Source organism: Paenibacillus sp. EB106-05-06-XG162, assembly GCF_058791655.1.
On record NZ_JBYTDT010000002.1, the window covers coordinates 511689 to 569359 of the forward strand.

Sequence of the window (57671 nt, forward strand, 5' to 3'; positions counted from 1 at the left end):
GAAATAACTGCAATAGTGCAGCTAATATGCTCGTAGAGGCTGCCAGTCGCCGAAATAACTGCAATAGTGCAGCTAATATGCTCGTAGAGGCTGCCAGTCGCCGAAATAACTGCAATAGTGCAGCTAATGTGCCCGAAGAGGCCGCCAGTCGCCGAAATAACTGCAATAGTGCAGCTAATATGCTCGTAGAGGCTGCCAGGTGCCGAAATAACTGCAAAAATGCAGCTAATATACCCGAAGAGGCTGTCCGGCGCCGAAATAACTGCAAAAATGCAGCTAATATGCTCGAATAGGCTGCAAGGCGCCGAAATAACTGCAAAAATGCAGCTAATGTGCCCGAAGAGGCTGCCAGGCGCCGAAATAACTGCAATAGTGCAGCTAATGTGCCCGAAGAGGCTGTCCGGCGCCGAAATAACTGCAATAGTGCAGCTAATGTGCCCGAGGAGGCTGTACGGCGCCGAAATACGTTTTTTTAGAGAGTATACCGGCCTTTTATATGATATTTCCTATTTACGGAAATAGAGGGATTCGATAGAATGATACCAGTATTTTCAATTCTAAATTTGCAGTTAAGGGAGGAATTCGCATTGATCACAACAACGCTATCCATCCATGAAGGCAGAACCGATGCTGCACCGGACGCGGTAGGTCTTGATGCAGCGCGGCTGCAGCTGCTTGATGAGCATTTCCGTGGGCTTATTGAAGCGGGTCGCATTCAAGGGGCAAGTTACTTGGTTGCCCGTGACGGCCAAATTGTCGTCCATCGTTCCCAAGGTCATCTGACATACGAAGAGAACAGTTCAGCACTTCTACCGAACTCGATTCGTAAAGTCTATTCGATTACGAAAGTATTTACAGCAATTGCAATCGCACAATTAGCAGAAGCAGGGAAGCTCTTCTATCAACAGAGTGTGAGTGAATGGATTCCTGAGCTGAATACGGATCAGCATCGCGGCATTACGATTTGGCATCTGTTAACCCATACATCAGGTCTTATGGGCGATCCTGGCGTCCAGACAGAGCCTTACACGCTTCCTTGGTACGAGTGGTGGCTGCATGAGAAGAAGTCTAGTGCAGATGCATGGACGCTCGAAGAAGGGATAAAGACGATTGTCAGCGGGCGGATGTATTGTAAACCCGGTGAACAATGGAATTATTGTACGGCAGGGTTTGCGCTGCTAGGTCTGGTTATCGAACGTGCGTCAAGCATGTCTTACGAGCAGTATGTTCGCGAACGGATTACGGAGCCTCTAGGGATGGAGCGTACATTCCTGCGTGTTCCGGAACATTTGCGAGCAGAGACGTGTATTGTGAATCCTTGGCAAGAAAAAGAAGTGCAAGACTCATTTGACCGGACAGGGATTCCAGCAGCGGCTGGTAATGGTCTATTCTCAACCCTTGAGGATCTGTGGAAGCTTGGACAAGCCATGTTAGATGATGGGCAACTTCATGGACAACGCATTCTTGGACGCAAAACAGTACGGATGATGGTCTCGAATCAGCTAAATAACGTTCCATCGACGTGCTGGGGCGATAAAAATCCTAATTTTCAGATGGGGCTCGGCTGGAGTCTGAGTCATCAAGATATTTGCTCACCAGGAACGTATGCACATGAGGGTGCAGGACATTGCGGTCTGTTCATTGATCCTATTGAACGGCTCGTCTATGCATTTATGGTACCTAGCCAAACGGGTTGGGTGCCGCAAGCCATCATAAATCCGCGAGCGATTATTTGGTCAGCACTGCTATAGTGAGCGACGATAAACCTGAAATGGAAGAAAGAAAGGACGGGGAAACGATATGAGCCTTGGTATACATCATGGACTGACCGATATTTCACCTTCGGAAGCAGGGTACCGAGAGAGTACCTTGCAACAGCTCGACACATTCTTAATGGGATTAATTAATGAAGGGAAGCTGCAATGCGCTTCCTATATGCTCGCGCGCGGCGGACAGACTTTCGCGGTACGTGCGCTAGGCGCGCTTCGGCACACAGACACTGCAAGTGAATTGCAGCCGCAGTCGATCCGGAAGATTGCTTCGGTCACGAAGTGGTTCACGCTCGTCTCGATCATGCGGTTAATGGAAGAAGGGAAGCTATATCTAACACAGCCTGTGAAGGATTGGTACCCAGAATTTGATCATCGCCATTTTGAACGGATTACGATTACACATTTATTAACACATACATCGGGGCTCGCACCGGACCCGGGTTATTTCACCGAGCCCTATCCGTCTGGTCCTTGGGATATTGAATTTGCATTTGGCGATGATTCGGAGGCTTCGAAGCCAGAACGTACAGAAGCGGAGGACATTGCTTATCGCAGGTCTAGGTGGATCAAGTCTGTTCTAGCAGGACCACTGGTCTGTCAGCCAGGGGAGAGCTGGAACTATTCCTCGACCGGCTTTTCGATCTTGGGGGATATCATTAGCCAGATCACGGGGATGTCCTACAACGATTATGTGCGTCAGACGATTCTGGAGCCGCTTGGGATGCATCGAACGTTCTTCGAAGTGCCTGAGGAGCTTCACCATGAAGTATGCACGGTTGACGATTGGGATTTAAATCGATTAACAAGAACTGAGAATAGGGAATGGTCACCGCCTCGGGCGGGTGGTGGGTTGTATTCGACCCTTGCGGATATGAATCGCTTCGGACAGATGATGCTGAACCAAGGAACCTATCAAGGAGCGCGTATTCTTAGCCGAAGGTCTGTAGAGCGTCTTGCACAGAATCAATTCCCGTCAGGTATTCCAGCCTTCAATTGGGGGGACCGGTTGAAGGATATGCCCTATGGACTTAGCAGCCAGCTAGGACGCGTGTTCGATCCGTTCAAGTCTGGGACATTCTATCATGAGGGTGCAGGGCGCTGTGCACTAATGGTCGATGCAGAGGAAGATTTCGTCGTCTCGTTCTTCGTACCGACGGCGAATGGCTGGGTTCCCGAATCGATTGTTAGCATTAAAAATATGATCTGGTCGGGCTTGCAATAATGCAATCCTTACGGTTCGTACGTGCGGTAGCCTTCGCGACGTACAAAGAATGGGCGGCTTACCGCTCGCATATGGCAGTTTCAATCTTCATCGGTCCTGTGTACTTTCTAGTACAGTATTTCATCTGGCATGCGGTTTATGCATCACAAGATATATTGAACGGATTTACACTGTCAGAAATGTTGACATATTACGGTGTCATGTCTGTTATTACCTATTTGACGTTCGATTTCGCCGATTGGAATCTACAGATGCTCATCCGTACAGGGAAATATGTCACGTTTATTTTACGTCCAGTCTCTCATGTAGGGTTCGCATTGGCTCAGAAGGTTGGTCATCGCACGCTCGGGTTCTGGATGGAATTCATTCCGGTTTTTCTGATTTATCTCTTTATTTTCAAAATCAAGCTGCTGCCTCCGCAGCCGCTCTGGGCAGTGCTCTCCATTATTTTAGGTTTCTTGATGACGTTTTTCGTCAATTACTCCATTGGATTAACCGCCTTCTGGCTGACGAATGCGGAAGGCGTCAGGCGTGTATTCTTGCTGATGCGTGACATTACCGCAGGTGTATTCGTGCCGCTTTCCTTTTTTCCAGACGGATTGCAGCATGTACTCTTTTACTTGCCTTTCCAGTTCATGCAGTATGTCCCTGTACGCGTCTATATTGGCAGCTATGAGCTTGCTGGGATCACGATGTCGATTCCGCAGGTCGTCGGGTTGCAGGCATTCGCAGTGCTCTGTATGTGGGGTGTATGTCAGCTCTTGGTTCACCTGGGTGCCCGGAAATTTACGGGGGTGGGGGTATGAAGTCATTACTCGCTTGCTACAGGGCGGTAATCAAGACGAAGCTGGCAGAACGGATGGCTTATCGAACGGATTTTGCCATTAGCGTGCTGCTCATGCTCTTAGGTGATTTTATGATCCCATTGGTCACTCTGCTTGTCTATCGTTCAGGAGCAAGCTTTCCGGGATGGACACTACAGGAGGCACTGCTTATTCAGGCCGTGTTTACACTCGCCAAGGGAGTCGCATTTCCATTTTTCTTTGGGATTGTATCAACGACGCTCTATCATGTCCGTGAAGGTTCGTTCGATGTCTTCCTGCTGAAGCCGCGGCCAATTCTATTTCTTGCGATGATGAATGCTTTTGATTTGGACGATTTCGGTCGTCTAATTAGCGGTGGTGTATTATTTGGTCTCGCTTTGTCAGGGGTGCCTGCACCTAGTGCATTACATTGGATTCAGTTCGCTGTCCTGTTCTTCTGCTCACTGCTTGTCTTATTTGCGTTCTCGTTGTTCTTGTCGGGACTACTGTTCAAATGGGTAGGCAGCAGTCGTGTTTATGACATGTTCGATTCCATGTCGATGTTTGGAATGTATCCGGGAACGATCTTCTCGAAATTGTTCCAGCAACTCTTCACGTATGTCATTCCGATTGCCATGATAGGTTTCCTGCCAGCGTCTGTGCTGCTCGGAAAAGGTGCGGATGGGGCATGGCTATCAATGGGGATGAGTATTGTTTTCTGTGGAGCAGGTCTTATGTTCTGGCATGGTATGCTTCGCAATTATACGAGCGCAGGGGGGTGAAACCGAATGATTGAAGTCCACAATTTATATAAGACGTATACAACGTATACCCGTGGGTCGTCGTTTAAGGAAACGCTGCGCAGTCTATTTAAGCGGGAGACCGTCCTCGTACCTGCAGTCAAAGGGCTAACCTTCAAGGTAGAACCTGGAGAGATCGTTGGCTTTCTCGGACCGAATGGTGCGGGGAAATCGACGACACTGAAGATGCTCACGGGGGTCCTGCACCCTACCTCAGGGGATGTCCGTATCTTAGGGTGCACACCGTGGAAACAACGCAAGCGATATGTGCGCAACATTGGAGCGGTATTCGGGCAGAAGTCCCAATTGTTATGGGATATCCCCCCACTTGACGCGTTCTATATGAACAAAGCCATTTATGCGATCGAGGATGCCGCATTTGAAGAAACACTGCACAGACTTTCTAGGCTGCTTGAAGTCGAGGAGATTATGCGGAAGCCGACAAGGCAGCTGTCTCTCGGAGAACGAATGAAATGTGAGTTCATTATGGCGATGTTGCATCGGCCATCCGTGGTATTCCTCGATGAGCCTACGATCGGGCTGGATGTCATCGCGAAGGAGAAAATTCGCAGCTTTATTCAGGAGATGAATGAGCAAGGCGTTACGTTTATTTTAACCACACATGATCTAGAGGATATTGAACAGCTTGCACGTCGTGTTATCGTCATTAATGATGGCGAAATCGTGTTTGATGATTCGATCATGGCGCTGCGCAATTTTCTCGGCGCGAAGAAGAAAGTTCGGATCGTCACCGAGCAGCCTGCGGATTGGTATGGGATTAAGGGTGTTACCGTGCTTAAGCTGCATTCAGCCAAAGATGCGGAGCTGGAGCTCGACACGGATTGTCTACCGCTCAAGCGGTTCATTCAGCTGATGAATGAGCGCTGCACGCTGCAAGATATGACGATCGATGCGCTGCCGATTGAACAGGTGATCAAGGAGTTGTATGGGCATAAAGAACGGATCGAAAAGGTCAGTATTGTAAGAGGTTGTTCAAAAAGTCATCATTTGATCACGAAGTAATTCAAGAAGCATAACCGACATCGAATCTTACGTTCACCTTCGAAGTCCGGTACTCATTTAGGTTTCGCCTAAACTCCGTTCCTCCTTCTTCAGGTTCTCGCAACCTTCTTGGTGCTGAAATGCCGACTTTTTGAACACGCACTTTAACGGAATAAGAATTGTAATGAATATCTCTCTAACACACAAGATGTAGATGTTGAAGTTGATTTGTAGGAATGACGATCACGTGGAGGAGTCTTACTTCCGTCTTGGTGACGGTGTAAGGCTCTTCTCTATTTTTATCTTAAATTTATCTAAAATATAATATTTTTAATTGAATAGAAACCCTTATTTTACGCCGATTGTATCCCTTTCCAACGCAAAATATAGGCTTGTTATTGTATTGACAAGCACAATATATTGATGTAAATTGATTAAGCACAACTACATATCGTGATGTACAGGTTTTTTGCACCTCTAGTCTTAGAGTGCAAAGATTAATAGGGAAGTCCGGTTGAAATCCGGCGCGGTCCCGCCACTGTAATAGAGGAGCGGTTGCTAGAGAGCCACTGATTAGTACAAATCGGGAAGGCGGCAATCACGATGATCCTTGAGTCAGGAGACCTGCCTGTCATCTGCACATGTCATCCCTACGGAGATAGGAACGTGCTGGCGTCGTCTTAATGAGTGAACTATCGTTAAGGTGCGTTCGGTTCATTGTGCCGGATGCGCTTTTTTTAATGAGTAAAATGTATAAGTTTTGAGGTCCCCACAAAATACCTGAGTCGGATTCGAAGGTAGTGTGTCACTTTGTGGGGGTATTTTATGAGCATAAGAGAGAGGACTGAGTTACAAAATGGTCATCGCATTTGATTCTAAGACCGGGAACGTAAAAAGATTTGTACATAAATTGAACATGAGGACTGTGGAGATTGACGAGCAGACACAGCTGGATGAGCCATTCGTGCTGATTACGTATACGACAGGGTTCGGTCAAGTTCCAGAGAAGGTACAATCTTTTCTACAGAAGAACGGTTCGTATATGAGAGGCGTATCGGCAAGCGGGAATCGTAACTGGGGAACCAGTTTTGCGAAGAGCGCAGATACGATTGCGATGATGTATGATGTACCAGTCATTTCGAAATTTGAACTATCGGGCACGACAAATGATGTGCAAAGGTTTGTAGAGGGAGTGAATAGCATTGCGGCATATTGAGTTAAATAACCAGTTGATGCTTCGTGACGCGGACGGATTTTTCCGATTGGATCGTGACCATGAGGCGGTAACAGCATTTATGGAAGAAGTAGAAAGTAAGAGCTTGCGGTTCGAGACGATCCATGAGCAAGTTGAATATATGATTGCGCATGAATACTACGAGAATGTTTATGAGAAATATACGGCTGCCCAGGTCGAGGAACTTTTTGAACTAACGAGAGCATCGGGGTTCGAATTCCAGTCCTACATGGCAGCTTCTAAATTTTATGTCGACTATGCCTTGAAGAGCAATGACCATACGCAATACCTTGAGCAGTATTCGGATCGCGTATCGATGGTATCTCTACATTTAGGTGATGGCGATTTCGATAAAGCCAAACGTCTTGCGGTTGCGATGATGGAGCAGCGCGTACAGCCTGCAACACCAACATTCTTGAACTCTGGTAAGAAGCGTCGCGGTGAGATGGTATCGTGTTTCCTGCTCGAGATGGATGATGCACTTAACTCCATTAATTATGTGCTTGGCACATGTATGCAATTATCGAAAATCGGCGGCGGCGTGGCCGTTAACCTCTCGAAGCTTCGCGGTCGCGGAGAGGCGATCAAAGGCGTCGAAGGCGCAGCAAAAGGCATTATGCCTGTCCTGAAGCTAATGGAGGATGCATTCTCCTATGCGGATCAAATGGGACAACGTAAGGGCTCTGGCGCAGGGTACTACAATATTTTCGGATGGGACGTTGTCGAGTTCCTTGATTGTAAAAAAATTAATGCGGACGAGAAATTGCGGATCAAGACGCTCTCGATCGGGCTGATCGTTCCGGACAAATTCTACCGTCTCGCGGAAGAGAATCAACCATTGCACGTATTTGCACCATATTCGGTCTACAAAGAATACGGCATTCATCTGGATGACATGGATCTGGATCAGATGTATGATGAATTACTAGCGAACGATAAAGTGAAGAAGAAAGTCATCATGAGCGCACGCGATATGCTCGTGAAGATCGGGATGATTCAATTAGAGTCCGGTTACCCGTACATTATGAATAAAACCAATGCGAATGAAGCGCATGCCCTCAAAGGCATCGGTTCCGTTAAGATGTCCAACCTCTGTACGGAGATCTTCCAACTGCAAGAGACATCCGATATCGGCAACTATGGCGAGGGAGATGTCATCCGCCGCGATATTAGCTGTAACTTAGCGTCATTAAATATCGTGAACGTGATGGAACACGGCAAGATCAAAGAATCCGTTCATGAAGGCATCGAAGCACTAACGGCGGTTAGCGACATGACGAGTATTCCAAATGCACCAGGTGTACGTAAGGCGAACACGGAGATGCATTCCGTTGGTCTAGGCGCAATGAACTTGAATGGTTATTTAGCGAAGAACAAGATCGCCTATGACAGCGATGATGCGAAGGAATTCGCGAGCGGGTTCTTCATGATGATGAATTACTACTCCTTGGAGAAAAGTATGGAAATCGCCCGCGATCGCGGCGTGACATTCCGTGACTTCGACAAGTCTGAATATGCGAACGGGAACTACTTTACAAAATATGAAGAGACAGACTTCCGCCCACGCTCAGAAAAGGCTCTGAAGCTGTTCGCAGGTATGGAGATTCCATCACCTGAGGATTGGACGGCACTCAAAGCCAAAGTTCAAGCCCATGGCCTGTACCATGCTTACCGCTTGGCTATTGCGCCAACGCAAAGTATCTCTTACATTCAGAATGCAACTTCGAGCGTTATGCCGATCGTTGAGCACATCGAGACACGGACGTATGCGAACTCAACAACGTACTACCCAATGCCGTACTTGGCAAAGGATAACTATTTCTACTATAAATCCGCGTATCAAATGGACCAGTTCAAGGTTATCGATATCATTGCGGAAATTCAGCAGCATGTGGATCAAGGGATCTCGACGGTTCTGCACGTGAATAGTAATGTAACAACACGTGAGCTAGCTAGATATTACCTCTACGCGGCGCGTAAAGGGCTGAAGTCGCTCTATTACACGAGAACCAATCATTTATCTGTAGAAGAATGCATTAGCTGTTCTGTATAATGTTGGTTGATAAAAAAGTCGCCTTTTGATCACGAAGAAGCACGGGAAGTTGATTCGGCGTCGAATCTTGCATTCACCTTCGAAGTGCGGTGCTCATGTAGGTTTTGCCTACACTCCGCTCCTCCTTCTTCAGGTTTATGCAACCTTCTTGGTGCTGAAAAGTCGATTTTTTATCTGTTATTTAACTAGGGGGAAGAAATACATGAAAGCAGTCAATTGGAATCGTCCGGATGACGATTTTACAGCAATGTTTTGGAATCAGAATATTATGCAGTTCTGGACGGATGAAGAGATTCCACTCTCGGATGATAAAATGTCCTGGGTGGCGCTGAAGCCGGCAGAACGTGATACGTATATGAAAGTGCTCGGTGGCCTAACGCTTCTGGATACGATTCAGGGCGGCGTGGGAATGCCGAAGATCCTTGAGCATGTGGATGGTTTACAGCGTAAAGCTGTACTCGCGTTCATGGCCATGATGGAGCAAATCCATGCAAAGTCCTACAGCAGCATCTTCACAACGCTGGCAAACAGTGAGGAAATCGATCAACTGTTCAAGTGGGTGGAAGATGAGCCGCATCTACAGAAGAAAGCGAAGCTGATCTCCGGGTATTACACATCGATCGTCACGCCACGCGATCTGTACATGGCGATGGCCGCTTCCGTATTGCTCGAGAGCTACTTGTTCTATAGCGGATTCTTCTATCCGCTCTACCTTGCCGGCCAAGGTAAAATGACAAGCAGCGGCGAGATCATCGACTTGATTATTCGCGATGAGAGCATCCACGGGGTTTACGTTGGCGTTTTGGCGCAAGAAGTATTTGCGAAGCTAACAGCTGAAGAGCAGGAAGCAAGCACGCGCGAACTCTATGATCTACTGGAGCAGCTGCAAGCGAACGAGGAATCCTATACGGATTCGATCTACACTGCGATCGGTTTGGCGGCAGATGTGAAATCGTTCGTACGTTACAACGCGAACAAAGCCCTCATGAACCTTGGTCTTGAGCCAAAGTTCGCCGAGGAAGAAGTGAACCCGATCGTGCTGAACGGGTTGAGCACGAAGACGAAGCAGCATGACTTCTTCTCAAAGAAAGGGAACGGCTACGTTCGGACGACGAATGTGGAGCCGCTTCGCGACGAAGACTTCGTATTTGAGTTTTAAATGAGAGCCATCTGGACTTGTTCCAGATGGCTTTTTTGCGCATGAAGGGCGATGAATCATCCACGTAGGTCCGGCGGGATATCTCTCTCCAGTCGGCTCTTGTTCGCCCATTCCTTTGATCAGATTTTAAGGAAGGAATGGGCTGCCAAATGCCGAACGCAGGCTCCTCCAAGAGACACCCCTCCTCCCTGATACGATTCATCAAGCACAAACAAGCCATCCGCAAAGACTCCGGATGGCCGTTGAGGGTGGGCAAGGGTGCAGGGGATATGTCCTAGTCACACGTCTAAAAACATAGAGTAGGACAGACAGGAGGAAAGACAACATGCAATTCCTAAGATTAAATGCATTTCAACTCAAAATCATCGCCATGGTCTTCATGGTCTTCGACCATGTCCATCAATTTATACCGGATATGCCGATGTGGCTTAATTATTTTGGTAGATTGGTATCCCCGATTTTCTTCTATTTTGTGGTCGAAGGGTTCTTCTATACGAGAAATCGCAAGCGATATGCAGGCAGACTGTTCGGCTGGGCTGCCGTCATGCTCGGCGGGTCTCAGTGGCTAGCATGGTGCTTTCCACAGAGTACCCCGATTCATAATAATATTTTCTTATCGCTTGCCCTTGCGGTTGTCATGATGATGGGATTGGAATGGGCGAAGTGGGATCGTAAGGGACTATTCCTTGGTGTGCCGCTTGCTGTTGTCGCTGCCGCGGTTGCTTATCTATATTCCGAAGCATCGCTATACGGCGTGGTCATGACGCTTGTATTCTATTTCTGTCGTAACCGAAAAGGGCTTATGGCTGCATTGTATGTGGGTGTATGCTTCGTCCTGACGATTGGCTTCGGAATGAATTTCACCTACGAGGCGCTGTTTCTCTTCGATGCGCAGTGGATGATGATCTTCGCGATTATTCCTATCCTCATGTATAACGGGGGACGTGGACCGAATACGAAGCTCACGAAATATATGTTTTACACGTTTTATCCGGTCCACATTTGGATTCTTTTTATTGTAGGTTATTTCGTTAAGCTTAACGGCTTATGAGGCAAGCGATGTTGACTTCATAGGCCCTTTGGAATGCTTGAGGTTCATCGATGAATAGATAGATTTGATGCACAGACTGTCGTTTGCCGAATAGGTGAATGATGGTCTGCTGTTTTTTTTAGCTGGATTCGTATGTAGCAAAAAACGTGTTGACATTACAACACTACAGTTGTAGTATTAAATAGAACTACAATTGTAGTATTAAAGTGCAACTGCAGATGTATCTTAAAATAATAATGTGTAAGGAGTATTTCAAATGAAAGTAGCATCAAAAGTAGCAATCGCAACCCTTAGCAGTATTCTATTGTTGGGTTCTTCTATGAACTTCACGGTGGAGGCGGCATCCTCCAAGCCATCCCAAAAAACAGCTACCCAAAAAGTAGCCGTCAAAGCTCCAACGGCAGAGGAAAAAAAGTTCATTGAACAAGAGATCAAAAGAGTGAAGGAGTTGGTGACGAAGACGGGTGATACATATGTCCTGTATCATAAATACAAGGCGCTTAATAGCGGACTCGATCTTAGTTATTGGGGACTGACACAGGAATACACCACATATGAAGACTATCTAAAAAAAGCTACGACATTGAAGGGTGCCATCTTGCAGGAGCCTTCCAACTTACCCGAGGGATATACGTTCTCCAAAGCTAGAATTGGAGGTCCATTGGGAGGAAAGTTCATTGATGATTTGAGAGCAGAAGGCAAGAAGAGTGGAAAGCCCATTTATATGAAAAAGATGAATTGGAATGAGGCGGAAGACATCCGACTGGAGTACACGAACGGGGATGATACGTTGGCCTTTAATAAATACACCGTAGAAACAAAAGACAGAAAAAATAAAGGTTATTTTGACGATAAGTTCCCGGCGAATGTTTTTCCAAAGTATGTTTACTGGCAGGATAGCAGCAAGTTCGGTTACTATATTTCAACCTCATCGGATATTTCAAGGGAAAAGAAAATTGAAATTCTAAAAGCAGCTGTAAAAAAATGATATTTTGAACTAGCGTAGCATGATTCGTATCAACTTATTTTCTTCACGTCTGAGCAATTTGATTTAGGAGGCTTCATGCATGAACCAAATACCATCCATTACGGATGCTGAGCTCGAAATTATGCGGGTATTGTGGGCAAATCCGGATTGCCCTTCCAGCGAGGTTGTACAACAAATGACAGATCGAATGGGATGGAGCCCAAATACGACCAGGACGCTCCTGAATCGATTGGTGCAGAAGGAAGCGGCGGGAGCGAAATTGGAGAAGGGTTCGAAGCGCACGCAACTGTTCTACCCTCTCATCAGTGAACAGGAGTACCTGCAATTCGAAACTACATCCTTTATGAGAAAGCTGTATGGCGGGGCATTAAAGCCGATGCTGGCGAATTTTTTACAAGACAAAAAGCTGAATGCGCAGGAAATCGAAGATCTGAAGGAGTTATTTGACAATAACCGTAACAACGATGAAGAAAAGAGAGAGACGTAATGAGCCCCTCACTGCATACAAGTTTATTTTCGATTTTTGATTGGGTAATCCGTGGATCGTTCATGGCCGGTATCCTGATCGTATTGGTCTTGATCCTGCAATTCTTATTGAAAAATAGGCTTGAAGGCAGGTGGAAATATCTACTATGGATACCTGTAGCAGTTCGCTTATTACTCCCATGGGCGCCGGAATCTTCGCTTAGCCTGTACAATTTCATATCCCTGGAGTCTTTCATGCCCGGAATGCAACAGCAAACATCAAGTCCTCCGGCTTGGCATGAATGGTGGAGAGGACTGGGGAGTAATCGTGAGATGGGTCACGAAGATACATTGACACTGGAGAGAAGCATGGTAGGGGGGAGCGCGGAAGGGGCGAGTTATCCACCTGAACCGGGAACTGTGCAGAGCATTTTGTGGTGGAATGAGATGAAGTCTATGAGCCTCGCCAATGTATTGACACTGGTTTGGCTTGCAGGTGTACTACTTCTTGCCGCGAAAACGGTATACGACCAGCTTCGATTGAGACAAGTCCTTCGTGCAGGCAAATCCATTGAGACACCTTTATTATCCGCTGTGTTTCACGAGACGAAGCAGCTTATGGGTGTGAAGCGTAAAGTACGGTTTATAGCTTCGGAGGGCATTCCCGGACCTGCAGTGGTTGGATTTACTAATCCAGTCGTTGTCATTTCTCCAAGCTTGCTTATGACATTGAAAAAGGATCAGCTTCAATATATTCTGGCGCATGAGTTCGCCCATATTCGCCGCTGGGATGTCGCAGTGAATTGGATCATGCATATCATCCTGATCTTCCATTGGTTTAATCCGCTAGTATGGTTTGCAATACGAAGAGCAAGACAGGATCAAGAGATGGCTTGCGACGCATGTGCGTTGAATCGGATGAGACCGCAGCATAACAGTGCATACGGGCAGACGATCATCCATGTGCTGGAGCATTTCGCAGGCAAACATCAACAGCCGGGGATTGCCGGTCTGTCCGCGACGCATAAACAAATGAAAAGGAGACTTATTATGATCAAACAATTCAACAAAAAATCCTATCGCCTATCCATTTTAGGGATGACAATCATTCTCGCGCTTGGCTGCGTGACGCTGGTCAATGCTAAGGGGAAAGATGCAGGGAGCACACCACAAGCAACTACCGTACAATCGGGGCAGGATCGTAAAGACGCTGATATCATCTATCCTGATGAAGTTATGGGTTCTTCGGTGAACCGTGAGCTGTACAAACAAGAAATGGATAAAGCGATAAAAAAAGCAGCTGCTGCAGCCAAGGCTCTAACAGCAGAGGAAAAAACGTATATCGAAAATGAGATCAACCGCGTGAAGGAATTGGTTAAAGAGACTGGTGATACATATGTCATCTATCATAAATATAAGGATTTAAACAGCGGATTAGATCTTAGCTTTTGGGGACCGAACCATGAGTTTTCTTCTTACGAGGATTACTTGAAAAAAGCTTCGACCTTGGAGGGTTCCATCATGCAGCAGCCTTCCAACCTGCCAGCGGGCTATACGTTTACCAAAGCGATCATTGAAGGTCCGACAGAAGGAAAGTTCATTGATGATCTAAGGAATGAAGGGAAAAAGAGCGGCAAACCGGTTTACACGAAAAAACTGGATTGGAAAGAGGCTGCCACGATCCGACTGAAGTATACGAACGGTGAAGACACGTTGACGTTATCGAAGTATACGGTGGACAAGGATGGCAGCAAGGATAAAGGGTTCATTGACGATGACTTCCCTGCGCACATTTTTCCTAAATACGTGTTCTGGCACGATGGCGGTAAATTCGGATACAGTATTTCGACTTCATCGGATTTATCCAGGAAGCAGAAGATTGAAATTCTGAAAGCAGCGGTGAAAAAATAACATAGCTCTTGTGAGACAAGCCCATGTAGCCCTAGAAATAGGGTTGCATGGGCTTGTACACGGTTGAAATGGTTGACATGAATGGCTCAATATGATTGAAAATTGTTTATCGCCTGGGCATGGGTGTTATCCAAATATATAGTGGTGATCTTGCCATGTTCTGTGAACGACAATTATACCCCAGGAGATGTTCCCTGGGGTATTTGTTGTGCACGAATAAATGGCCCGCGTGAATATATTATAGGAGTGAGATAAGAAATCAGCCCAAAGGGAGGAATGTCCATGTCACAATCAGATTTCATCATGGCACAGACGGACCGATATGGCGCGCAAAATTATCACCCTTTGCCTGTCGTCATTGCGAGAGCGGAGGGCGTATGGGTAGAGGATATGGAAGGGCGGCAGTACATGGACATGCTTAGTGCGTATTCAGCAATGAACCATGGCCATCGCCACCCGAAAATTATTCAGGCCTTGAAGGATCAGGCGGATCGCGTTACACTTACGTCCCGCGCATTTTATAGTGAGACATTAGGGAAGTTCTATGCGAAGCTTGCCACTTATACGGGGAAACCCATGCTGCTGCCGATGAACACGGGGGCGGAAGCGGTAGAGACGGCAATCAAGGCAGCGCGACGCTGGGCTTATCGGCACAAGCAAATACCGGCAGATCAAGCTGAAATCATCGTGTGCAGTGATAATTTTCATGGGCGTACCGTAACGGTAACGTCGTTTAGCTCAACGGATTCCTATCGCGAAGGATTTGGTCCCTTCACACCGGGGTTTCGGGTGATTCCATACGGTGATCTGGAGGCGTTAGAGGCCGCGATCACGCCCAATACAGCTGCTTTCCTTGTCGAGCCGATCCAAGGGGAAGCAGGTATTCTGATGCCGCCAGCTGGATATTTGCAGCAGGCCTACACATGCTGCCGGCAGCATCACGTCTTATTCATCGCGGACGAGATTCAGACCGGATTTGGCCGCACGGGACGCAAGTTCGCATGTGATTGGGAGCAGGTTGTCCCCGATGTATATATTGTTGGTAAAGCGCTAGGTGGAGGCGTCATGCCGATCTCGGCTGTCGCAGCTAACGAAGAAATTCTGGGTGTCTTCGAACCCGGTTCACATGGTTCTACCTTTGGTGGTAATCCACTCGCTTGCGCCGTAGCCATCGCAGCACTGGATGTGTTGGAGTGGGAACGTCTTGCAGAACGATCCGAAGCACTTGGGTCTTATTTTATGGGTGAACTTGCTAAGCTCGAATCGCCGTACATCCACCAGATTCGAGGTCGAGGCTTGTTCATTGGCATGGAATTAACGGTCCCCGCAAGAGCTTATTGTGAAGCGCTGAAGGGGCTAGGCGTTCTTTGCAAGGAGACACATGAACGGACGATTCGATTCGCCCCGCCGCTCATCATTACGAAGGAGCAGCTCGACTGGGCTCTCATAAGAATTGAGCAAGTCATAAAGAAGCGTGCCTAACAGGTAGAGGAGGTTCTGAGTATGGCTAATCCAAGAGTAACGATCATTCGTGTGCCATTCGGACTGGGGGCAGGACGCCCGGGTGCGGAATTTGGGCCAGAAGCCATCTTACAAGCAGGGTTAATGGAGCGGCTCGAACAGGATGGTATCGAAGTAGCTGCTGTTAGCGAAATCAAGCCGCCTTCTACCACATCAGCGGAGGTTAACCCGAAGGCGAGGTATCTTCCTGAAGTGATGGATGTATGCGGAAGACTCGCAGATCGGGTTGCTAAGGCGATAACCGATTCGACGTTTCCACTGATTCTGGGCGGAGATCATAGCATTGCAGCGGGGAGTATCGCAGGGGCGACACGGATGCGCCCCAAGCTGGGTGTCATTTGGTTCGATGCGCATACGGACCTAAATACGGTCCTAACGAGTCCCTCGGGGAATGTGCACGGCATGTCACTTGCGGCGGCGCTAGGATGGACCGATTGGCGCATTGAAGATGCGCAAGGCCAATATACCCCGATCGATCCATCGCATGTCGTGTTTGTTGGGGCGAGGGACTTAGATCCTGGCGAGAAGAACTTTATTCGCAGTAAGGGCATCGCCTGCTATACGATGCATGAGATTGATCGTATGGGTATGGAGGCCGTCATGATCCAGGCTATTCGCATCGCGAGTCATGGGACGCACGGCGTACATTTAAGCTTCGACATTGACAGTGTAGACCCAAGGGAAGCTCCTGGAACCGGGACACCTGTACGTGGTGGTGTAAGCTACCGCGAGGCACATTTGGCACTTGAATTGCTGTCGGAATCCGGTTGTGTTACTTCTGCGGATTTCGTTGAAGTGAATCCCATGTTAGACGTAAATCAACAAACTTCGACATTAGTCATGGAATTGATCTGTTCCTTGTTCGGAGAACGAATTCTCTAGTCGTGTACTGGATTTATAGGATAGTTCTATCTGGGAGAATAGACGCATTAAAAGGTTCTTTTGGGATTATTCGACAAATTTCTTGCGGTCACCGCAATTTAATCTTGCGCGGTTGGCGGTTCGTCCCGCAAAGAAAAATTAGGGTGTTTCACAAATAGTTTTCGGTGCAGAAGTCCTATATTTTTTTTATGCTTAGAGTAGTGAAAAGATAAGCACCGAGAATATAGGAAGAAGGGGCAATCATGAGAAAAGAGAATGTTTATCGGTTTATCATTGGGCAGCGGCGATCGGTCATACATCAAGAGCCGGCAATTCGGATTAAACATCCTGCAAGCGATCTATCCGTCCCACGTGAGTTCTGGAACCAAGTTCGTGTGCGCTCAGATATTGCACCGGCGAAGGCTGCGAGCGAAACCGATCAAGCAGAAGTCAACGTTGTCTATATCCCGCAAGGAATCACAGGATCTGCCACATACATTCTTCATAGCCAAGGGGTTGGTGTCATTATTGACCCCGGTTCACGATTTAAGAAAATTTGGGCGGCTGTTGAACGGATTGGGGTAGAGATTAAATATATTGTAGTAACACAAGCGCATGCAGATCATATGATCGCGTTGGAAGAATTGAAGAGAGCGACAGGTGCACAGGTAGCGATGCATGAATACGACAAATGGGCCGTCTCGAAGCAAATCTATCGGGATAACTTCTTAATGGAGTATCGCCAGTCGTATGCTGATATCGATATCGGTCTACAGGATGGCGACCTGCTGCATTTTGGAGGCAAGACATTAGAAGTTATTCATACCGCCGGACAGACGCATGGCAGCATTTGTGTGAATTGCGATGGATATGTTTTCTCCGGTCGATTGATGTTTCAAGTACTCGAGGAAGGGCACGGCACTCTCGATGTTCGCTCGAACGATGCGCAAGCCTATCGCAAGGTCATTCATCGTATGAATAAGAGTTTCATGGCTTATGCAGCGCAAGGCAAGCCCGTTTTTGTCGAATATGCAGGGCAGAAATAATCCAAAATCTGCAATTGTTCTAGCCTAAACGTGACATACGCGATAAAATGGGGTTAATTATATCGAGGTTAGGGGCTATCTTTGTGGACAGATTGCATATGGAATCAGCGATGAAGCAGGTCATACATCGCCATGTTACGCCACCTGCACTACGGGATCTGATGGAATCTTATGTTGCATACAAAATGACGGAATCTACCGTGTTCGGGGAACTGGCATTATTGCACTACAGCATGTTCGGAGGGACTTCAGAAGAACGGTATACAGGGGCAGCAGCGATTGAATTTCTTGTTCTTGCGCTGGATATCTTTGACGATCTACAGGATCAAGATAATGACCGTGTCCCATGGATGAAGCACAATCATGCGCAATCTATGAACGCTGCGATCGGATTTCTAGCACTTAGCACGAAGGCCATTATAGATACGAAGTTCGATGAGGCCCGCAAGTCGATCGCAGTCGAACTACTCCAACATCGATTGAATCAATCTGTCGGAGGGCAATACATCGATGTCGATAATGCCATTACCGAAGAAGATGAATGCTTTGCAATGATGCGAGCGAAGTCGGGTGCACTTGTGGCTTGCGCTTGCCAATTAGGAAGCGTACTTGCGACAGGAGAAATGAATGATCAAGTTGGCGCTTATGGAGAGTTGTTCGGCATGACCGCACAGCTTCGCAATGATATGGAAGGTATCCTGCGATGGGATACAAGGAATGATCTTATTCATCGGAAGCGGACGCTACCTGTTCTTTATTTGCTAGATGATTCGGCGCCGGAGCTTCAAGTCCTTCGGGATTATTATGCAGGACAAGCAACTGTCGACCAGCTATACGCGAACAAACATGTCATTATGGACCAAATTGAGCGCGGCGGCTGCATCCCATATACCCAGGTACATATACAATTTCTTCAGCAAGAATGTCATACCTATATCGAGGGCCTATCCATTGATCTTCATTGGAAGCAAGAACTGGAAAGTTTTATATAAAACTACCAATCGCGCAAGTACCGCAACGTGCATTGCGGAAAACCGCAATAACGTTTGCGAACTCAAATGAAGACGATGATGGTATAGTAAAAATGTAGTGAAAAAATAGTCGAAAAGGTGGAGTTGTAAATGATTAAGCAAATGATCAACTACCTCACGAATAACCCGCAAGTACCACAACTTGTTATGAATGGACAAGCTAGTCTTGTTGGTGTATCACCAGCGCAACAAAAGACAATTGTCGACACCATAACTGGCGGCAAATGGACTGAAATTGATGGCGTAAGAAGAAGCTACTGGTTCGCGTAAATAATATTTGATTGGAGCAAAAGATGGGTTACGTTAGGAAATATCGAATGTTCTTCATACTAATTGCAGCAACACTTCTCGTGATGTACTTTTTGTACACAGATTTGAGGGTGGCCTATATTGGTATGGAAGTGGAGAAAGCAAACGACAACCAGTGGATCATATGGAATGTTGAACCCGACGGATTAGCCTATAAAGCAGGAATTCGGCAAGGTGATCATGTTATTTCAATCGATCATACGAACGTCGAGCATTACCCTAACAAAAGAATGTTGACTTCTATTGATTATATTGAGACCGAACGCAACGGGCAGGTCATGCATTACCAGTTCGATGATGCGGTCAAACAACCGGTATCGATGGAACAGACAATCTTACCCATCTGTTTGTATACGGTATTATTTTTACTATCCATATTTTTATTGCATAAGAAAAGAGAGGATGCTGCGGCACATCTGCTGATCCTCTTTTTTCTCGCTGTAGCGATAAGTTATGTGAGTGCAGGGGCGTCCGCACGTAAAGATTATGTGGGCATGCTTACGTTATGGGTTACCATCTTGCAAATTCCAGTCATATTTCTCCATTTTCTGTATCGGTATTTCAATCAGAGAGAACTGGAGATTGTGAAATTCTATGTGATTGTCGGTATGTACTTGGTTAATGGGATTATTCTAGCGATTATCAGCTTGCTTGTATTCACAAATCTAGGGAACTATTTTTTCGGCAGACTAGCGATGCAGGTTCTGCTCATTTCGTTCACGATTGGGACGGTCATCAGTATTCTCGTCCTCATCATTAGTTATCGCAAATATCGTAACACGACGTATCGTCCGCTGTTTAAATTTATGTTATTCGGTAATTTTATGTCGTTTTTTCCTTTTGTTTTTTTGTATGCGCTCCCGTGGATCTTGATCCATCGCGAGATTATCTCGGCGAGTACGGCAGCGATATTTCTGTTTCTATTACCGATTATTTATGTATATTTGATGGCTGCCAATCATTTGCTTGATATTGAGTTTGTGCTCGATCGATTGCGCTATTACTGTCTATTAGCTGTTATGCCAACGTCGGTTATTCTCATTGGAGTTTATTTTTTAGTCAGACAGCGTGAGGATGTATTCATCAAGTGGGCTCAAATGTTCATATTTGTATATATCGGAGTTATTTTGTTTTTATATGTCAAAGATATGCTCGATTTCAGGTTCCGTAAGAAGTTGTTCATCGGTACCTATAACTTTCAATCGAGTCTAGATCGATTCTCTAGTCAGATTAGCAAGATGATGAAGGTGCCGGATCTAGAGGAGCGGCTGCTTCGTGAAGTGCTCGACGTGCTTCCTGTGAAGTCAGCTGCACTGCTAGAGATGAAGAATGATGAGGGACACATTGTATTTATCCGATCGCAAGGTGATTTTCTACCAGCGCAAGAAGAGAGACTAACGGAGGAATTAAAAGGCAAGATTCATGATTATGCCGTCGGTGATTGCATTAAGATTGACTCGGGCCTTTGCTGTGTCATCGGCAAACATCAAAGAGGGCATAACCTGTTATGGATATGCAGCAAAGAGAATCGCGTGCAGTTTAACCGTGATGAACTGGTGTGGTTACAGACGATTTCCAATTATGTCAGCATGGTGTACGAGAATTTACAACTAATTGAAGGAGTCATTATGGATTTAGAAGTGCGTTCACACGGGAAGGCTCCTGCATGGGTGCTCCGGATGCTATTTCAATTAACGGAGAAAGAAAGACGGCGGCTTGCTGCGGATTTACATGACTCTGCGCTTCAGGACCAACTGCTGTGGTATCGCAAGCTCGAGATGATTCTGGAGGAGACAGCGTTTGAACCAGAAGTGAAGGAACGACTCACTCAGATCAAAGAAGGTCTTCTGGATGTCGTACACCAGATTCGAGAGACGTGTAATGAACTGCGCCCACCGTTCCTGAAGGAAATGGGGATTGTCGAAGCGATTGAGAATCTGTGCAACTATGCTGAGTTCCATTCGAACTATTCCGTTGATTTTAACTATGATGGCTTTAATCTAGAGCTTGACGATGAATACGTGTTGACGATCTATCGGATTACACAAGAGTTAATGCGGAATACGACCAAGCATGCCAAAGCATCAAATGTCGAAATATTACTGCGTCAGAATCATGAGCATATCGCGTATGTCTATCGTGATAATGGGGTTGGGATGGATATGGTCCAACTGCAGTCTTCTTTCAGTCATATGGGGCTGTCCGGAATTCGTGAACGGGTATCCGGGTTCGAAGGGGAGACGATGTTCCATTCTGCCGTCGGTGAAGGATTCGAGGTCATTATTACGCTGCCTTATCAGACCGTGCCGAGCAGCCAGTACGCCATTGCCAGGGGGGTCGTAAATGATTGAAATTTTGTTGGTAGATGACCATCCATCTGTTGGAGAAGGCACGAAGATTATGATCGAGAAAGAGCCGGATATGAATGTCACGGTTGTCTTCTCAGGTCTCGAAGCGCTTCAACTGATTCGAGAGAATAAATACGATATTATGTTGTTCGACCTGAATATGCCTGGGATTAGTGGACTCGAGTTGACGCGCAGGGTGATGTCGATCAATTCAGGATTCACGGTTCTGATCTACTCTGGCTACGATATTAGCGCACACTACAATATATTAATCGAGTCTGGCGTGGCAGGATTCATCAGCAAGACATCGTCTCGTGAGCAGTTGATTGCGGCGATACGATGTGCGCTGCGGGGTGAAGCCGTCATTCCAATTTCGCTCTTGAAGCAGCTAAGGCGCAATGACATTCGTTCTGGAACGGGTCTCAGCCAGAAAGTTGAAGATGTCTCGATCAATGAGAAGGAACAAGAAATTTTGCAAGAAGTCGCCAACGGGTTAAGTAATAAAGAGATCGCAGGATTGCTCATTATGAGCCAGCGGACGGTCGAATATAACTTAACAAGGATATTTGAGAAGTTGAATGTACGATCAAGATCTGAGGCGATTATTGTAGCCAAACGGCTTGGACTAATTCATATTCAAGAGTTTATGTAGTTAACGAACGTTGATAATGGATAGAGACGGGGGATATGATGATTTGTTTTGAGGAAGAACTATGAGATTTATTGGGAGCGTGATCGTGCGGGCTTTCATGGAACAAATCCGTACGCGATTCTATCTCGTTACAACGTTCTTCATGAGTCTATTCGTCATTGGTATATGCTATGCGGCCGACGGACAATCCCTTGCCGAACTTCCTATTTCCAAAGGGGAAGTGTATCTGCCCATTTATATTTTACTTGCCGTATTATTCGTCATTATCGTGGAATGTGGGGTATCGGCTGGGAAATCAATCTATCGTGATCGCGAGCTATTTAAGATAAAAGTTCATAAACGGTATAAGGACTTTGCCTTGATATTTACGGGGAAAATTATCGGGATTGGTACCGCAGGTGTGATCCAACTCCTGGTTATCATCATTTTATCTCTGGTGTTATTGGATTATTGGCAGCTTGAGGCCGTTATGCTGAATTCGCAAATTTGGCTAGATCTACGTCATTTGACGCCATCCTTATTCGCATATATGCTGTTATTTTTCGTCCTCGGTTATGGGCAGTATGTAGGATTATATGTCACGATCGGTTCGGTGCAGAAAAAAAGCTATATGCTGTTGTTGATGTTCATCGTAACCATACTATTTATCGCAATGATCATGTTGTGTTTCTTCATTCCTGGTGTAGATCATGAGTTGCTGCTCAAAGTAGGGTCGATGTTCCCTTATTCGGCGCCGTTCTTTATGATTATTCGTCTAAGTACAGAAGATCTGACTTGGTTTCAGTTCATGATGCCGGTGTTCATCATGATTGGAGCGATATGGATTAGTAATTGGCTCACGATTCGTTACTATGAAGTCGTGATTCGCAAAATGAAGAAGCCGATCTCCCTGGTGTAGGGGGATTGGCTTTTTTCTTACCACATCAGAAAGTATAAGTTTTCGCAAATGTAGCGAAAACTTCTTTTTGATTGGCGATAAAAACAACCGCTGAACGCGGTCGCTCATCTTCGAGAATACATCGATAGAAGTTTTTCTCATGGGGATAGACATTTATCCAGGTTTCCTCCATACTGATACACAGAAAATGAACGACGGAGTTGTACTGATGCATCCACTCGCTAAATTAATAGCTGTTCTCTGTACTACGATTCTCGTACTCACGTACTCCACTGCTATGATTCAAGGGGTCATCTTCCTTGTAGTTGTGGCCATAGGGTTATCGCTTGGGAAGCATGTAAGACGTGTTTTTGGTAAAATGGCACGTTATATGCTCGTATTCGCCATTCCGTTCTTTTTCATCCAATGGATTTGGCTTCCTGGCAGCACGCCTTGGTTCACATGGGGGCCTCTGCAGGTTACCTATGAAGCACTCAATTATGCCGCTGCGATTACGTTCCGACTGATGACGTTGTTTCTTACTTCGGCGATGTTCATGGCAACGACCGAGCCCCGGGATGTCGTGCTGATGTTGACACAGCAGCTTCGTGTGCCGTACCGCTTTGCCTATGCAGTATCGCTTGCCCTACGGTTTCTGCCTATCTTGTCCGAGGAGGCAGAGACCATTCGCACAACCCATCAGATCCGTGGGATGAAGCCGCCTAGGGGCGTACGGGAGCATGTTCAGGCATGGAAGCGATTTTCGATCGCGATTTTCACGAATTCGGTTCGCCGCATGCAGATGACAGCAAGTGCGATGGATACCAAAGGGTTCGGTGCTTACCCGGATCGGACATATTGGCGAGAGAACCCCGTTTCCATTTTTTCGTGTGTTGCCATGGGGGTATACGTAGCAGCAACGGCGTTCTGTTTATATCGTTTTTAATTTTATTTATCATATTAAATTATAAGCAAAGGAAGATGAAAGCATGTCTACTCCGACAACCAAACTTCAACGTTTTACAACGATTGAGATTGTATTGATGGCGATATTGGCTATGGCGAATGCGGTATTAACCGTATTCCTATCTTCGGTGAATCAATTCTTAACGACACTTGGAGGACCGATTGCAACCTCTACCATCGTTGGCATCTATATGATTTATGGTGTACTTGTGATGTATATCATTCGTAAGCCAGGAACAGCATTTATTACGTTCATGTTAGGTGCGACGGTTCAGACCCTGCTCGGAAATTCTTATGGCATGGCTGCATCTGTAGTGGCTGCGCTATGTTATGCACTGGCGGTTGAGCTGATCTGCATGCTCTTCCGATATAGTCGATGGAACGTAGGTGTTATGATGACCATTGGCTTCTGTGCTGTACCGCTATGGTTTATTTTCGCCGCGAATATGTTCGGCTATCTGAAATGGGGCCTGCCACAACTGACGATTGCACTCATCGTACGCTGCATCAGCGGGATCATCCTGTGTGGATGGCTTAGCAAAATGATCGGGGATGCGATGGCACGTACGGGGTTACTCCGAACCTTCAATATTGGTAGAGATGTCAAATGACACGAGAGCAAGTTCTGATCGAATGTGATCACATGACATATACGTATGAGGGGGAGGAGCGCCCTGCTGTTCGGGATGTGTCGCTGACGATTAGACAAGGAGAATTCGTAACGATCTACGGGCCGAATGGGAGCGGGAAATCGACCTTATGTCAGATGATGAATGGTTTGATTCCTGGACAAATGGGCGGACAGATGCAAGGCAAAATGACCGTACAGGAATACGAATTGCAAGGCCATGCAGAAGAAGTCCATCAGTTATCGCCGCAGATTGGTTTTGTCTTTCAAGACCCGGATGCGCAGTTAGTCGTGGGCAGTGTAGAAGATGAGCTTGCCTTTGCTCCAGAAAATTTGCGCATAGAGCGAGCGGAGATCATCCGGCGATTGGAAGAAACACTTCGTCAGGTTGCAATGGAGGATTATCGAGATCGCCATGTGCATCAACTCTCTGGCGGACAGAAGCAGCGGATTGCTATCGCCGCTGTACTAACCATGAAGACACCAATTCTGATCTTAGACGATGTCACCTCGAGTCTCGATGCAGCAGGTAAGCAATCCATCTTCAAGCTACTGCATGCCCTGCATGAACAAGGGGTCACTTGCATTGCGACTGTATCGCGATTCGATGCGATTCCACGCGGGACAACGCGATTAATCACGATGAAATCGGGTGAGATTCAATCGGACGAGTCCATTACGAATGTGAAGCAATTACCTGTATTCCTATCATCTCTCGAATCCGTGAGGACAGCGGAATCCAAGCGACATATTGCCGTTGAACCGATCATTGAGGTGCGCGAGCTTACGTATCGATACCCGAATGGTCATGTTGGTCTGAAGCCTTGTTCATTCGATTTATTCCCTGGGGAGATTGCGGCGCTCACAGGCCCGAATGGGTGTGGAAAGTCAACGCTGACGAAGCTGCTCATGGGTCTGCTCCCGGCAGCTAAAGGGACAATTCGTATGCAGGGTAAGGATATAAGCAAGTCCTCAATCTATGATCGTGCGAAATGGCTTAGTTATGTGCATCAGCAGCCAGAACATCAGTTTATTGCGAATACGGTCATGGAAGAGTGTATGTATAGCTTACGTATGATGCGAGAGCGCCGTCTAGATCAGACATCGAATCAGAGTTTGATGGAGGAGCAAGGTAAGCAGATGCTAGAGCGTATTGGATTGTATGAGAAGCGGGATCGGCACCCGTTCCAGTTGAGCCAAGGGGAAAAGCGGCTCTTGAGTGTTGCTTCGATGTGGTTGACTGATCCGAAGCTGCTCATTCTGGATGAGCCAACAAGCGGCCAGGATCTAGCGAATACGCAGCGGATGTTCGAGCTCTGTACGGATATGGCGGAACAAGAAGTATCCATCCTCGTCGTTACACATGATCAGCGGTGGATCGAATCGTGGGTGACCCGGACGATGCAGCTTGATTCATTAGCGGTCAAAAGCGAAAAATATAGGGATTCATTAACCAATAAGTAGGAAAAACAAATTAAATGTCGAACCTATTAAAGTAAGGTTTTTCCATAATTTTGCTATAGAGGGTGTTCGATCTGTCTCACAAGTTGAATCCGCTTTCTACCTATCGCGCATTGATCGCACTTGTCTGTTGTATTGGATTAGCGATGCTCGGGACGCAATGGGTTATTGATTTTTCGTATGGTGCGCGAATTTTCTTCTGTAGCGCATTTCTATTTATTATCCTATATTTATTCGGACCTTACTGGGCAAGCGCATCAGCGATTGTCGTGAGCATGGTGTCCTATTTTGTGCTGGAAAGCTCGATATATGTGCTCTTAATTTGTGTTGAGGTCATCGTTGTCAGTACCGTATTTACGCAGAAGAAACGATTCCTGTTCATATGGGATGGGCTGTTCTGGCTTTTCCTGGGGGCGCCGTTAGCAGGGTTAATTTATTATTTGCAGATGGGCACATATGCTTCAGAGATGTATCTGCAAGTTTTTATGATTGCAATGAGCGGATTATTGAACGGCTTATTAGGGGATGTCATGATTACCTATCTGCCATGGAGGCGATTATTCCCGAAGCTGAAGAAACGCACAATATATTTGAATCAGCTATTAACGCATCTCTCCATTGCGGCAGTCATCGGACCTTTTCTCCTAAATATGTATATGGATAGCTTTCAAATTCGAAATCGGGTGGAACACGATTCTAGGTTGCTGGTGCAGACGCAGACGCAGCATATGCTGAATGAGATCGAACGTCTCCAGCAAGAAGCGAGAGTAAAACGCACGACACTTCAAAAAACAATTCTTGCAGGCGGCCTCGTACAAGAATTGGTCAATAAATCGGCGAATGGCCCGATCTCGATTGGACTGTTCTACTCGAACGGCCAACTTGCGGGCTCGACGGACGGCAACACATTCCTACAGCACTACAATCGCATGAAGGCCGAGGAAATGACGCAGATTGAATCAGAAGCTTCGCTGGAAGAGCTAGGCGCGGTAAGCACCAAATTGAATACGAAGAGCTACTTCTATCAATGGATTCCGGTCAATACGCATTATAGCTATGAGACATGGCGGTGGAACCATGGTTATTATGTGTTAATTACGGAGCTTCAGGGCTTGAACCCAAGCAAGGTCGTTGCCTATATCCCGATATCGTATTATCAGCAGGGAACGATTCTAGCTTATACCAATAAGTTTATTATGATGTTCACCTTTTGCTTGGTTGCGGCGATTGTCTCGCTGTTCTTCAATTCATATCTGATGTTGTCGCTTAATCAATTGATGAAGATGACGACGGATTTACCTGAGAAATTGAAGCGTCAGCAAGTATTCGCATGGCCTCGAACAGCGATCCACGAGATTGGATCCTTGGTGACGAATTTCCGAATCATGTCGGATCGCGTAGTCGAGATGTTCCATGAAATGCAGCATATGAACAGTCAGTTAATCGAACAGACCGAGATGCTCGCGAAGTCGGAGGAACGTCTGGAGCAGCTGGCGTACTACGATTCTTTGACAGGGTTGCCGAACCGCTATCAATTCACGGTCTATCTCGAGCAGGCGATCAACGAAGCTTCATTTCATGGGCAGGACCTCGCTGTGATGTTTATTGATTTGGATCGATTTAAACATGTGAATGATACGCTCGGTCATGATGTTGGGGATATGCTGATCGCCGATGTATCCAGACGATTGGCCAGCATCTTCCATGATCGGATGCAGCGATCCAGCTGTGCAAGGCTAGGTGGGGATGAGTTCGTCGTCGTATTGAAAGACGTGAAGCGTAGTGAAATTGACCATTATGCCGAAGTGATTATCGAGAACATATCAAAGGCCTTCTTGATTCAGTCTCATGAATTATTTGTCGCGGCAAGCATTGGGATCAGTCTATACCCGCAGGACGGCGATACTCTAACATCCATGCTGAAGAATGCCGATACGGCGATGTATGTTGCGAAGGACAAGGGTGGCTCCTGTTATCAGTATTATCATGAGATGACGACGGAGCATATCCCGGAACGAATGATGCTGGAGAATCAATTACGCAAGGCCCAGGAACGCGGCGAATTGCTGCTGCATTATCAGCCATTACTCGACGATCGTGGGGAATTGATTGCCGCAGAAGCGTTGATTCGGTGGAATCATCCGATTCATGGCTACGTTTCGCCATCGCAGTTCATCCCGTTAGCTGAAGAGACCGGACTCATAATACCGATTGGGGAGTGGGTGCTTCGGACCGCATGTCTACAGCATTTAGCGTGGGCTACGGATGGCCTCTCCAAAATTCAGATGAGTGTGAACGTATCCCTGCGGCAATTTTCCAAAGATGATTTTGTTGCATCGGTAGATCGTGTATTGCAAGAGACGGGATTTGATCCGCGGTATCTAATACTAGAGATTACGGAAGGTTATGTACATCACGATATGGAACGTGCTATTGACGTCTTGAGACAGTTGAAAGAGCGTGGTATCCAAATTGCGATTGATGATTTCGGTACCGGATATTCTTCATTAAGCCGGCTGCGGAATCTACCGATCCATATGATCAAATTGGATCAATCGTTCGTTCGCCATTTGCCATCTGATCAGGTGAATGCTTCCATTGTGAAGACGGTAATCCAGCTCGGCCATAGTCTAGAGGTTGCGGTGACGGCAGAAGGAATTGAGACAGAAGAGGAGCTTGCGTTCTTGCGAGACAGCGGCTGCGATAAATTCCAAGGTTATTTGTTCAGTAAACCAATGGAAGCGGATGTGTTTGCGTCCATCTATACTGTCGCATTGACAGGAAGAACCTGACCCAAGAGGTCAGGTTCTTTTCATTGTAGACGGTGTTGTTCGATCCGCTGTAGTACCTAATTTTTTGAGTAGGCGCATCGTTAATGCCTTCTCTTCTTCCGTTAGACCGCTCATAGCTGTCGCAATCGCACGAGTATGTTCGGAATATATCTTGTCCATCACGGCTTTACCTTCATCTGTGAGTTCTGTATTGATGACACGGCGGTCTTTGGAGCAATGCTTGCGCCGTAAGAGTCCAGTCTGTTCGAGTTTATCAATGACATAGGTTACGTTACCGCTCTGGAGGAGCAGCTTGGAACCAATTTGTTGGACGGGTTGAGATCCTTTCAGATACAATACTTCTAATACAGCGAATGCGGTAGGGTTGAAGCCTTGTGTTTTGCTGCTTAAATTGAAATGCTCAGATACGCTTTTGAACGCTTTGGCGAATACGTGGAATAATTGAACGGATGGATCTAATCGTCTTTCCTCAAGTTCCTGCAAACTCTGCACCCCCTTTATACGATCGGTTATGCGATTATCTTACGGGATAAATAGGTTAAATTTAAATAACTTTTATCACATCTAATGATTCTTATGAACATGAATCTTCCTAGAGAAGGGTATAGTATCGGATAGGTATTGAATTTTGATGAGAAGGGGGATTCGATGCAACACACAGCAATTTCGTTTCAATTCCGTGACCCTCACAGCGCGAAGCTAGCTTATGATATGATGCAAGAACTTGGCTACGAGCCGATGCTCGACAATGCTGTAGGGACGGAGTTGCATATTCATGTGGAACATACCGATTTAACATCGGCGCTAGAGATTGCTCAAGCTTATGGCGGCGAGTTACAGGAGCAAGCTGAGATGACGGAAATGGCTGTTCATGATGAAGCCTACGGCTTGGACCATTTCATCCCCGTTCCTGCTCATGTGGTGAACGAGGATTGGGTGGATGGCTATGCAGACGGTCCGGCATTTAGCGAAGCCGATCATTATGAGAATCTAGATCTGCGAGATGAGGATCATTTGGCTTATGTTGATGAGACAACGGATCATTTCTCAGGCGAAGTAAAAATATAGCGAAAATACCCCATAAAGTGTACACATAAGAAGAAGGTGGCGAATCGTAATGATCCGCCACCTCTTTGTTTTATTTACATCGCTGAGCTGCGCTCATCCCAGCCGTATAGCCTGTTGTGAAGGCCGCCGTAATGTTATAGCCCCCCGTATATCCATGAACATCCATGACTTCACCGCAGAAGAAGAGCCCTTCCGCGAGCTTGGACATCATGGTCTTCGGATCGATTTCCTTCAGATGTACGCCCCCGCCGGTGACGAAGGCTTCTTCGATGGAGAGCGTCCCGTTCGCCTGCATCGGGAATTCCTTTATTAGATTCGCAAGCGTAAGCCAAGGCTGCTTCGGAATGTTATCGAAAGTTGTATCTTCCTGAAGGCCAGCAAGCTTCAGGAACAAAGGTATCATCCGTTCAGGAAGCAGCGGTTTAAGGACATTCTTAATCGCTTTCTTCGGGTCTTTTCGTGCTAAATCCAAGGATGCTTGATAGAGCTCATCAACGGACATATTGGGAAATAAATCGACGGTCACGCGTATCAAGCGGGTATCGAATTTTTTCTGTGCTTTGACGACAAACTGGCTTGCGCGAAGTGCTGCGGGACCCGAGATGCCGAAGTGGGTGAACAGCATATCTCCTTCATGTTCAATGATTTTCTTGCCCTTCGGATTCCACACCGAGAGTGTAATATTACGAAGCGACAAGCCTTGAAGCTCCTTGCTGCGAATGAATGGCTCCTGGACAGTAATCGGGACTTCCGTGGGAAATAATTCTGTTATTGTATGACCGGCTTCCATCGCCCAAGGATAACCGTCACCTGTCGAACCGGTCTGAGGAACAGACTTTCCGCCTGTAGCGATGATCACGGTGTGACTGCTTACTGTCTCCCCTGACCGGAGCCGCACGCCGATGGGGACATTGTCGCGATATTGAACCTTGTCGACGGGGCGGTTGGTGCGGATCTCAACCCCGAGCTTTCGCGCCTTGCCAATCAGAGCATCCACAACGGTCTTGGCTTTATCTGAGACCGGGAACATCCGTCCGCGATCTTCTTCTTTGAGGGCAATCCCTAAATTTTCGAAGAATCGAATGATGTCTTTATTGCTGAAATGTGCGAATGCACTGTGCAAAAATCGGCCGTTCCCCGGAATATATTGAATCAGCTCGTCGATCTCCTTCGCATTGGTCACATTACAGCGACCGCCGCCTGAAATCCCTAGCTTCCGTCCGAGCTTGTCCCCTTTATCGATCAATAGCACCGAAGCTCCGTGCTCCGCAGCTGCGATGCTGGCCATGAGTCCCGAAGGTCCCCCGCCGATGACGATGACGTCATATTTCATGATGATGTGCTCCTTTAATTCATTTTCATGACTCTATTGTAACGTGTTTCGTTCTTGTTTAAAATTCTAAACTCTAAAACGCATATATTGTAAAAACCTGTAACTTGTGATTTAATTTTTGTAATTATATATTCCTGAGGCCGGTGATCGTTTCTGTGATTTTTACGCCAATTAAAGAAACCTTCTTACAAGAACTCATTGCATTGTTACCTGCATTTATGCTTCAAATATGGACAATGAGACCCAAATTATCTGGTCTGCTTAGTAATTTCAGAATATTGTTTGCATTCTTCTGCATGATTGCCTTTCTATTATCCATGGCATTCTCGTATTGTACGCCCGATGAGTTTTACTATGACTTCCGAGTGGTACCCCTATTGATTGGCATCCTGTACACTGGATTTCGATCGAGTTTCGTGTTGGCTGCGATTTATATCGGTGCGCATTTTCTGTTCTTTGATCAAGGAGAGTTATGGAATCTTCCGAGTGATGTTGGCCTCTATCTCATTCCTATCGCCATGTATTTTATTCCTCAATTTCGAGTAGGTGATGCATCCAAGCGTGTTCGCATTGTCACGTATATCGTTGTTGTTGGGATGATTTTTTCTTATGTCGACTACATCGTTAGTGTTCGCAGCATGATGGTTCACTTGGATTTTTCTAAAGTTCTATTTGAAGTGCTTTTCAGCGGGATTTGTATGCTTACAGCCTATTTATTGCTATTTTTCATTGAAAGTATTCTAGAGAAGATGTCACTGCAAGAGCAGCTCCACCAAGTATCGGGCCAATACCATCAAGAAGCGCAGAAAATGAAGCAGCTCATCGATGCCACACCGCTTGGTGTTATGTCGGTCGATAAGATGGGGAATGTGACGGCGATTAATGATATGATGCTGCGACTATTTCAAGTGCAAGGCCAAGTGCGAAGCGAAGACCTGATTGGGAAGCCGTTCAATTATTTGCGCAAGCATTATGGCATGGAGTATCCGGATATTCAGTTGGCACGTTCCTTGCAAGGCGAGAAGACCAATGCAGAAGTGCTCCAATATAACGAGAAAATACTCATCTCCACGATCTCGAGTATTCGTAATCCGAAGACAGATGAAGTTGTAGGTGCGGTAGGGATGGCGCATGATGTGACGGAGCTTCAAATGCTGCGCACGGAGATTGGCAATTTGGAGCGGCTTAGTCTAGTTGGGCAAATGGCGGCGAGTATTACCCATGAGATCCGGAATCCGATGGCCGTCGTACGAGGGTTCGTCCAATTGATGCGAGAGAAGAGCGATCAATCTCTGCACGATTATTATCGCATTGTGTTAGAAGAATTGGATCGCGCGAATATGATTATAAATGACTTCCTCTCCTTGGCGCAGAATCGCATTGTGGAGACGGAAGAGAGTCATCTGCACGATATTGTAAACGATTTAAGTCCTCTCCTGTGGGCGGATGCGAATTTGCGCGGACTCGGGATCGATATGCGTTTTGCATCAGATGTTCCACATTTGCATTTGAATGAGAAGGAAATAAAGCAATTGATATTGAATCTAGTGCGTAATGGCATGGAAGCGATGAATGGCAAGGGGACGTTAACGATTGAGACGAAGCGGGTGAAGAATGCGGTTCAGCTCATTGTTCAAGATACAGGGGAAGGCATCCCGCAAGACACGCTGGACAAGATGTTCGAACCGTTCTATACGACGAAATCTAAGGGTACGGGTCTTGGTCTGCCGCTGTGTCTGAGTATCGTAGAGCGGCATAAAGGCAAGATCGCCGTTGATTCTGTACAAGGACAAGGGACGACATTCGTCGTTACCTTCCAAGCAGATGTCGCATAACAAGAGATTGGAGGGAAGCATCGAAGATGAATTATGCGTGGTCCCTAGGTCCCTTTATTCTAACGCAAACGACACTCTTGTATGTGATATCGACGTTCGTAGGGGTTGCTGTCATGCTCTGGAGGCTGTACTTGGATGGTGAGAAGGTTCGGGTATGGCTGGATATTTTCGCAACCTATCTGATGATCGTTGTCCTATGTTATAAATTTGGTTTCTTATTCGATGACCCAGGGATTCTGCTTCGAAGTCCTCGGGTTATCCTGTTCATGAGCGGCGGATCGACTGGGGGATGGGTCATCGGGGTCTTCTGTATGCTGGCATTCACCTATCGCGGGATGAGTCGAGGCTTACTGTCTTTTCGCGTCCTCGCGAATATCTTGCCTTATGGTTTCGCGGTGATGGGGATTTCCGCGTATGCCTTGCAATGGTTCTGGGATCCATCGCTCCTGAGTGCGGTACGCTTTTTGCTGCCGCTCGGTCTCTTGATCGTGCTCCTGCTCCAGCGCGGTACATTGCGAGAAGGAAATCATCTGGCGATATTTCTTGTGGGGCTTGGGATCGGCGGCATGGCACTGTCCATCGTGGAGCCACATCTGGGCGGATCTCTAGGGAAGATCACCACCTGGATTGGCTTAACAAAAGCCCAGTGCAGCTGGGTCGGCATAGCCCTGATTGGGATGTGGCTCCTTCACTTGAAGCGGCGGATGAAGCCGGATAATCCCTCCTGATGCGGAACATAATAGGAGGGAGCTCAAGGAAAGGAGGCCGATTTCGTGGCAAAAGATAAGGAAAAAACTAAAAATCGGAATGCAGGTCCGTACAAACCTTCCCAAGATGGAATGGATAAGAAAACGGACGTGGACAGCCCAAATCGTCCGGCTACCTAATCACATGAAGAGGGAGCGCCAATTGGCGTATCTCAGCCTTGTGAAGCAAGGGTTTTCCCTTGCTTTCATTCTTTATGAATGTATAATAAAGGGTAGCAATAATAAGTTTGTTGCTAAGAATTCGTAAGGAGTGAAAGCAAATGTCAATGTCTTTTGATCGATATATGAAAGATATGGTTCAACCGATGCGAGACGATCTTACTCGCGTTGGAATTGAAGAATTAACAACACCGGAGGCGGTTGAAGAAAAATTACCGACTGCGAAAGGTACAACGCTTCTCGTGATTAACTCCGTATGCGGCTGCGCAGCAGGCCAATGTAGACCAGGTGTTGCAAAAGCGTTGCAGCATGAGGTAACACCGAATAACTTATTCACGGTATTCGCAGGGCAAGATAAAGAAGCGACTGCCAAAGCACGTGAGTACTTATTGCCTTATCCTCCTTCATCCCCTTCGATCGCGCTATTGAAGGATGGCGAATTGGTTCATTTCGTTGAACGTCATAGCATTGAGAACCGTGGTGCAGATGACATTGCGGCTGAATTGACGGCAGCATTTGATCGTTTCTGCAAATAAGATGCTTCCCCGTCGTTACTCGTGAACGGCGGGGATTTTAATATGGTTAATGAAGTACATAAGAACACTTAACTTAGAATAAGGCGGTGTCGACATGAGTTTGCAGCAGGAGATCATTGAACGGCTTGGAGTCAAGCCTTCCATTCGAGTAGAGGAAGAAGTTCGGAAGCGGGTAGATTTTCTGAAGGAGTACGTAACGAAGTCAGGCGTAACAGGGCTTCTGATTGCGATTAGCGGCGGGATCGACAGTGCCGTGGTTGCAGGACTATGTAAACAAGCAACAGACGAGCTCAGCCAGGAGACAGGGCGCGAATATATGACCCTCGGGGTATTCCAGCCTTATGGCACACAGGAAGACATCGACCACAGCTATGAAGTGGCGAAGGCATTCAACCTGAAGCATACGGTGGAGACGAATATTGAAGATGCCGTCAATGAGATCGCGCTTGAGACGGAGCATGCGTTCAAAGCGTTAAGTATCCATCGTCATATTAGCATTCCTGGCAAAGGCAATGTTAAAGCGCGGACACGGATGGTCGTGCAATATGCGCTTGCTTTTGACCTGAACTTGCTCGTGGTTGGAACAGATCATGCTTCGGAGGCGATTACCGGCTTCTATACGAAGTGGGGTGATGGCGCCGTTGATATTACGCCGCTGAGCACGCTCAACAAACGCCAAGTTCGCGAGCTTGCAGCACATATCGGAGTGCCGAAGAGCGTACTGGATAAAGCACCAACCGCAGGATTATGGGAAGGCCAGACAGACGAGGGCGAGCTTGGGATCACGTATGATGAGAACAGCGATTACCTCGAAGGGAAGGACATTCCACAAGCGGCACGCGAAAAGCTGGAGAAGCAGTATTTGAAGACCGAGCATAAGCGCTCTGCGATTCCGGGGATTTAAATTGAATATGAGATTGGCGTAGGAACCATCGACCTCAGGTCGGTGGTTTTTTTGTTGTGAATGGATTGGTAAGCGAGAATTATATATTGACTTGATATATATCGAAGTGATATATTATCTCCAGCAGGAAGGAAATAAATTACAGATCATGTATGCGGAGGGACAGAAATGAACAGTCAGGATGTTATTCTCGGGATGCTGCTCAAGGGCCCAATGTCGGGATACGATATGAAGCAAGTATTTCAGAGTGTATTTTCTTATTTCTATGATGCAAGTTATGGAACTATCTATCCTACCCTCAGTCGGATGGAGAAGGATGGACTGATTACGAAGGAGAGTGTAGTACAGGAGGGGAAGCCTAACAAGAATGTCTATGCGGTTACGGCGCAGGGACGTACTGCGTTCATGCAGTATCTGCATAGCGAGATTGAGCCCGAGAGCTTCCGTTCCGATTTATTGATGCGCATGTTTTTTGGTGAATTTGTCGACAAGGAAGTGGTGATTGGATGGTTTGAGAGCGAAATTGACAAGAAGGAACAACAGTATCAGCAGCTTAGCAGCGGGTATCAGGAGTTTGCAAAGTTGTGCAGCCCTACGAAGCGATTATGTGCGGAATATGGGATGGAGTCACTCGCCCATGCGATTCAGTTCCTGAAGAAGGGGCTTCGAGAAATTCGTGCATTAGAAGCGTAGAAAAAGAATTAGAGGAGTGGGAGAACCGATGGATTTTTCCAAACAAAAAAGAGGACTCATTATTCTGGCGATGGCATTAGGACTATTAATGTCTTCCCTCGACAACACGATTGTCTCGGCGAGCATTGCCAAAATTCTTGACGATTTCGGAGGCTTCAGCCAGTTATCTTGGGTATTCACGGCGTACATGTTAGCGACGACGAGCACGATGCTGGTCCTTGGGAAAATGTCGGATTTATTCGGGCGCAAGCTATTTTATCTCATTGGGATCGGCTTGTTCATCTTGGGTTCCGCATTATGCGGCGTTGCACAGAGCATGGATCAGTTGATTTGGTTCCGCGCGCTTCAAGGGATTGGCGCAGGGGCGATTTTTCCGATTAGCTTTACGATCATATTCACGATCTTCAAAGATCCGAAGGATGGCGCGAAGTTAAGCGGCGTAATGGCAGGGATTTTCGGTCTGTCCTCCGTCGCAGGACCGCAGCTTGGCACCTTCATTACCGAGCATTGGGGATGGCGATGGTGCTTCTACGTTAATCTGCCGATCGGGATTGCATCGTTCCTCGTCTTATTGTTCGCGCTGAAGGAGACGCGTTCGGAACGGAAGCCGAAAGTCGATTATTTAGGCACGTTTCTCCTCGTCATGACTTGTCTCTCGGTAATGCTCGCGATGGAATGGGGCGGTAAGGATTATGCATGGAGCTCGTGGCAAATTCTTGGTCTTTTCGCTGTAGGGCTAATCGGTTTAATCGCATTCATTCAGGTAGAGAAGCGAGCAGAGGAGCCTGTCCTTCCGCTTGAAATTTTCCGGAATCGAGTGGTGCTCGGCACGAGTATTATCAGCTTCTGCCAAGGCGTGATGATGTTCGGCGCGATTACGTATTTACCGATTTTCTCGGTCGCGGTGCTCAATCATGCGAATACGAATAGCGTCTTAACCCCGATGATGGCTTCGATGATATGCGGGACGATCGTGAGCGGGATGCTCATGATGAAGTTCAAATATCGTACGTTGATGACGATTTCGATGCTATTCGGCGTAGCGACGTCAATTCTGCTAATTACAGCATCGCGTCAGATCGGTAACTTCGAGATGATCCTGATCATGATTCTACTTGGGTTCGGCGCGATTGGCCCGATGATGAGTATTGGGCAGAATGCGATGGCGAACAGCGTCGATCCGCGTTATATGGGCGTTAGCTCATCCATCGTTGGCTTCTGGCGCAACATCGGCGGCGTGATGGGCGCATCGGTGATGGCGGTGATCGTTAATCATCAGCTCAAGGGATTTATCGAGCAGGGAGCAGCCCAAAATCATATTCCAGCGGGACAAATTAATACGCTAGCGAATCCGGAAGTGTTAATGCATGCGACAGATAAAATTCCAGCGACCATCTTAAGCTTCTTGCGCGATTCCATGGGATCTGCGATTAATCAAGGCTTCATTCTAAGTCTGTGTGTTGCTGTGATTGGTGTCCTTGTCGCGCTAAGCATTGGCAACAGCAAGTTCCAAGCGCCGAATCGGAAGGGCGAGACGGGAATGAGCGCTGAGTAATTTTGTATGATAGAGAAAGAAAAAAAGAACGAGCTATCCTTTACTGGGATAGCTCGTTTTGGCGTGATGAGGTAATCCGTTTCTTGTTGACCAGATCGATGATGCATGAAGTGATCACCGTAAGGAGCGGCAGGCTCCATAGGAAAATCGCATAGGGCACATACGAAGCGATTGGGATGCCGATAATGGTGCCGCACAGCACAGCGAGCAGATTCCAAGGAATCATAGCGGCTGCAATGAGCGCCGTGTCTGCGATGACACGGGATAGGTGCTCACGTGGGAATTTTCGCTCCCAGAGCGGGAGAAGATTCCGTCCGGTCATCATGATTGGCAGCGTTTGGGTACAGGATAGCAAGCCTAAGATGATGCCGAACAAACCGGTTCGCAGCGTACCTGAGGCCATGGATGGTGCTGTGCCTAATATTTTCTCCATGTAAGGTTGTAACGTGCCGGTTTTCTCCAATATCCCGTTATACGCTCCAGCTAGTGCGATCAGCAGGACCAAGTCCAGCATTTGAAGCATGCCTTTGGTATGAAGGGAAGGCAGTTCAGCGAGATTGTATCCACTCCATAAGGAATGGAGCCAGTCGACGAAGGAGACCTGCTGCAGCCAGGTACCAACGACGATGCTGGCGGCGATGGACAGGAGGAACGCGTACTTCGTCTTGAGACGGAATACATTCGCCCCGAGCAGGATGATCACAGGGATCAAGAGCCAGGGGGACAACTCAAAATGGGCGCTGAAATTCGTCGTCGGCATGGTGACATGCTGTGCATTCCAATCCCCTCGTAGGTCAAAGATCCAATAAAAGGCTAGCGAACATAGCACAGCTGCTATCGTCGTTGGCATCATTTTCGGATATTGCTTACGGACCGTCGTGCCAGTCGAACTGGCGAGCAATTGATGGGCACTGGAAAAGGGAGAGGTCCGGTCGCCGACGAATACGCCAGAGACCAAAGCTCCTGCGAGCAGAGGGAGCGGGATTTGAAGCACCGCCCCCATCCCGATAAGCGGTATGCCAATAGCACTAAGCGTGCCCGTTGACGTGCCTAGAATCATCGAGACAACCGCACAGAAGACGAAGGAGAGTGTGACCAAGTATGTGGGGTCAATCAACTGCAGCCCTTGCTCGATGAGGTAAGGGATGGTGCCGCTCTCCGTCCAAGCCGGAATGATAAGACTGACGAAGAGGAGAATCCAGACTACCTCTTTGGTATGCAGAACGCCTGACTTGATGCTCCGCCCCAGCGAGCTCCAGGATGTACCGGCCTGGATCGTGAAGAAGATCAGCGATCCAAGGCCGAGCAGGAAGCCAAACGCTAACGGAATGTGCATGAAATAGGCGAGCAGTAGCCCGGCAATCGTCAAGCTAATCATGATGCCCAATTGAAGCGGACGAATCATGGGTCGGTTCCTCACTCTCTCTCGATATGACAATTTATATTCGAATTATGAACCCAACACACGTTGGAATACGCGCAAGGTGCGTTCGGTAATCTCTACAACTTGCTCTGGCGTCGTACTGAGCGGAAGCCAGTAATAGATCGTATCGCCGAGTGGGCGGAGGATTAATCCTTCTTCGAGCCCTGCCTGATAGATGCGATTGCCGATGCGCGTCCCGGATTCGAAAGGTGTGCGGCTGGCTGCATCCTGATATAAATCCATCGCGGCAATCATGCCGATCTGGCGTACGTCGGCGACTTGCGGCAATGCCGCGAATACACGGAGCTGCGATGATAGTTCAGTGGCTGCCCGATGGGATTGTTCGAGGACGCCTTCTTCTTCGAACAAGCGAAGGCTCTCTAAGGCGACGGCACAAGCGACAGGGTTCCCCGTGAAGCTGTGGCCGTGGAAGAACGTCTTCTGCGTGGCGTAATCGTCATAGAACGCCGCATAGATCTCTTCGCGGCACAGCGTCGCCGCGAGGGGCATCATGCCCGCCGTCAATCCTTTGCTGACGCAAAGGATGTCGGGGCTAATGCCCGCGTGCTCGCAGGCGAACATCGTGCCGGTTCGCCCAAACCCTGTGGCCACCTCATCAGCTATGAGGTGGACATCGTACTGCGCGCAGAGTTCGCGCAGTCCTGCAAGATAGGCGGCGGGGTAGATCACCATGCCGCCAGCCGCTTGAATCATCGGTTCCACGATGATTCCCGCTAGGGTGTCCGCGCGCTCCTGGAACAGCGCGCGCACGGCTTCCAGCGCGTCCGCCACGAGGGCGGCTTCGCGCTCAGGTGTCCGTGCGCTGCCGAGCACGCGCACGTCCGGTGAAGGTACGCGATGCGCGCCGAAGAGCAGCGGCTTGAACATCGCGTGGTACAGATCAACGCCGCCGACGCTGACGGCACCGATCGTATCGCCGTGATAGCTGTTCTCCATGAAGACGAAGCCTGTCTTCGACGGACGACCGATTTGCTGCCAATACTGGAAGGACATCTTGATGGCGACTTCGACAGCCGTCGAGCCGTTGTCAGAATAGAAGACCTTACTTAGTCCTTCAGGTGTGATATGTACCAGCTGCTCTGCAAGCTCGATACCGGGCTGATGCGTCAGACCGCTGAACATGATGTGGTCGAATTGGTCGAGCTGACGCTGGATGGCTGCTTTGATACGCGGATTGCCGTGTCCGTGCACATTGCACCACCATGAGGACACCGTGTCGTAGTAAGCTTTGCCCTCGGCATCGAAGAGTTCGATACCTTGAGCGCGTGTGATCAATAGATGATCCTGCTCGGCATAATCTTTCATTTGCGTGAACGGATGCCATACATATTGGCGATCCTTCGCGAGCAGTTCTTTCTTATATTGTGATTCCATGTTGTTGTAACCTCCTATCCGATACAAGACAAATGACGAGTCCATGTTCAAGCTTAATCCTCTGTACGGTTCTTTGCAAGATCGCTTGTGCATCGGATACGGATGGAAACGAGGATGGAGAGGGGGCGTTTCTGGTTGCAAATAGGCATCGAATTCGCATTCTGCTATAATGAGACGCATGTAATAGTTCATTACGTCGGAAATCAAGGGGGATCAGCATGATCGTTGGAATGGGTCACGATATTCTAGAAATCGAACGGATTGCAGATATGCGTGAGCGGTCCTCGTGGGAACGGTTCTTGCATAAGGTGCTAACGGATGCGGAGCGTGATCTGGCATTGGAGCGTGGAGGCAGGATCATTGAATTCGTGGCGGGTCGATTCGCTGCGAAGGAAGCTGTCGTCAAAGCGCTGGGCTGCGGGATTGGAGAAAAGGTCGGGTTTACGGATATTGAGATTTTACCGGATGCGCTCGGCAAGCCTGGCTGTACACTCTCGCAGGAAGCGTGGAGCAGACTATGGATGGACGAGCCCTGCTACACGATTCATATTAGTATTACACATCAGCGATCGCTTGCATCGGCCATGGCGATTGTCGAACGCCGGGAGGACAGTCAAGCTTACGCTTGAGAGCCTGCCCGAACCCGAAATAACACGCAGTTATTTTTTGGTCGATAACCAGTCAGCCAGCTGTTCAATTTCCTGCTCTTCAAGCATTTTCTTAAATGCAGGCATTTTGTTGCTGCCTTCGGCAATTTGCGTGACAATCTCATCTTTGGTCATTTTCGCGCCAACCTTCGTTAAGTTGGTATCGGCACCCATACGTCCCGTCAAGTCCGCTGCATGGCAGCTCATACATTTTTGCTTGAATAGGGTAACGGTCTCTTCAGGTCCTTCAAGGGCCACTTCGTTCTTCGTCGTTCCACCGCTTGCGCCGCATGCGGAGAGGACGAGGAGAGCCGTACAGAGTATGACGGATGCACCGATCGTACGTAATTTGCTATGTAATGTCACAGGGTTTCCCTCCATGTATAGATCTTACAATCAGTATAGGTTAGTAGGGAGTACCCTACAAGCCTACGGAGGAAAATGACACCACTTGTTCAATCTAAATTCATTTACCTCGCATAAAAGGAGTTTTTATAGAAATTATGCAATCATCTATTGAAGCCAAACATTATTTTAGCCGCGAGCTGCTCGCATGGTATAACTTGTACAAAAGAGACTTGCCTTGGCGCCGCCATCGCAATCCCTATTATATTTGGGTCTCCGAAATTATGCTGCAGCAGACACGTGTCGATACCGTCATTCCTTACTTTCACCGATTTATTGATCGTTTTCCGTCGATTGAAGCGTTAGCGGATGCGCCGGAAGAAGACGTGCTCAAGAGCTGGGAAGGACTTGGTTATTACTCCCGTGCTCGCAATCTCCAATCCGCAGCGCGTGAAGTGAAGGAGCAGTATGGTGGAGAGGTTCCTGCCACGAAGAAAGAAATCTCAGGCCTGAAAGGCGTAGGCCCTTATACAGCTGGAGCGGTGCTCAGTATTGCTTATAATCAGCCAGAGCCTGCAGTCGATGGCAATGTCATGCGGGTGTTATCGCGATATTTCCTCATCGAAGAAGACATTATGAAAGGGAGCACACGTGCCTTTATGGAAGGGTTGGTCGTCGAGCTCATCCCAGAAGGGGAAGCGTCGAATTTCAATCAAGCGTTGATGGAGCTAGGTGCGCTCGTCTGTACACCGAAATCACCGCAATGTCTGACTTGCCCTGTTATGGCGCATTGCGCGGGCCGGATCGCAGGCATGGAGGAATCGTTGCCCGTGAAGACAAAAGCGAAGCCGCCGCGTCCTGAGTATCGATCTGTCGCGATTATCGAAGGGACGGGGGCGAATGCAGGCAAAGTGATCGTGCGTCAGCGTCCTGCGGAAGGATTGCTTGCCCGGATGTGGGAGCTGCCGCATATTCTTGCCCCACAGCAAGCCGCGCTTGCCGGTGCCGATGACCCCGTTCAGATGGATATGCTGCGAGGCGCGATGCATGAGGAAGGTATCGCCATGGTGCCAGATGACTTCGTGATGGAAGCGGATCATATCTTCAGCCATATTCATTGGCATTTGAGAGTATACCGTTGTGCATCGAAGCTGCCCGATAACTCTTCTCTGCCTGAATCTTATCGATATATTGAAGAGAAGGATATGGATGAGCTCGCATTCCCGAATGTGTTCATTCGTATTCTGCGTGCGTACTTCAAGGAAATTCATATCTCATGAAGAAAAAAAGCTCGACCTTTGCGCTAGCGCAGAGGTCGAGCTTTTTACGTGCGAATTGCTTTATTTCGCTGCTGTGTAACGTTTGCCAACTTCTTCCCAGTTCACAACGTTCCAGAATGCTGCGATGTAGTCCGGACGTTTGTTTTGATATTTCAAGTAGTAAGCATGCTCCCATACATCAAGACCAAGCAATGGTGTTTCGCCATCCATGATCGGGCTGTCTTGGTTAGGCAAGCTGTATACTTTCAAGTTGCCTTCTTTGGATAGTGCAAGGAATGCCCAGCCGCTGCCGAAGCGAGTTGTTGCTGCTTTTGCGAAATCTTCTTTGAACTTATCGAAGCCGCCAAGCTCATTGTTGATTGCATCAGCAAGTGCGCCAGTTGGAGCGCCGCCAGCGTTTGGTGCGATTGTCTCCCAGAACAAGGAGTGGTTCGCATGTCCGCCACCATTGTTGCGAACTGCTGTGCGGATTGCTTCAGGAACGCTGCTCAAATCAGCGATTAGATCTTCAACGCTTTTGCTTTGAAGCTCAGGAGCAGACTCCAGTGCTGCGTTCAAGTTCGTTACATACGTGTTATGGTGACGATCGTGGTGAATCATCATTGTTGTTTCGTCGATGTGTGGCTCAAGTGCATTGTTTGCATAAGGTAGTGCTGGTAATTGATGTGCCATCGTTAAATACCCTCCCGTAAATATGTAGTTTCACTTCTTTATTAAAACCTATTTAACATAATAAATCAACATTTATGTATGTAAAGTCGAGAGGGCGTTGTGAACTTCTTCCACTCAAAAAAATACGATCCGTGAGCGGTAGCGTACTTGGATGAAGAGAAACCCCTTGGGGCTCTAGCTCCAAAGTCGATTTTTGGTATATTTTGAAAGCGCTTAAGTTTAAGCGCTTTCACGAGATATACGGAGTAATATCAAGTTTATTGTAGATTTTGTTAAGAAAATAGAAGATTTTCCGCGAATTTTGTTGTATTATAACAATATGTTTTTTCAGGAAGCACGGAGCAGTACAGTTTAATAATAAAGGAGATTGAAGTATGCAGGTTCGTTCCTTTCAGTTGTCGGATTATATGCGTGTGACTCAGCTATTTGAAGAGTCGCTGTCGGATTTATGTTACGAGCAGACGATGGAGGCTTTTGCAAGGCAGTTATCATGGGATAGCGATCTTGTACTGATCCACCAAGAAGACGATGTAATCAAGGGCGCCATTATTGGAACGATCGATAATAACCAGGGATGCTATTACAGACTGGCTGTTCATCCTTCTTACCGTGGACAAGGTGTCGGCAAATCGCTGATTACCTCGATGCAGCAGCGTTTCCAAGGCCGCAACGTATCCAAAATTTGCATCGCGGGGGACGAGCATAACGAACCGATATTACCGCTGTTCGCATCGATGGGATTTGACGTAACGAATGTTCTTCAAGCATTTCAGAAACTCCGTATTGTAACGGGTTAATTACGGGAATCATCCTTTATAGGGCATATCTTTCCACGCCATTGCAAATGGTGGAAAGATATGCTTTTCTATTATTATGAAGAATCTAACGTATACTCCTACATTAATCAAAAGTTTCAAGCACAATGGACATTTACATCGGCAGTGGCTAGAGAATTGGCTTGTACCCCAGGAGTTCCTCGATCCTGAGCATCAGCGCGAAGGTATGGTCGTGTTAATCAATTGTCAGACGCCTATTCAGGAAGCCGACGGTAAGCAGTGGATGAGCAAGGTTCCCGCGGTTTCTTTTTTTATCCCGGGTGCGTGGTACAATATTGTGGCCTTAATTGAAGAGACGGGTGTGCGCTATTATTGCAATATTGCCTCACCGCCTTATCTGGCCAAAGACGTCGTGACGTATATCGATTACGATTTGGATGTTGTACTTTACGCAAGCGGGCATATAGATATTGTAGACCGTGATGAATATGAGCGGCATAAGGCAAGTTATCACTACCCTGAGATTGTAGATCAAAAAGTGGCCACGGGCCTCTCGCAGCTGTTAGATCGCATCCAGAATAAGAAGGCTCCCTTTCAAGACGGTCTCGTGGTGTCGTATTACAATGCATGGAGACAACATTTCGCCAAGGAGTAAGAGCCTATGGATAACTTGTTACCGACGGGAAATGAGCCGCCGAAGACGCTGACAGTGCCTCCGCGCAGATGGAAGCTGGTGGTCAGGGATTGGCTCAATGCCTTAATTATTGCGGCTGTGCTCGTGGTACTGCTGCAGACGTATGTATTTAATTTGTCAAAGGTGAAAGGGGAGTCGATGCAGCCCACGCTGCATGATCAAGATCGGTTGTTTGTCGATAAAATTGTATACGCCTTCGCAGAGCCGAAGCGCGGTGAAGTCGTTATTCTGCAAGATCCTTCACTAGATGTGGGCAGACAGTTCCTTGTGAAGCGCGTTGTTGCGATTCCGGGAGATGAGATCGAAATTCGTGACCGTAAGCTGTTTGTGAACGGCGTAGTTCAATCAGAGGGCTACACGGATATTTGGATTGAAGATGATAAGCCTGTGCATACGTTTTTGGAAAAGGATGAGTATTTCGTGCTGGGGGATAACCGGCATCATGAGAAGAGCAAGGATAGTCGGCGGTTCGGACCGGTGAAGCGGGACCTTATTATTGGGAGGGCTGACCTCATCATATGGCCCTTCAATAAAATCACCTGGCTTTAGAGGAAGTATTAAAATCTCACTTTGATAACGGAGCATGACTGTGGGATTATTCGGCATCGAATCTTGAATTCAACCGAGATTTCCGGTACTCACGTAGGCTCTCCCTACGCTCCGTTTCCTCAATCTCTAGTTTCATTCAACCTTCTCGGTTCTGAAAGTGAAATTTTAATACCTTTATTGAAATGAAAAGCAAAACCCATAATTCTAACAATCAACGAGGTGAAAGAAGTGACGGATTCACATAAGACCGATGCGCCATCAGAAGCGCAGCGCTGGGCACAGCTCAAGTCAGACATCCTAGAAGCAGCAACCTCCCTCGGCATCGACAGCATCGGCTTTGCATCGGCGGATCCGTTCACGACGCTTAAAGATCGACTCATCGCCCACCGAGCCAAGGGCTATGAATCGGGATTTGAAGAAAAGGATTTGGACAAGCGGACGACACCTGCGCTATTGTTCGACCGTCCGAAGTCGATCATTGCGATCGCGGTTGCCTATCCTTCGAAGCTGGTGGACCCGCCGAAGTCGGAGCCGGGCGCCTATCGAGGGATATTGGCGCGTTCATCCTGGGGACGGGATTATCATCATGTTCTCCGGGATCGCCTGAAGCGTCTGGAAGCGTTCATTGCAGAACGTGTGCCGGAGGCTCGCATGGAGAGCATGGTCGACACAGGGGCACTCTCAGACCGGGCTGTTGCAGAACGCGCTGGCATTGGCTGGAGTGCGAAGAACTGTTCGATTATTTCGCCCAAATTGGGATCGTGGATCTATCTTGGCGAGATGATTACGAATATTCCGTTCGAGCCGGACACGCCGGTGACGGAAGGATGCGGGGAATGTACCAAATGTATCGATGCGTGTCCCACGAATGCGCTAGTAGGCCCAGGGCAGCTCAACGCGCAGCGCTGCATTTCATTCCTAACCCAGACGAAGGGTGTGCTCAGCGACGAATTTATGACTAAGATCGGTAATCGTCTCTATGGCTGTGATACGTGTCAGATCGTCTGCCCGGAGAATCGGGGCAAGAACTGGACGCAGCATCCCGAGATGCAGCCGGATCCCGAGATTGTAAAGCCGCTGCTTATTCCACTGCTCTCGATGAGCAACAAGGAGTATAAGGCGAAGTTCGGCGATAATTCATCTTCCTGGCGTGGGAAGAAGCCAATTCAGCGGAATGCGATTATTGCGCTGGGGAATTTCAAGGATGTCACGGCCGTTCCGCATTTGCATGCCCTAATGAAGGAAGATCCGAGACCGGAGCTTCGCATCACAGCGGCCTGGGCACTCGGCAAGATCGGAGGACAAGCATCGATGGAAGCGTTAGAGGATATGCTGCACCGTGAAGCGGACAGTGATGTGATTGCGGCGATTGGGCAAGCCAGAGCGAAGTTAGGGCAGCATACAACCCCATTATTGTATACCGAGATGGACTCGCCGATTGGGCCGTTAACGTTAGTACGTTCGATGCAAGGGCTATGCCGCATCGAATTCGGCGCATTCGTAGATCAAGAGGCATCGATTCAGGAATGGGCAAGTCGGTGGTATTCGGAACCCGAGCTGATTCGCAATCATGCTGCGATGAAAGATATCGTGATGCAGATACAACAATTTTTTGCAGGTGAGCGCAAGTCGTTCGATCTCCCGCTAGACATGAATGGAACGCCGTTCCAGCTGCAGGTGTGGCAAGCATTAACCGAGGTGCCTTATGGAGAGACATGGTCCTATAAGCAAATTGCCGAATGGATCGGCCAGCCGAAGGCGGTACGTGCCGTTGGCGGCGCGAACAATAAGAACCCGGTATCGGTCATTGTACCTTGTCATCGAGTGATAGGGATGAACGGCAAGCTGGTCGGGTATGGCGGCGGGTTGGATAAGAAGCAGATCTTGCTCGCACTCGAGCAGGAAAATACGGATTTACCGTTTGTCAGTGAATAGTGGACATGCTATGATATTTGCAAATATACATCTGATCAAGGCTCGCGTAGACTGCGTAAGCATTGGGATGTGACTAAATAGATGAGGTGACTTAATCGAATGAGTTATGTTATTCCAATTGTGACATTAATCGTGGGGCTAATTCTTGGTTTTATTATCGGCGTGTTCTATCTGCGCAGACAATTGACGAAGATGCAGAGTGACCCGCAAATGCTTCAGAAGATGGCGAAGCAAATGGGCTATAACTTGAACAATAAGCAAATGCAGCAAGCGCAGCAAATGATGAAGGGTCAAAAAGGCGGGCGTAAATTTAAGTAATTGAAAGTAGGGTGCATCTTGTCGGGAGTAAAGGATTATGTGAATGAACACGTACAGCAGAATCACGAGAAGATTGAATATCATGTACAGCAAATCCTGAAATTGATCGGTGAGGATGTAGAGCGGGAAGGGTTGTTAGAGACACCTGCTCGGGTCGCACGGATGTATGAGGAGATTTTCGCTGGCTATGCTGTCGATCCGCGTGAAGTGCTCGGTGTGACGTTCGATGAGCAGCATGAAGAGCTTGTCATTGTCAAAGATATTGTCTACTACAGTCAGTGTGAACATCATATGGCGCCTTTCTTCGGGAAGATCCATATCGGTTATATCCCTAGCGGGAAAATTGCGGGTCTTAGCAAGCTCGCACGCCTCGTTGAAGCGGTGACGCGTCGATTGCAGGTGCAAGAACGGATTACATCCGAAATTGCTGATATTATGGAAGAAGTGCTGAAGCCGCACGGCGTAATGGTTGTTGTGGAAGGGGAGCATTTGTGCATGTGCGCGCGAGGCGTGAAGAAGCCGGGCAGCAAGACGGTAACGTCCGGTGTCCGCGGCAGCTTCCGTCGCAGCTCGACACTGCGCAACGAATTTTTATCGTTAATCAAATCATAATCATTGTTGGGTAGAAGAATCGCTCGTAAAGCTCTTACATAGAGGCTTTGCGGGCGATTTTTTTGAGATTATAGGTTTTACTGGGGCCCCCCGCAAAGTATTTGAATAGGCTTCGTAGTGAAGTCGTCACTTTGTGGGGTTATTTTGTTCGCGGAACGGTATAGAACCGCCTGTTGAACAATAAAGTGATAAGAAGAGTTGTGACGATGTATCGTGAAAAGGAGTGGCTGCAAATGCTGCACATTGTTGCTTGTATCAAACAAGTACCTGACACGAAAATTATTAAAATGAACCCGAAGACCAACACCATGGATCGGTCCAGTGCCCCGGCCATCCTCAATCCCTACGATGCGCATGCGGTGGAGGAGGCTGTCCGCTTAAAAGCGAGGTATGGCGGGAAGGTGTCTGTCGTCACGATGGGTCCGCCGCCAGCGGTCAAAGCCATTCGTAAATGTATTGAGATTGGGGCCGATGAAGGCTATCTCATTACGGACCGTGCCTTTGCTGGGGCAGATACGCTTGCAACCAGCTACTCACTCACCAAGGCGATCGAGAAGATCGGGACGATGGAGCCGATTGACCTGATTATTTGCGGGAAAATGACCATTGATGGTGATACCGGACAGGTAGGTCCCGGTATTGCACGGAGGCTGGATATTCCGCCGTTGACGAGTGTGAATAAGGTGGTCGAGCTTGATCGTGAAGCGGGCTATGCGGTTGTTCATCGGAAGCTCGAGGATGGGTATGAAGTGATTCAGACGACATTGCCTTGCTTGCTGTCTGTAGAGAAGGAGATTAATGAAATTCCATATTCGACCTTACCGAATATGATGCGAGCTGCGCGGTATCAACCGGTGATTTGGTCGGTTGAAGATTTGGGGATCGTGGATCGGACGAAGCTTGGACTAAAAGGCTCGCCGACGATCGTCGCCAAAGTATGGCCGCCGGATAAGCCAAAGGGCGGCGAGATGCTGCAAGGGAGCAGCGAGGAGCAGGTGAATCGGTTATTCAGTATTCTGATGAATAAGAAGGAACTATTCCATAAGTCAGGCGCCACAGAGGAAGGAGGCGTGCAATGAATATTGAAGAATATCGCGGCATTTGGGTGTTTCTAGAGCATAAAGATGGAGCGATTGTCCCAGTCTCACTTGAATTGCTTGGCGCGGGCAGACGGCTTGCGGACAAACGTGGCGTTCCGTTATCAGGGATTCTTATTGGCGATGGCGTGAAGGGTCTAGCAGCAGAGGCAATCACTTATGGTGCGGAGACGGTCTATGTGTATGATGATCCGATATTCCACCATTACCGCACAGAATCGTATATGAGGGCAGTTATTGCTTGTGTCGAGAAGTATAAGCCGGAAATTTTCCTCTATGGCGCGACCTCGACGGGCAAAGATTTGGCGAGTGCTGTAGCGACAGACCTCGCGACAGGCCTTACGGCGGATACGACGATGCTTGATGTCGACGCCGAGACCGGGCTGCTGGAGGCGAGTCGACCCGCGTTCGGCGGCAATATTATGGCCACGATTCTGTGTAAGAAGGACCGCCCACAGATGGCTACGGTGCGGCCGAAGGTCGTTAAGGCGCTGGAGCGGGACCCTGAGCGAACGGGTGAGGTCATCGAAGAGCCTGTAGAACTTCGTGAAGACGATATCCGCACGAAGGTGCTGGATATTGTCAGGCATACGGTGAAGAAGGTTCGACTCGATGAAGCGGATATTATTGTGGCGGGCGGCAAAGGCCTTGGCGGCCGCGCTGGCTTCGAGATGATCGGCGAGTTCGCGAAGCGAATCGGCGCTTCGGTTGGCGGAAGTCGGGATGCGGTGGAAGCGGGCTGGATTGAACATAGTCGACAGGTCGGACAGACAGGGGTCACGGTGACACCGAAAATTTATTTTGCGATCGGCATCTCAGGAGCGATTCAACATTTGGTCGGCATGCAGAACTCGGGCTTAATTATCGCGATCAATAAGGATTCGAATGCGGCTATTTTTCAGGCTTGTCATTATGGCATTGTGGGGGATGCATTCGAGATTGTGCCGATGTTAACGGAGGCCTTCGATCAAACGCTGCGAGAAGAGGTGGAACATGGCTGAGAAATTTGATGTCATTGTCGTTGGCGCCGGTCCAGCGGGGACCGCATGCGCATATACTTTAGCGAAGCAAGGTGTAAGCGTTTTACTCTTGGAGAGGGGGGAATATCCCGGATCGAAGAATGTGATGGGCGGTGTACTCTATCGTAAGATGATGGAGGATGTCATCCCGGGTTTTTATAAGGAAGCACCTGTCGAACGGCCGATTGTGGAGCAGCGGTTCATGATGCTGGATAAGGAATCTGCTACGACCTTCAGCTACAAGGGGATGGAGTGGGGGAAGGAGCCCTACAACAACTTTACGGTGCTCCGTGCGAAGTTCGACCAATGGTTCGCTGATAAAGCGGTAGAGCAGGGCGCACTGCTCATTAATGAGACGGTTGCGCTCGAATGTATCGTGAAGGACGGTAAGGTCGTCGGGGTTCGAACGGATCGGCCGGAAGGCGATATTTATGCCGATGTCGTGGTCCTTGCGGATGGGGTAAATTCGCTCCTCGCGAAGTCTCTTGGGTTCCACAAGGAATTCAAGCCGGATGAGGTGGCGCTTGCCGTGATGGAGGTGCTGAAGCTCGATAAGAAAGTGATCGAGGACCGGTTCAACCTGGAGGGGGACCAAGGTTGTACGATTGAGATTTTCGGAGACTCAACCAAAGGGATCCTCGGCACGGCATGGCTCTATACGAACAAGGATAGCCTTAATATCGGCGTCGGCACGATGCTGTCTGGGCTTATCAAGCATAAGCTGAAGCCTTATGAACTGCTGGAATATGTGAAGACGCATCCGATGATTCGTCCTTACATTCAAGGAACGGAGCAGCAGGAGTATTTGGCGCATCTCATTCCAGAGGGTGGATATCGGTCTATGCCGAAGATCGTCGGCGATGGCGTGCTCGTCGTTGGCGACGCGGCACAGATGGTGAATGCCATCCATCGGGAAGGGTCGAATATGGCGATGACCTCCGGTGTCATTGCGGCTGAGACGATTATCGAGGCGCAGTCGACAGGCGACTTTTCCGAGAAGTCCCTGGATGTCTATCGCCAGCGGTTAATGGATTCGTTCGTTGGGGAAGACCTGAAGAAATATAAGGATGCAACGCATCATTTCGAGAAATACCCGCACTATTTCGAGCAATATATCCCGATGATCAATCGAGCAGCGAGCCAGATGTTTACCGTCGATGGAACCTCGAAACGGGAGAAGCAGCGGAAGATCTGGCAAGGCATCGGTACAGTCGGCGATAAAATCAAAATTGCTCGTGACTTGTTTCAAGCTTGGAGGGTGATGAAATGAGTGATGGAACGAAAGGGCAATCGATTGAAGAGAAGCAATATTTGATCCGATTCAAGGCCGACACCAATTCGCATCTGCATGTGCTGGATTATGATACGTGCGCGACCAAATGTCCGGATAAAATCTGTACGATTTTCTGTCCTGCGGAAGTGTATAAGTGGGAAGACATTCGGATGCATGTCGGCTATGAAGGCTGTCATGAGTGCGGCAGCTGCCGGATCGGATGCCCGCATGAGAATATCAAATGGGTATACCCCAAAGGTGGTCACGGGATCATCTTCCGGTTAGGGTGAGCGCCATGTTCCGGGTCGGGGATCGCGTCGTATTCGTGACGGACGGGACGGTTGGAATTGTAATGGGCATTGAAGAAGATCGATGCCAAGTGATATGGGAGGATTTCTTCGCCAGCTGGGAGAAGAAGGAGCTCTTGCGCAAGGAAGATCCACAGGCGATGATGTAGGGGATAAGGAACGATTGTACGGTGATAAAAAAGAGCTGACCTCGTGGTCAGCTCTTTACATCATGATTATGGCTTGCTGCGCTGCGCCTCATCCAATTGTTCGGTGGTTCCGACAAAGAACTTGACCGTCTGAGGGGTATGGACTTTCGTTCCATCGCCGTGAAGTGTACTTGATGACGATGTGCCAAAGTGATGAACCATGGCGTTTTCACCCAAAGGGATACTCTTCCAGGTACCGTCCGCAAGGACATAATAGTAGGTAACGGGACCTGAAGCATTCGGACTAGATGTTATTAATTTACCTGATGGCGGAATTTCATAGACGAGCGCATTTTTCTCCTGCTTTAACTCGGGATATCCAGGTTGGTCATATTCTACTTCGACCCATCCGACATAACCATCGGGGATTAAATACATATGTGCTTTATAATCGTCATAACGATTTACTATAAAAGCTACTAGAATTGCTATTGTGAGGCAAAAAACGACTACAGAAGTTAACATGATCCATGGTTTTTTCACTCATGCTTCCTCCCTTGGGGATGCATATGGCTATAAAAAAAGCCTTTGGAGTACGCGCTCCAAAGGCTTATTAATTTTATCGACACCTTATTCAACATCATAACAAATCGTGAAGAAACAGTCTATATTTTTGGGAAAATTTCCGATAAAGTTGAAGTGCCGGCAATAACCGAAGAAATGGAGTGTTGCTAAGATGGAACGGAATTTTCACCTCGATTTATCTGATTTGCAAACTTATGTAGGGAACGTGTTTGGAACGAATTATTGGGTTACGGATATGGTGAGGTTGCACGGCGGTGCACAGAAGGTCATCTACAAGTTGAACTGTAGCAATGGATTTTCCTGTGTACTCTATGTGTGGGATCTGACGATGAATTATTTTCAAGAAGAAATCGAAAGCAATGGTGCGGATCATCGATCTTATGGTAGTGATTTATTCGCGATGAATAATAGATTTTTCAAGGAACAGGGGATTCGAACGCCTGCTCTGTACGACTTGAATCAGGATCAAACGAAGTATCCGTTCGATTATGCACTCGTAGAATACATGGAAGGGCAGAAAGCGGAGGTCTATTTTCACGAGTCGGATACGCGGGTACAGGATGCATTGTTCCATCAGATCGGCGATATGCTGGCTGGCATGCATGGGAACATAAGGCAGACTTTTGGGAAGGTGAATGATCGGGAAGAAGCCAGAGAGAACTGCCACTTACTTCAGAAGAAGGATGCCGAAAATCAGTTGTTGTATGCCTCCCAGTATATTGAGCCAATCAAGGCCCACTATAGCCAGCTGCTCGAAATGCTGCATGTGCTCGCATCACGCATAGCACCTCGCAACCGTTATGGATTTATCCATGGTGAATTGGGTCCCGATCATATATTGGTGAATCAGCAATTGGAGCCTTACTTGATCGATATCGAGGGAGCGGAGTTCTATGATATCGAGCTTGAACATAGCTTCCTTGAACTCCGTTTCGGCGAATATTATCGGTATCTTAAGCATGATACGCTTGATCCGTACCGAATGGCTTTTTACCGATTCTATTACCACATCTCCTTAATGGCGGGGGGGCTAAAGCTGCTGCATCGCGGTTTCCCGGATCAACAATTTGCAAGAGATCTTGCTGCGTATCATTCCCGGTGTGCATTGGGGTATTTGTTATAATAGACTGTTCTATTTACTGTGCAAATGAGGCTTCTTGCATAGATTTATCAAATTATCGCATCCTACATTCCAATACTGTATAACTTGGTGTATCCTGCCATCCCGAAGCATACGCGTATTGGAGGGACTGACTTATTCATGCAATTATCAGAGTTGAATCCCACGCGTCCTTGGCCACTGCCGCAAGCGCCGTGGATCATGTCGCAGCAATGGCGTGACATCACTTTCGTCCATTACGCGATGGATCCGAAGATGCTGTCCTCGTTCATCCCGAAAGGACTTGAACTGGATACCTATCATGACCAAGCTTGGATCAGCATCGTCGTTCTACAGGTGCATCACCTGAGATTACGTTTCATGCCACCCATACCGGGCATGATGGACTTCAATCAGGTCAACATTCGCACCTATGTTCGATCTAGTGAAGGCAAACCCGGGGTCTATTTCTTACGTATCGGTGCCACCAGTCGCTTGGCTGTGTTCGGCGCTTCGCAATTTATGCATATGCCGTTCGTTCATGCTGATCTTCGCATCGATCCGATGCATCCGGACAAGCCGCAATTGAGCCATCCGCCGGATCAACGTATCGACTGCAGTCTTTCGGACCATACCAAGCTGCGTCTGCGTGCAACGCCGGTCTCGAGTCCTTATCCCGCAGTCACTAATTCATTAACCAAATGGCTTACAGAGCGTTACTGCCAGTATAGCGATATACTACATCCCGTACCGCTTCAAGCGAAAGGTGTTGTGAGCAATGAACTGATCATCACCGACATTCAGCACTCGCCTTGGTCCGTCCAGACTGCAAAGGTGTCCGTGGAACAGAACTCACTGCTTCAGCCCTTTGGTATCGCTCTTCCTTCTTCGCCGAATCTCGCAACGCATACGAAGAAGGTGCAAGCGTATATTTGGTGGCAGCGGCCTGTGAAGCCTATACGTTAACAGCAGTTCGTGCGAGGTATCACTTCTTTATAACAAAACATAACCCGCGCGGCTGTGAAGCTGCACGGGTTATTATAATGCCGTTCACCACGGCTGCCATCTCAATTGTTTTGCTTGCTTGTATCGGGCTGCTACCGCAGGCCAATAGACGACTTTCCACCAATTATCGATATATTTGCGGCGATTGTTCTGATACGTCAAATAATAGGCATGCTCCCAGACGTCGACTGGGAGGAGGGGAATGTTATCCCACTGTGATAAGTTCTGGTGCTTCTCAGCTTGTAAAATCTGCGTACGACCGCTACGAGGGCTCCAGACGAGGATCGCCCAGCCACCGCCTTCTACCTTCTCTGCTGCAGCACTGAAATGGGCCTTGAACTTCTCGAAGCTGCCATAATCCTGGATAATTTGCTCGGCTAAGTCTCCTTCAGGCTTCCCGCCGCCTTCAGGGTTCATGATTTCCCAGAAGAGGGTATGTAGATAGTGTCCAGCACCGTTAAAGGCCAACTCGCCTTCCCAATATTTAACGAGGTCGAAGTTCCCGTCTTCGCGTGCATTGGCAAGTGCTAATTCTGCATGGTTAAGACCATCGACATACGCTTGATGATGTTTGTCGTGATGGATTCGCATCGTTGTCTCATCGATGTAAGGTTCAAGTGCATCATAAGGGTAGGCGAGAGGCGGCAGTAGATGACCACCGATAGGAACGGGCTCCGGTTGTTTGGGGGGAAGCATATCGGACCATGTCTTCATCCGGTAATCCTCTGAAGTGATGGGAGACTGCTCTGTAACTGCGGGAGCAGTGATCCCCGGATGTACCATCGGTTGCGCGGTATGGATGAAAGACTCGGTTTGTTCAATGATACGGCGTAGGGTCTGCTGCGCTGGAATATTTCGTTGAATCGCAGGGCTTGCGGCAATCACTTCGCGAAGCTGTGTGACCCATGCTAGCGAATGGGCTAGGGAAGCGTTCAATAAATGATCGACTTGTTCTTGAAGTTCCGGGGCATAGGGCTGATGGGTATGGCGAAATGGATGGATATAGAACTGTGTATAGTGAATGGTTCGGTGCACGAGTCGTTCCCATTCGTTCAGCCAAGTGACATATTGCGGTTCAAGTGCGGGTAGCACGGAAGGAATGAAGGCCATGTTATCTTTCTCTTGTCGTTTCCATTGCAGAATTTCTTCGAGTACGCGCGCGGGCATGAGCGTACCATATACAAACAGCATGTCATAAGCACCTCCCTTAGAGCATCTTTAATCAAGATATTCCAAGTTGTTGATGCCTATGCCATGCTGTCAGGGTAGACTCTAAGATTAAGATACGGCATTTAAGAAAGAAGCAGTTCGCTTCAAATATTCTTTGGGATGTTGACGATAGATCATCTCATGCAATGCGCCATTCGAGATCCAAACCTCGGAGTTGAGATTGCTCTGCTTCGCTGCGAGTTCCTCTGCAATCGGATAAGGAGCCTTCTCATCATTCGTTCCGTGAATGAAGAAGATCGGCATTTCATAGTTATGACTTTTCACGGCCTCATAAGGAATTTGCTGCAAGCTCGTGCCATTAATGATAGGGAATAAGGATCTTAGAATGGGCAGCGATACATCACGCGGCAGCTTCATATGTTGACTGATATTATGATACAGTGTATCAGGCTCGAGCAGGAACGTACTATCTAAGATCATTGCATCGATGTCATCTGTCTTAAGCGCGGCTTGTAAGGCCGTGCCGGCACCCATAGAGAAGCCCCATACGACAATTTCTTGCGATCCGCGTTCCTTCGCATATTGAATGGCGCCGAGCAGTTGTTCACTTTCGATGGCGCCGCCCGTTGCGGCAAGCTTATGGGTCTTGGAGGCGAATCCGTAATCGAACATAACGACGTTGTAATTCAATCGGTGTGCGAATTGTGCGAGATCGTACATCGGTACCCACAGCTCTTCGCGGTTCGCACCATAGCCATGACTGAATACGATGGTCTTCTTCGAGTTCGCAGCGGGGATATACCAACCTTCTAAATTCGTACTGTTATCTAAAGCAGGGAATGTAATATTCTCGTAATGCAAGCGTTTGGCTTGATAGGGATTGGATGTGATGTCTGCAACCGTTGGATTAGACAACACCCATGCAATATATCCATGCAATGCTAGAAAGGCAAAGACGAGGAGTGTGACAAGTGATAGAGTAAGTGCGATCATGACATGTCTCAGACGCAGACGACGATAAGGTATCGCAGGTGCAGTAGGCTGTAGAATTTCGCCTTGAAGTACAGGTTCAGTCCATGTGGATGTCGTCATTGCGTATACCTCCTCTATAATCTTAGATGTGAATTGATTATTAATATATAATTTTGATCTTCCTTAAAAGTAAGTGTTCAAAAAGTCGGCAATTCAGCACCGAGAAGGTTGCGAGAACCTGAAGCCATGTTTCCGTAGCGAGTTTTTCTCCGAAAAACTTTTAGGAGGAACGGAGTTTAGGCGAAACCTAAATGAGTACCGGACTTCGAAGGTGAACGCAAGATTCGATGTCGATTATGCTTCTTGAATGACTTCGTGATCAATTGATGACATTTTGAACAACCTCTAAGAGATCTATGAAAGCGTTTTATAAATCTGTGGTAGTTCTATCGTATGATGAGATAGGTCTAGGGTCAATGGGTGGTCGTAATTTGTAAGGTCCTTGTAATCTACCTGTAACAGAGGTAATCTCAGCTTTACGAAAGCGTAGATTTTCGTTATACTAGA

General features: G+C 47.8%; 56 protein-coding genes and 1 riboswitch. Of the genes, 46 read left to right on the forward strand and 10 right to left on the reverse strand.

Annotated features, from left to right (window positions below; translation table 11 throughout):
- Positions 1-421 (reverse strand): hypothetical protein (locus tag AC3WU2_RS08125; RefSeq protein WP_492453001.1); only part of this gene is annotated, 421 nt, incomplete at its 3' end.
- 166 nt (positions 422-587) lie between these two features.
- On the opposite strand from AC3WU2_RS08125, the gene AC3WU2_RS08130 reads away from it, so the two are divergent.
- The 24 genes from AC3WU2_RS08130 (at position 588) to AC3WU2_RS08245 (ending at position 28952) form a co-directional block, all read left to right on the forward strand.
- Positions 588-1751, forward strand: coding sequence for a serine hydrolase domain-containing protein (locus tag AC3WU2_RS08130; RefSeq protein WP_492453003.1), 1164 nt, complete (start codon positions 588-590; stop codon positions 1749-1751).
- A gap of 49 nt (positions 1752-1800) precedes the next feature.
- Entirely contained in the window at positions 1801-2994 is a 1194-nt protein-coding gene (locus AC3WU2_RS08135; protein ID WP_492453005.1) for a serine hydrolase domain-containing protein, read from the forward strand.
- On the forward strand, positions 2994-3800 hold the full coding sequence (locus AC3WU2_RS08140) for an ABC transporter permease (protein WP_492453007.1): 807 nt from the start codon (positions 2994-2996) through the stop codon (positions 3798-3800). The genes AC3WU2_RS08135 and AC3WU2_RS08140 overlap by 1 nt, the downstream gene beginning before the upstream one ends.
- Positions 3797-4579, forward strand: coding sequence for an ABC transporter permease (locus AC3WU2_RS08145; protein ID WP_492453009.1), 783 nt, complete (start codon positions 3797-3799; stop codon positions 4577-4579). The genes AC3WU2_RS08140 and AC3WU2_RS08145 overlap by 4 nt, the downstream gene beginning before the upstream one ends.
- A gap of 6 nt (positions 4580-4585) precedes the next feature.
- Positions 4586-5620 carry an ABC transporter ATP-binding protein gene (locus AC3WU2_RS08150; protein WP_492453011.1) on the forward strand — a complete coding sequence of 345 codons (1035 nt, stop codon included), beginning with the start codon at positions 4586-4588 and terminating at the stop codon, positions 5618-5620.
- Positions 5621-6044: 424 nt separating this feature from the next.
- A riboswitch (cobalamin riboswitch) is annotated at positions 6045-6245 on the forward strand.
- Between the two features lie 210 nt (positions 6246-6455).
- A complete protein-coding gene (gene nrdI, locus AC3WU2_RS08155) occupies positions 6456-6815 on the forward strand; it encodes a class Ib ribonucleoside-diphosphate reductase assembly flavoprotein NrdI (protein ID WP_492453013.1) in 360 nt (119 codons plus the stop codon).
- Positions 6802-8886: a class 1b ribonucleoside-diphosphate reductase subunit alpha gene (gene nrdE / locus AC3WU2_RS08160; protein ID WP_492453015.1), complete on the forward strand. Its 2085-nt coding sequence runs from the start codon at positions 6802-6804 to the stop codon at positions 8884-8886. Before nrdI ends, nrdE begins: the two co-directional genes overlap by 14 nt.
- 202 nt (positions 8887-9088) lie before the next feature.
- Entirely contained in the window at positions 9089-10045 is a 957-nt protein-coding gene (nrdF, locus tag AC3WU2_RS08165) for a class 1b ribonucleoside-diphosphate reductase subunit beta (RefSeq protein WP_492453017.1), read from the forward strand.
- A 325-nt stretch (positions 10046-10370) separates the two neighbouring features.
- On the forward strand, positions 10371-11096 hold the full coding sequence (locus AC3WU2_RS08170; protein WP_492453019.1) for a TraX family protein: 726 nt from the start codon (positions 10371-10373) through the stop codon (positions 11094-11096).
- A 256-nt stretch (positions 11097-11352) separates the two neighbouring features.
- Positions 11353-12084: a hypothetical protein gene (locus AC3WU2_RS08175; protein WP_492453021.1), complete on the forward strand. Its 732-nt coding sequence runs from the start codon at positions 11353-11355 to the stop codon at positions 12082-12084.
- 79 nt (positions 12085-12163) lie between these two features.
- Positions 12164-12571, forward strand: coding sequence for a BlaI/MecI/CopY family transcriptional regulator (locus AC3WU2_RS08180; RefSeq protein ID WP_314587410.1), 408 nt, complete (start codon positions 12164-12166; stop codon positions 12569-12571).
- Positions 12571-14460, forward strand: a complete 1890-nt coding sequence (locus AC3WU2_RS08185; protein WP_492453023.1) for a M56 family metallopeptidase — start codon at positions 12571-12573, stop codon at positions 14458-14460. The genes AC3WU2_RS08180 and AC3WU2_RS08185 overlap by 1 nt, the downstream gene beginning before the upstream one ends.
- Positions 14461-14742: 282 nt before the next feature.
- Positions 14743-15942 (forward strand): ornithine--oxo-acid transaminase, encoded by a 1200-nt coding sequence (locus tag AC3WU2_RS08190; protein ID WP_492453025.1) that lies wholly within the window; start codon positions 14743-14745, stop codon positions 15940-15942.
- A gap of 21 nt (positions 15943-15963) precedes the next feature.
- Positions 15964-16863, forward strand: coding sequence for an arginase (gene rocF, locus AC3WU2_RS08195; protein ID WP_492453027.1), 900 nt, complete (start codon positions 15964-15966; stop codon positions 16861-16863).
- A gap of 242 nt (positions 16864-17105) precedes the next feature.
- Positions 17106-17888, forward strand: coding sequence for an MBL fold metallo-hydrolase (locus AC3WU2_RS08200; RefSeq protein WP_492453029.1), 783 nt, complete (start codon positions 17106-17108; stop codon positions 17886-17888).
- An 83-nt stretch (positions 17889-17971) separates the two neighbouring features.
- Positions 17972-18880, forward strand: coding sequence for a polyprenyl synthetase family protein (locus tag AC3WU2_RS08205; RefSeq protein WP_492453031.1), 909 nt, complete (start codon positions 17972-17974; stop codon positions 18878-18880).
- A 129-nt stretch (positions 18881-19009) separates the two neighbouring features.
- A complete protein-coding gene (gene comX, locus AC3WU2_RS08210; protein ID WP_018754851.1) occupies positions 19010-19189 on the forward strand; it encodes a competence pheromone ComX in 180 nt (59 codons plus the stop codon).
- A gap of 47 nt (positions 19190-19236) precedes the next feature.
- Positions 19237-21579, forward strand: a complete 2343-nt coding sequence (locus tag AC3WU2_RS08215) for a histidine kinase (RefSeq protein WP_492453033.1) — start codon at positions 19237-19239, stop codon at positions 21577-21579.
- On the forward strand, positions 21572-22228 hold the full coding sequence (locus AC3WU2_RS08220) for a response regulator transcription factor (protein ID WP_018754853.1): 657 nt from the start codon (positions 21572-21574) through the stop codon (positions 22226-22228). Before AC3WU2_RS08215 ends, AC3WU2_RS08220 begins: the two co-directional genes overlap by 8 nt.
- 61 nt (positions 22229-22289) lie before the next feature.
- Positions 22290-23126 carry an ABC transporter permease gene (locus tag AC3WU2_RS08225; protein ID WP_492453036.1) on the forward strand — a complete coding sequence of 279 codons (837 nt, stop codon included), beginning with the start codon at positions 22290-22292 and terminating at the stop codon, positions 23124-23126.
- Between the two features lie 139 nt (positions 23127-23265).
- Positions 23266-24051, forward strand: a complete 786-nt coding sequence (locus AC3WU2_RS08230) for an energy-coupling factor transporter transmembrane component T family protein (protein ID WP_492453038.1) — start codon at positions 23266-23268, stop codon at positions 24049-24051.
- A 43-nt stretch (positions 24052-24094) separates the two neighbouring features.
- A complete protein-coding gene (locus AC3WU2_RS08235) occupies positions 24095-24682 on the forward strand; it encodes an ECF transporter S component (RefSeq protein WP_492453040.1) in 588 nt (195 codons plus the stop codon).
- Entirely contained in the window at positions 24679-26163 is a 1485-nt protein-coding gene (locus tag AC3WU2_RS08240; RefSeq protein ID WP_492453042.1) for an ABC transporter ATP-binding protein, read from the forward strand. The genes AC3WU2_RS08235 and AC3WU2_RS08240 overlap by 4 nt, the downstream gene beginning before the upstream one ends.
- A gap of 62 nt (positions 26164-26225) precedes the next feature.
- Positions 26226-28952 (forward strand): putative bifunctional diguanylate cyclase/phosphodiesterase, encoded by a 2727-nt coding sequence (locus AC3WU2_RS08245; protein WP_492453044.1) that lies wholly within the window; start codon positions 26226-26228, stop codon positions 28950-28952.
- A gap of 9 nt (positions 28953-28961) precedes the next feature.
- Here the strand turns inward: AC3WU2_RS08245 and AC3WU2_RS08250 are convergent, their stop codons facing one another.
- Entirely contained in the window at positions 28962-29435 is a 474-nt protein-coding gene (locus tag AC3WU2_RS08250; RefSeq protein ID WP_018754859.1) for a MarR family winged helix-turn-helix transcriptional regulator, read from the reverse strand.
- Positions 29436-29600: 165 nt separating this feature from the next.
- Here AC3WU2_RS08250 and AC3WU2_RS08255 point away from each other — a divergent pair, with 165 nt between their 5' ends.
- Entirely contained in the window at positions 29601-30020 is a 420-nt protein-coding gene (locus AC3WU2_RS08255; RefSeq protein ID WP_492453046.1) for a DNA/RNA helicase, read from the forward strand.
- A gap of 70 nt (positions 30021-30090) precedes the next feature.
- On the opposite strand, the gene AC3WU2_RS08260 is transcribed toward AC3WU2_RS08255, so the two are convergent.
- Positions 30091-31353, reverse strand: a complete 1263-nt coding sequence (locus tag AC3WU2_RS08260; protein WP_492453048.1) for a BaiN/RdsA family NAD(P)/FAD-dependent oxidoreductase — start codon at positions 31351-31353, stop codon at positions 30091-30093.
- Positions 31354-31508: 155 nt separating this feature from the next.
- Here AC3WU2_RS08260 and AC3WU2_RS08265 point away from each other — a divergent pair, with 155 nt between their 5' ends.
- From AC3WU2_RS08265 to AC3WU2_RS08290, 6 genes are all read left to right on the forward strand, one after another.
- The gene (locus tag AC3WU2_RS08265; RefSeq protein WP_492453050.1) at positions 31509-33188 is read left to right on the forward strand and encodes a two-component system sensor histidine kinase NtrB; all 1680 of its coding nucleotides are present in this window, start codon (positions 31509-31511) and stop codon (positions 33186-33188) included.
- 26 nt (positions 33189-33214) lie between these two features.
- A complete protein-coding gene (locus tag AC3WU2_RS08270) occupies positions 33215-33916 on the forward strand; it encodes a hypothetical protein (protein WP_492453052.1) in 702 nt (233 codons plus the stop codon).
- A 299-nt stretch (positions 33917-34215) separates the two neighbouring features.
- Complete coding sequence (locus AC3WU2_RS08275) at positions 34216-34650, forward strand: BrxA/BrxB family bacilliredoxin (protein ID WP_379344774.1); 435 nt, start codon at positions 34216-34218, stop codon at positions 34648-34650.
- Positions 34651-34744: 94 nt separating this feature from the next.
- Positions 34745-35554: an NAD(+) synthase gene (gene nadE, locus AC3WU2_RS08280; RefSeq protein WP_492453054.1), complete on the forward strand. Its 810-nt coding sequence runs from the start codon at positions 34745-34747 to the stop codon at positions 35552-35554.
- A gap of 168 nt (positions 35555-35722) precedes the next feature.
- Complete coding sequence (locus AC3WU2_RS08285; RefSeq protein ID WP_492453057.1) at positions 35723-36247, forward strand: helix-turn-helix transcriptional regulator; 525 nt, start codon at positions 35723-35725, stop codon at positions 36245-36247.
- Between the two features lie 28 nt (positions 36248-36275).
- Positions 36276-37802, forward strand: coding sequence for an MDR family MFS transporter (locus AC3WU2_RS08290; protein ID WP_492453059.1), 1527 nt, complete (start codon positions 36276-36278; stop codon positions 37800-37802).
- Between the two features lie 40 nt (positions 37803-37842).
- Here the strand turns inward: AC3WU2_RS08290 and AC3WU2_RS08295 are convergent, their stop codons facing one another.
- Both AC3WU2_RS08295 and bioA read right to left on the reverse strand, forming a co-directional pair.
- Positions 37843-39207 (reverse strand): Na+/H+ antiporter NhaC family protein, encoded by a 1365-nt coding sequence (locus AC3WU2_RS08295; protein WP_492453061.1) that lies wholly within the window; start codon positions 39205-39207, stop codon positions 37843-37845.
- Positions 39208-39252: 45 nt separating this feature from the next.
- On the reverse strand, positions 39253-40620 hold the full coding sequence (gene bioA, locus AC3WU2_RS08300; RefSeq protein ID WP_492453064.1) for an adenosylmethionine--8-amino-7-oxononanoate transaminase: 1368 nt from the start codon (positions 40618-40620) through the stop codon (positions 39253-39255).
- 218 nt (positions 40621-40838) lie between these two features.
- Here bioA and acpS point away from each other — a divergent pair, with 218 nt between their 5' ends.
- Entirely contained in the window at positions 40839-41249 is a 411-nt protein-coding gene (acpS, locus tag AC3WU2_RS08305) for a holo-ACP synthase (protein WP_492453066.1), read from the forward strand.
- A 30-nt stretch (positions 41250-41279) separates the two neighbouring features.
- On the opposite strand, the gene AC3WU2_RS08310 is transcribed toward acpS, so the two are convergent.
- Positions 41280-41633 (reverse strand): c-type cytochrome, encoded by a 354-nt coding sequence (locus tag AC3WU2_RS08310; RefSeq protein ID WP_492453068.1) that lies wholly within the window; start codon positions 41631-41633, stop codon positions 41280-41282.
- A 137-nt stretch (positions 41634-41770) separates the two neighbouring features.
- Here AC3WU2_RS08310 and mutY point away from each other — a divergent pair, with 137 nt between their 5' ends.
- On the forward strand, positions 41771-42892 hold the full coding sequence (gene mutY / locus AC3WU2_RS08315; protein ID WP_492453070.1) for an A/G-specific adenine glycosylase: 1122 nt from the start codon (positions 41771-41773) through the stop codon (positions 42890-42892).
- A gap of 60 nt (positions 42893-42952) precedes the next feature.
- Here mutY and AC3WU2_RS08320 read toward each other — a convergent pair whose 3' ends face one another.
- Positions 42953-43564 carry a superoxide dismutase gene (locus AC3WU2_RS08320; RefSeq protein ID WP_018754874.1) on the reverse strand — a complete coding sequence of 204 codons (612 nt, stop codon included), beginning with the start codon at positions 43562-43564 and terminating at the stop codon, positions 42953-42955.
- Positions 43565-43938: 374 nt separating this feature from the next.
- Here AC3WU2_RS08320 and AC3WU2_RS08325 point away from each other — a divergent pair, with 374 nt between their 5' ends.
- The 11 genes from AC3WU2_RS08325 to AC3WU2_RS08375 all read left to right on the forward strand — a co-directional run bounded on the left by AC3WU2_RS08325 (position 43939) and on the right by AC3WU2_RS08375 (position 52294).
- Positions 43939-44361 (forward strand): GNAT family N-acetyltransferase, encoded by a 423-nt coding sequence (locus AC3WU2_RS08325; protein ID WP_492453073.1) that lies wholly within the window; start codon positions 43939-43941, stop codon positions 44359-44361.
- A 76-nt stretch (positions 44362-44437) separates the two neighbouring features.
- Positions 44438-44995, forward strand: coding sequence for a DUF402 domain-containing protein (locus AC3WU2_RS08330; RefSeq protein WP_492453075.1), 558 nt, complete (start codon positions 44438-44440; stop codon positions 44993-44995).
- A 6-nt stretch (positions 44996-45001) separates the two neighbouring features.
- Positions 45002-45583, forward strand: a complete 582-nt coding sequence (lepB, locus tag AC3WU2_RS08335; protein WP_492453077.1) for a signal peptidase I — start codon at positions 45002-45004, stop codon at positions 45581-45583.
- A 228-nt stretch (positions 45584-45811) separates the two neighbouring features.
- Positions 45812-47518 carry a tRNA epoxyqueuosine(34) reductase QueG gene (queG, locus tag AC3WU2_RS08340; RefSeq protein ID WP_492453079.1) on the forward strand — a complete coding sequence of 569 codons (1707 nt, stop codon included), beginning with the start codon at positions 45812-45814 and terminating at the stop codon, positions 47516-47518.
- A 99-nt stretch (positions 47519-47617) separates the two neighbouring features.
- Positions 47618-47836: a YneF family protein gene (locus AC3WU2_RS08345; protein WP_492453081.1), complete on the forward strand. Its 219-nt coding sequence runs from the start codon at positions 47618-47620 to the stop codon at positions 47834-47836.
- Between the two features lie 18 nt (positions 47837-47854).
- On the forward strand, positions 47855-48448 hold the full coding sequence (gene folE / locus AC3WU2_RS08350) for a GTP cyclohydrolase I FolE (protein WP_026263705.1): 594 nt from the start codon (positions 47855-47857) through the stop codon (positions 48446-48448).
- A gap of 233 nt (positions 48449-48681) precedes the next feature.
- Positions 48682-49527 carry an electron transfer flavoprotein subunit beta/FixA family protein gene (locus tag AC3WU2_RS08355; RefSeq protein WP_492453213.1) on the forward strand — a complete coding sequence of 282 codons (846 nt, stop codon included), beginning with the start codon at positions 48682-48684 and terminating at the stop codon, positions 49525-49527.
- On the forward strand, positions 49524-50546 hold the full coding sequence (locus tag AC3WU2_RS08360; RefSeq protein WP_492453084.1) for an electron transfer flavoprotein subunit alpha/FixB family protein: 1023 nt from the start codon (positions 49524-49526) through the stop codon (positions 50544-50546). The genes AC3WU2_RS08355 and AC3WU2_RS08360 overlap by 4 nt, the downstream gene beginning before the upstream one ends.
- Complete coding sequence (locus tag AC3WU2_RS08365; RefSeq protein ID WP_492453086.1) at positions 50539-51834, forward strand: FAD-dependent oxidoreductase; 1296 nt, start codon at positions 50539-50541, stop codon at positions 51832-51834. Before AC3WU2_RS08360 ends, AC3WU2_RS08365 begins: the two co-directional genes overlap by 8 nt.
- A complete protein-coding gene (locus AC3WU2_RS08370) occupies positions 51831-52127 on the forward strand; it encodes a ferredoxin family protein (protein ID WP_018754884.1) in 297 nt (98 codons plus the stop codon). The genes AC3WU2_RS08365 and AC3WU2_RS08370 overlap by 4 nt, the downstream gene beginning before the upstream one ends.
- A 5-nt stretch (positions 52128-52132) precedes the next feature.
- On the forward strand, positions 52133-52294 hold the full coding sequence (locus AC3WU2_RS08375; protein ID WP_018754885.1) for a hypothetical protein: 162 nt from the start codon (positions 52133-52135) through the stop codon (positions 52292-52294).
- A 66-nt stretch (positions 52295-52360) separates the two neighbouring features.
- On the opposite strand, the gene AC3WU2_RS08380 is transcribed toward AC3WU2_RS08375, so the two are convergent.
- Positions 52361-52816: a DUF6843 domain-containing protein gene (locus tag AC3WU2_RS08380; protein ID WP_492453089.1), complete on the reverse strand. Its 456-nt coding sequence runs from the start codon at positions 52814-52816 to the stop codon at positions 52361-52363.
- Positions 52817-53009: 193 nt separating this feature from the next.
- On the opposite strand from AC3WU2_RS08380, the gene AC3WU2_RS08385 reads away from it, so the two are divergent.
- Together AC3WU2_RS08385 and AC3WU2_RS08390 are read left to right on the forward strand one after the other, a co-directional pair.
- Positions 53010-53981 carry a phosphotransferase gene (locus AC3WU2_RS08385; RefSeq protein WP_492453091.1) on the forward strand — a complete coding sequence of 324 codons (972 nt, stop codon included), beginning with the start codon at positions 53010-53012 and terminating at the stop codon, positions 53979-53981.
- Between the two features lie 138 nt (positions 53982-54119).
- Positions 54120-54923: a YqjF family protein gene (locus AC3WU2_RS08390; protein ID WP_492453093.1), complete on the forward strand. Its 804-nt coding sequence runs from the start codon at positions 54120-54122 to the stop codon at positions 54921-54923.
- A gap of 84 nt (positions 54924-55007) precedes the next feature.
- Here AC3WU2_RS08390 and AC3WU2_RS08395 read toward each other — a convergent pair whose 3' ends face one another.
- Complete coding sequence (locus AC3WU2_RS08395) at positions 55008-56153, reverse strand: Fe-Mn family superoxide dismutase (protein ID WP_492453095.1); 1146 nt, start codon at positions 56151-56153, stop codon at positions 55008-55010.
- An 87-nt stretch (positions 56154-56240) separates the two neighbouring features.
- Positions 56241-57224, reverse strand: coding sequence for an alpha/beta hydrolase (locus tag AC3WU2_RS08400; RefSeq protein WP_492453097.1), 984 nt, complete (start codon positions 57222-57224; stop codon positions 56241-56243).
- Between the last annotated feature and the right edge of the window lie 447 nt (positions 57225-57671).

Excerpts from the sequence above, each read along its gene's own strand:
- AC3WU2_RS08190 (WP_492453025.1), top strand. The coding sequence starts at position 14,743 with ATGTCACAATCAGATTTCATCATGGCACAGACGGACCGATATGGCGCG.
- AC3WU2_RS08185 (WP_492453023.1), top strand. The coding sequence starts at position 12,571 with ATGAGCCCCTCACTGCATACAAGTTTATTTTCGATTTTTGATTGGGTA.
- AC3WU2_RS08385 (WP_492453091.1), top strand. The coding sequence starts at position 53,010 with ATGGAACGGAATTTTCACCTCGATTTATCTGATTTGCAAACTTATGTA.
- AC3WU2_RS08220 (WP_018754853.1), top strand. The coding sequence starts at position 21,572 with ATGATTGAAATTTTGTTGGTAGATGACCATCCATCTGTTGGAGAAGGC.
- AC3WU2_RS08150 (WP_492453011.1), top strand. The coding sequence starts at position 4,586 with ATGATTGAAGTCCACAATTTATATAAGACGTATACAACGTATACCCGT.
- nrdI (WP_492453013.1), top strand. The coding sequence starts at position 6,456 with ATGGTCATCGCATTTGATTCTAAGACCGGGAACGTAAAAAGATTTGTA.
- AC3WU2_RS08180 (WP_314587410.1), top strand. The coding sequence starts at position 12,164 with ATGAACCAAATACCATCCATTACGGATGCTGAGCTCGAAATTATGCGG.
- AC3WU2_RS08325 (WP_492453073.1), top strand. The coding sequence starts at position 43,939 with ATGCAGGTTCGTTCCTTTCAGTTGTCGGATTATATGCGTGTGACTCAG.
- AC3WU2_RS08355 (WP_492453213.1), top strand. The coding sequence starts at position 48,682 with ATGCTGCACATTGTTGCTTGTATCAAACAAGTACCTGACACGAAAATT.
- AC3WU2_RS08145 (WP_492453009.1), top strand. The coding sequence starts at position 3,797 with ATGAAGTCATTACTCGCTTGCTACAGGGCGGTAATCAAGACGAAGCTG.
- AC3WU2_RS08360 (WP_492453084.1), top strand. The coding sequence starts at position 49,524 with ATGAATATTGAAGAATATCGCGGCATTTGGGTGTTTCTAGAGCATAAA.
- AC3WU2_RS08225 (WP_492453036.1), top strand. The coding sequence starts at position 22,290 with ATGAGATTTATTGGGAGCGTGATCGTGCGGGCTTTCATGGAACAAATC.
- nadE (WP_492453054.1), top strand. The coding sequence starts at position 34,745 with ATGAGTTTGCAGCAGGAGATCATTGAACGGCTTGGAGTCAAGCCTTCC.
- AC3WU2_RS08260 (WP_492453048.1), bottom strand. The coding sequence starts at position 31,353 with ATGAAATATGACGTCATCGTCATCGGCGGGGGACCTTCGGGACTCATG.
- AC3WU2_RS08320 (WP_018754874.1), bottom strand. The coding sequence starts at position 43,564 with ATGGCACATCAATTACCAGCACTACCTTATGCAAACAATGCACTTGAG.
- AC3WU2_RS08240 (WP_492453042.1), top strand. The coding sequence starts at position 24,679 with ATGACACGAGAGCAAGTTCTGATCGAATGTGATCACATGACATATACG.
- nrdF (WP_492453017.1), top strand. The coding sequence starts at position 9,089 with ATGAAAGCAGTCAATTGGAATCGTCCGGATGACGATTTTACAGCAATG.
- AC3WU2_RS08345 (WP_492453081.1), top strand. The coding sequence starts at position 47,618 with ATGAGTTATGTTATTCCAATTGTGACATTAATCGTGGGGCTAATTCTT.
- AC3WU2_RS08390 (WP_492453093.1), top strand. The coding sequence starts at position 54,120 with ATGCAATTATCAGAGTTGAATCCCACGCGTCCTTGGCCACTGCCGCAA.
- rocF (WP_492453027.1), top strand. The coding sequence starts at position 15,964 with ATGGCTAATCCAAGAGTAACGATCATTCGTGTGCCATTCGGACTGGGG.
- acpS (WP_492453066.1), top strand. The coding sequence starts at position 40,839 with ATGATCGTTGGAATGGGTCACGATATTCTAGAAATCGAACGGATTGCA.
- AC3WU2_RS08365 (WP_492453086.1), top strand. The coding sequence starts at position 50,539 with ATGGCTGAGAAATTTGATGTCATTGTCGTTGGCGCCGGTCCAGCGGGG.
- AC3WU2_RS08135 (WP_492453005.1), top strand. The coding sequence starts at position 1,801 with ATGAGCCTTGGTATACATCATGGACTGACCGATATTTCACCTTCGGAA.
- AC3WU2_RS08285 (WP_492453057.1), top strand. The coding sequence starts at position 35,723 with ATGAACAGTCAGGATGTTATTCTCGGGATGCTGCTCAAGGGCCCAATG.
- bioA (WP_492453064.1), bottom strand. The coding sequence starts at position 40,620 with ATGGAATCACAATATAAGAAAGAACTGCTCGCGAAGGATCGCCAATAT.
- AC3WU2_RS08140 (WP_492453007.1), top strand. The coding sequence starts at position 2,994 with ATGCAATCCTTACGGTTCGTACGTGCGGTAGCCTTCGCGACGTACAAA.
- mutY (WP_492453070.1), top strand. The coding sequence starts at position 41,771 with ATGCAATCATCTATTGAAGCCAAACATTATTTTAGCCGCGAGCTGCTC.
- AC3WU2_RS08290 (WP_492453059.1), top strand. The coding sequence starts at position 36,276 with ATGGATTTTTCCAAACAAAAAAGAGGACTCATTATTCTGGCGATGGCA.
- AC3WU2_RS08400 (WP_492453097.1), bottom strand. The coding sequence starts at position 57,224 with ATGACGACATCCACATGGACTGAACCTGTACTTCAAGGCGAAATTCTA.
- AC3WU2_RS08270 (WP_492453052.1), top strand. The coding sequence starts at position 33,215 with ATGAATTATGCGTGGTCCCTAGGTCCCTTTATTCTAACGCAAACGACA.
- comX (WP_018754851.1), top strand. The coding sequence starts at position 19,010 with ATGATTAAGCAAATGATCAACTACCTCACGAATAACCCGCAAGTACCA.
- AC3WU2_RS08175 (WP_492453021.1), top strand. The coding sequence starts at position 11,353 with ATGAAAGTAGCATCAAAAGTAGCAATCGCAACCCTTAGCAGTATTCTA.
- AC3WU2_RS08170 (WP_492453019.1), top strand. The coding sequence starts at position 10,371 with ATGCAATTCCTAAGATTAAATGCATTTCAACTCAAAATCATCGCCATG.
- AC3WU2_RS08230 (WP_492453038.1), top strand. The coding sequence starts at position 23,266 with ATGGGGATAGACATTTATCCAGGTTTCCTCCATACTGATACACAGAAA.
- AC3WU2_RS08255 (WP_492453046.1), top strand. The coding sequence starts at position 29,601 with ATGCAACACACAGCAATTTCGTTTCAATTCCGTGACCCTCACAGCGCG.
- AC3WU2_RS08215 (WP_492453033.1), top strand. The coding sequence starts at position 19,237 with ATGTTCTTCATACTAATTGCAGCAACACTTCTCGTGATGTACTTTTTG.
- AC3WU2_RS08275 (WP_379344774.1), top strand. The coding sequence starts at position 34,216 with ATGTCAATGTCTTTTGATCGATATATGAAAGATATGGTTCAACCGATG.
- AC3WU2_RS08395 (WP_492453095.1), bottom strand. The coding sequence starts at position 56,153 with ATGCTGTTTGTATATGGTACGCTCATGCCCGCGCGCGTACTCGAAGAA.
- AC3WU2_RS08370 (WP_018754884.1), top strand. The coding sequence starts at position 51,831 with ATGAGTGATGGAACGAAAGGGCAATCGATTGAAGAGAAGCAATATTTG.
- AC3WU2_RS08330 (WP_492453075.1), top strand. The coding sequence starts at position 44,438 with ATGAAGAATCTAACGTATACTCCTACATTAATCAAAAGTTTCAAGCAC.
- AC3WU2_RS08235 (WP_492453040.1), top strand. The coding sequence starts at position 24,095 with ATGTCTACTCCGACAACCAAACTTCAACGTTTTACAACGATTGAGATT.
- AC3WU2_RS08375 (WP_018754885.1), top strand. The coding sequence starts at position 52,133 with ATGTTCCGGGTCGGGGATCGCGTCGTATTCGTGACGGACGGGACGGTT.
- lepB (WP_492453077.1), top strand. The coding sequence starts at position 45,002 with ATGGATAACTTGTTACCGACGGGAAATGAGCCGCCGAAGACGCTGACA.
- AC3WU2_RS08295 (WP_492453061.1), bottom strand. The coding sequence starts at position 39,207 with ATGATTCGTCCGCTTCAATTGGGCATCATGATTAGCTTGACGATTGCC.
- AC3WU2_RS08200 (WP_492453029.1), top strand. The coding sequence starts at position 17,106 with ATGAGAAAAGAGAATGTTTATCGGTTTATCATTGGGCAGCGGCGATCG.